This is a genomic window from Nannocystis exedens (assembly GCF_002343915.1).
GTDB classification, from domain to species: Bacteria; Myxococcota_A; Polyangia; order Nannocystales; family Nannocystaceae; genus Nannocystis; species Nannocystis exedens.
In genome coordinates this window covers 5,157,501-5,215,171 of the sequence record NZ_NETK01000001.1, presented here as the reverse complement: position 1 = coordinate 5,215,171, position 57,671 = coordinate 5,157,501, and the positions used below count along the sequence as shown (strand labels likewise).

At 71.3% G+C, this 57,671-nt stretch carries 40 protein-coding genes, 2 rRNA genes and 2 pseudogenes (2 of these 44 cut by a window edge); 24 read left to right on the top strand and 20 right to left on the bottom strand.

Translation table 11 applies throughout. The features are described 5' to 3' along the window. Positions 1-4, top strand: partial view of a hypothetical protein gene (locus NAEX_RS20510; RefSeq protein WP_143140819.1) — the 3' end only. It extends 710 nt beyond the left edge of the window; only the last 4 of its 714 coding nucleotides appear in the window; its start codon lies beyond the left edge, outside the window; the stop codon is at positions 2-4. Beyond that, positions 1-837 carry a hypothetical protein gene (locus NAEX_RS20505; protein ID WP_096329171.1) on the top strand — a complete coding sequence of 279 codons (837 nt, stop codon included), beginning with the start codon at positions 1-3 and terminating at the stop codon, positions 835-837. The genes NAEX_RS20510 and NAEX_RS20505 overlap by 4 nt, the downstream gene beginning before the upstream one ends. A gap of 264 nt (positions 838-1,101) precedes the next feature. After that, on the top strand, positions 1,102-2,742 hold the full coding sequence (gene lysS, locus NAEX_RS20500; RefSeq protein ID WP_096329170.1) for a lysine--tRNA ligase: 1,641 nt from the start codon (positions 1,102-1,104) through the stop codon (positions 2,740-2,742). Between the two features lie 49 nt (positions 2,743-2,791). Here the strand turns inward: lysS and NAEX_RS20495 are convergent, their stop codons facing one another. Next, complete coding sequence (locus NAEX_RS20495; RefSeq protein ID WP_096329169.1) at positions 2,792-3,289, bottom strand: hypothetical protein; 498 nt, start codon at positions 3,287-3,289, stop codon at positions 2,792-2,794. A 36-nt stretch (positions 3,290-3,325) separates the two neighbouring features. Continuing rightward, entirely contained in the window at positions 3,326-4,447 is a 1,122-nt protein-coding gene (locus tag NAEX_RS20490) for an LbetaH domain-containing protein (RefSeq protein WP_096329168.1), read from the bottom strand. 56 nt (positions 4,448-4,503) lie between these two features. Between NAEX_RS20490 and NAEX_RS20485 the strand changes: the two genes are divergently transcribed. The 5 genes from NAEX_RS20485 to NAEX_RS20465 all read left to right on the top strand — a co-directional run bounded on the left by NAEX_RS20485 (position 4,504) and on the right by NAEX_RS20465 (position 8,954). Further along, positions 4,504-5,139 carry a hypothetical protein gene (locus NAEX_RS20485; protein ID WP_096329167.1) on the top strand — a complete coding sequence of 212 codons (636 nt, stop codon included), beginning with the start codon at positions 4,504-4,506 and terminating at the stop codon, positions 5,137-5,139. 47 nt (positions 5,140-5,186) lie between these two features. Beyond that, entirely contained in the window at positions 5,187-5,702 is a 516-nt protein-coding gene (greB, locus tag NAEX_RS20480; protein ID WP_096329166.1) for a transcription elongation factor GreB, read from the top strand. 18 nt (positions 5,703-5,720) lie between these two features. Next, positions 5,721-6,542: an SDR family oxidoreductase gene (locus tag NAEX_RS20475; RefSeq protein WP_096329165.1), complete on the top strand. Its 822-nt coding sequence runs from the start codon at positions 5,721-5,723 to the stop codon at positions 6,540-6,542. A 16-nt stretch (positions 6,543-6,558) separates the two neighbouring features. Further along, the gene (locus NAEX_RS20470) at positions 6,559-7,944 is read left to right on the top strand and encodes a high affinity choline transporter 1 (protein WP_211302439.1); all 1,386 of its coding nucleotides are present in this window, start codon (positions 6,559-6,561) and stop codon (positions 7,942-7,944) included. 230 nt (positions 7,945-8,174) lie between these two features. Continuing rightward, positions 8,175-8,954, top strand: a complete 780-nt coding sequence (locus NAEX_RS20465) for a GNAT family N-acetyltransferase (protein ID WP_096329164.1) — start codon at positions 8,175-8,177, stop codon at positions 8,952-8,954. Between the two features lie 285 nt (positions 8,955-9,239). On the opposite strand, the gene NAEX_RS20460 is transcribed toward NAEX_RS20465, so the two are convergent. Next, positions 9,240-10,028: a coiled-coil domain-containing protein gene (locus NAEX_RS20460; protein ID WP_096329163.1), complete on the bottom strand. Its 789-nt coding sequence runs from the start codon at positions 10,026-10,028 to the stop codon at positions 9,240-9,242. A gap of 194 nt (positions 10,029-10,222) precedes the next feature. On the opposite strand from NAEX_RS20460, the gene NAEX_RS20455 reads away from it, so the two are divergent. From NAEX_RS20455 to NAEX_RS20440, 3 genes are all read left to right on the top strand, one after another. Beyond that, on the top strand, positions 10,223-10,975 hold the full coding sequence (locus NAEX_RS20455) for a hypothetical protein (protein WP_096329162.1): 753 nt from the start codon (positions 10,223-10,225) through the stop codon (positions 10,973-10,975). 27 nt (positions 10,976-11,002) lie between these two features. Beyond that, positions 11,003-11,467, top strand: a complete 465-nt coding sequence (locus NAEX_RS20450; RefSeq protein ID WP_096329161.1) for a hypothetical protein — start codon at positions 11,003-11,005, stop codon at positions 11,465-11,467. A gap of 421 nt (positions 11,468-11,888) precedes the next feature. Further along, positions 11,889-12,476 (top strand): hypothetical protein, encoded by a 588-nt coding sequence (locus NAEX_RS20440; protein WP_143140820.1) that lies wholly within the window; start codon positions 11,889-11,891, stop codon positions 12,474-12,476. A 53-nt stretch (positions 12,477-12,529) separates the two neighbouring features. Here NAEX_RS20440 and NAEX_RS20435 read toward each other — a convergent pair whose 3' ends face one another. From NAEX_RS20435 to NAEX_RS20425, 3 genes are all read right to left on the bottom strand, one after another. Then, entirely contained in the window at positions 12,530-13,849 is a 1,320-nt protein-coding gene (locus NAEX_RS20435) for a radical SAM/SPASM domain-containing protein (RefSeq protein ID WP_096329158.1), read from the bottom strand. 21 nt (positions 13,850-13,870) lie between these two features. Continuing rightward, a complete protein-coding gene (locus tag NAEX_RS20430; RefSeq protein WP_143140821.1) occupies positions 13,871-14,806 on the bottom strand; it encodes a class I SAM-dependent methyltransferase in 936 nt (311 codons plus the stop codon). A 170-nt stretch (positions 14,807-14,976) separates the two neighbouring features. Continuing rightward, positions 14,977-16,005 carry a hypothetical protein gene (locus NAEX_RS20425; RefSeq protein ID WP_096329156.1) on the bottom strand — a complete coding sequence of 343 codons (1,029 nt, stop codon included), beginning with the start codon at positions 16,003-16,005 and terminating at the stop codon, positions 14,977-14,979. Positions 16,006-16,285: 280 nt separating this feature from the next. On the opposite strand from NAEX_RS20425, the gene NAEX_RS20420 reads away from it, so the two are divergent. Further along, on the top strand, positions 16,286-18,190 hold the full coding sequence (locus NAEX_RS20420) for an acyl-CoA dehydrogenase family protein (RefSeq protein WP_096329155.1): 1,905 nt from the start codon (positions 16,286-16,288) through the stop codon (positions 18,188-18,190). A 291-nt stretch (positions 18,191-18,481) separates the two neighbouring features. Here the strand turns inward: NAEX_RS20420 and xdhB are convergent, their stop codons facing one another. Together xdhB and xdhA are read right to left on the bottom strand one after the other, a co-directional pair. Further along, on the bottom strand, positions 18,482-20,902 hold the full coding sequence (gene xdhB, locus NAEX_RS20415; protein ID WP_096329154.1) for a xanthine dehydrogenase molybdopterin binding subunit: 2,421 nt from the start codon (positions 20,900-20,902) through the stop codon (positions 18,482-18,484). 262 nt (positions 20,903-21,164) lie between these two features. Beyond that, complete coding sequence (gene xdhA / locus NAEX_RS20410; RefSeq protein WP_245913761.1) at positions 21,165-22,820, bottom strand: xanthine dehydrogenase small subunit; 1,656 nt, start codon at positions 22,818-22,820, stop codon at positions 21,165-21,167. A gap of 590 nt (positions 22,821-23,410) precedes the next feature. Between xdhA and NAEX_RS20405 the strand changes: the two genes are divergently transcribed. After that, complete coding sequence (locus NAEX_RS20405; RefSeq protein WP_096329153.1) at positions 23,411-24,178, top strand: hypothetical protein; 768 nt, start codon at positions 23,411-23,413, stop codon at positions 24,176-24,178. A 225-nt stretch (positions 24,179-24,403) separates the two neighbouring features. Here NAEX_RS20405 and NAEX_RS20400 read toward each other — a convergent pair whose 3' ends face one another. Further along, positions 24,404-25,069 (bottom strand): MBL fold metallo-hydrolase, encoded by a 666-nt coding sequence (locus NAEX_RS20400; protein WP_096329152.1) that lies wholly within the window; start codon positions 25,067-25,069, stop codon positions 24,404-24,406. 87 nt (positions 25,070-25,156) lie between these two features. On the opposite strand from NAEX_RS20400, the gene NAEX_RS20395 reads away from it, so the two are divergent. Then, positions 25,157-27,229: an ATP-dependent helicase gene (locus NAEX_RS20395; protein ID WP_170135870.1), complete on the top strand. Its 2,073-nt coding sequence runs from the start codon at positions 25,157-25,159 to the stop codon at positions 27,227-27,229. Positions 27,230-27,257: 28 nt separating this feature from the next. Here NAEX_RS20395 and NAEX_RS20390 read toward each other — a convergent pair whose 3' ends face one another. Next, on the bottom strand, positions 27,258-28,151 hold the full coding sequence (locus NAEX_RS20390) for an SMP-30/gluconolactonase/LRE family protein (protein ID WP_096329150.1): 894 nt from the start codon (positions 28,149-28,151) through the stop codon (positions 27,258-27,260). 542 nt (positions 28,152-28,693) lie between these two features. Here NAEX_RS20390 and NAEX_RS54590 point away from each other — a divergent pair. The 4 genes and pseudogenes from NAEX_RS54590 to pbpC form a co-directional block, all read left to right on the top strand. Further along, positions 28,694-29,263 (top strand): annotated as a pseudogene (locus NAEX_RS54590) (histidine kinase dimerization/phospho-acceptor domain-containing protein); the annotation flags it as partial. 285 nt (positions 29,264-29,548) lie between these two features. Beyond that, positions 29,549-30,607, top strand: a pseudogene (locus NAEX_RS54585) (adenylate/guanylate cyclase domain-containing protein); the annotation flags it as partial. 538 nt (positions 30,608-31,145) lie between these two features. Then, the gene (locus NAEX_RS20380) at positions 31,146-36,875 is read left to right on the top strand and encodes an alpha-2-macroglobulin family protein (RefSeq protein WP_170135869.1); all 5,730 of its coding nucleotides are present in this window, start codon (positions 31,146-31,148) and stop codon (positions 36,873-36,875) included. Between the two features lie 87 nt (positions 36,876-36,962). Continuing rightward, on the top strand, positions 36,963-39,365 hold the full coding sequence (gene pbpC / locus NAEX_RS20375) for a penicillin-binding protein 1C (RefSeq protein WP_170135868.1): 2,403 nt from the start codon (positions 36,963-36,965) through the stop codon (positions 39,363-39,365). Positions 39,366-39,550: 185 nt separating this feature from the next. Here pbpC and dcd read toward each other — a convergent pair whose 3' ends face one another. Further along, positions 39,551-40,117 (bottom strand): dCTP deaminase, encoded by a 567-nt coding sequence (gene dcd, locus NAEX_RS20370; RefSeq protein ID WP_096329147.1) that lies wholly within the window; start codon positions 40,115-40,117, stop codon positions 39,551-39,553. Positions 40,118-40,222: 105 nt separating this feature from the next. On the opposite strand from dcd, the gene NAEX_RS20365 reads away from it, so the two are divergent. Then, positions 40,223-40,663 carry a Fur family transcriptional regulator gene (locus NAEX_RS20365; RefSeq protein WP_096329146.1) on the top strand — a complete coding sequence of 147 codons (441 nt, stop codon included), beginning with the start codon at positions 40,223-40,225 and terminating at the stop codon, positions 40,661-40,663. A 594-nt stretch (positions 40,664-41,257) separates the two neighbouring features. Then, on the top strand, positions 41,258-41,854 hold the full coding sequence (locus NAEX_RS20360) for a hypothetical protein (protein ID WP_096329145.1): 597 nt from the start codon (positions 41,258-41,260) through the stop codon (positions 41,852-41,854). A 250-nt stretch (positions 41,855-42,104) separates the two neighbouring features. Here NAEX_RS20360 and NAEX_RS20355 read toward each other — a convergent pair whose 3' ends face one another. Together NAEX_RS20355 and NAEX_RS20350 are read right to left on the bottom strand one after the other, a co-directional pair. Continuing rightward, positions 42,105-42,875, bottom strand: a complete 771-nt coding sequence (locus NAEX_RS20355; RefSeq protein ID WP_096329144.1) for a hypothetical protein — start codon at positions 42,873-42,875, stop codon at positions 42,105-42,107. A gap of 190 nt (positions 42,876-43,065) precedes the next feature. Further along, positions 43,066-44,889, bottom strand: coding sequence for an acyl-CoA dehydrogenase (locus NAEX_RS20350; RefSeq protein ID WP_177325967.1), 1,824 nt, complete (start codon positions 44,887-44,889; stop codon positions 43,066-43,068). A 244-nt stretch (positions 44,890-45,133) separates the two neighbouring features. On the opposite strand from NAEX_RS20350, the gene NAEX_RS20345 reads away from it, so the two are divergent. Both NAEX_RS20345 and NAEX_RS54580 read left to right on the top strand, forming a co-directional pair. Next, the gene (locus tag NAEX_RS20345) at positions 45,134-46,012 is read left to right on the top strand and encodes a class II glutamine amidotransferase (RefSeq protein ID WP_096329142.1); all 879 of its coding nucleotides are present in this window, start codon (positions 45,134-45,136) and stop codon (positions 46,010-46,012) included. Then, positions 46,012-46,560 (top strand): phosphatase domain-containing protein, encoded by a 549-nt coding sequence (locus NAEX_RS54580; protein ID WP_096329141.1) that lies wholly within the window; start codon positions 46,012-46,014, stop codon positions 46,558-46,560. Before NAEX_RS20345 ends, NAEX_RS54580 begins: the two co-directional genes overlap by 1 nt. Here the strand turns inward: NAEX_RS54580 and lpdA are convergent. The 4 genes from lpdA to NAEX_RS20320 are packed head-to-tail and all read right to left on the bottom strand — an operon-like array spanning position 46,478 to position 51,222. Next, complete coding sequence (gene lpdA / locus NAEX_RS20335) at positions 46,478-47,902, bottom strand: dihydrolipoyl dehydrogenase (RefSeq protein ID WP_096329140.1); 1,425 nt, start codon at positions 47,900-47,902, stop codon at positions 46,478-46,480. The two genes, NAEX_RS54580 and lpdA, sit on opposite strands and share 83 nt — an antisense overlap. Positions 47,903-47,923: 21 nt before the next feature. Then, on the bottom strand, positions 47,924-49,282 hold the full coding sequence (locus NAEX_RS20330; RefSeq protein ID WP_096329139.1) for a dihydrolipoamide acetyltransferase family protein: 1,359 nt from the start codon (positions 49,280-49,282) through the stop codon (positions 47,924-47,926). 18 nt (positions 49,283-49,300) lie between these two features. Then, on the bottom strand, positions 49,301-50,266 hold the full coding sequence (locus NAEX_RS20325) for a transketolase C-terminal domain-containing protein (RefSeq protein WP_096329138.1): 966 nt from the start codon (positions 50,264-50,266) through the stop codon (positions 49,301-49,303). Further along, positions 50,263-51,222 carry a thiamine pyrophosphate-dependent enzyme gene (locus NAEX_RS20320; RefSeq protein ID WP_170135866.1) on the bottom strand — a complete coding sequence of 320 codons (960 nt, stop codon included), beginning with the start codon at positions 51,220-51,222 and terminating at the stop codon, positions 50,263-50,265. The genes NAEX_RS20325 and NAEX_RS20320 overlap by 4 nt, the downstream gene beginning before the upstream one ends. Before the next feature lie 520 nt (positions 51,223-51,742). Here NAEX_RS20320 and NAEX_RS20315 point away from each other — a divergent pair. Next, on the top strand, positions 51,743-52,960 hold the full coding sequence (locus tag NAEX_RS20315) for an aspartate kinase (protein ID WP_245913760.1): 1,218 nt from the start codon (positions 51,743-51,745) through the stop codon (positions 52,958-52,960). A gap of 137 nt (positions 52,961-53,097) precedes the next feature. Beyond that, a complete protein-coding gene (locus NAEX_RS48060; protein ID WP_100793166.1) occupies positions 53,098-53,658 on the top strand; it encodes a hypothetical protein in 561 nt (186 codons plus the stop codon). Between the two features lie 250 nt (positions 53,659-53,908). Here NAEX_RS48060 and NAEX_RS20305 read toward each other — a convergent pair whose 3' ends face one another. From NAEX_RS20305 to NAEX_RS20295, 3 genes are all read right to left on the bottom strand, one after another. Next, a complete protein-coding gene (locus NAEX_RS20305) occupies positions 53,909-55,459 on the bottom strand; it encodes a L,D-transpeptidase (protein ID WP_096329136.1) in 1,551 nt (516 codons plus the stop codon). Positions 55,460-55,654: 195 nt separating this feature from the next. After that, positions 55,655-55,771 (bottom strand): 5S ribosomal RNA (rrf, locus tag NAEX_RS20300). A 167-nt stretch (positions 55,772-55,938) separates the two neighbouring features. Beyond that, a 23S ribosomal RNA gene (locus NAEX_RS20295) occupies positions 55,939-57,671 on the bottom strand; it runs 1,210 nt beyond the window's last position.

Below are 57,671 nucleotides of genomic sequence, written 5' to 3'. Positions count from 1 at the left end.
ATGAAGCGCATCCTCGTCTGCCTCGCCGCGTTCAGCCTGATCGCCGCCTGCAAGAAGTCCGCGGACACGACCCCGCCGCCCGACGGCAAGTCCACCACCGACGCCGGCGACAAGCCTGCGGCCGCCCCCAGCGAGCCCGACCCGCCCGCGATCGCCGAGGCCCGCCAGAAGTACATCGCCGGCCAGTACAGCCAGGTCATCGAGAGCATGAAGCCGCTCGTCGACGACCTCAAGTCGAAGCAGAAGGCCCGCGCCTCCGGCCTCGGCGCCGCCTGGCTGTCGCTCGCGCTCGCCGAGGACGTGATCGAGAACGCCAAGGAGCCGGCCGACCACGCCCTGGCGATGGCCGACCAGACCGGCGACCCCGAGGTGAAGATCGCCGCCAAGCTGGCCCAGGGCACCTACAAGCTCAAGACCGAGGACTTCGCCGGCGCCGCCGCCGACTTCGAGGAGGCCTACAACCTCCAGAAGGACGGCCCCAACGCCGGCCTCGCCCTCGTCATGTACGGCAACACCAAGATCAACCTCGCCTTCGGCGGCGAGGACAACGCGATCGTCAACCCCGGCGAGCTCGACTCCGCCGCCTCGACCTTCGTCAAGGCCCAGCGCCTGGTCGAGAAGCAGCCCGGCAACGAACTCATCGCCGCCCGCGCGCTCGAGGGCCAGGCCGCCGTCGTCCGCTACAAGGACAAGCGGAACACCCCCGAGGCCTGCCGCCTGATCGGCGAGGCCACCAAGATCTACACCAGCAAGGGCGCCGGCCAGCCCTTGATCGACGCGGCCAACGCGCTCCAGGAAGAGGCCAGCTGCGGCCCCGCCCCGGCTGCCGCGCCCTGAACCATCGACATCGACGCCGCGCACCGGCGCAGCGCCGCCGAACTTCGCCGCTGCGCAGCAGGTCCTGCGCAGCGGCGTCGCTGTCCGCGTCCACCGACTCCCGCGCCGACGCGATCGGCCGCAGCGCCCCTTCAGCGCAGTCACGACCGCCGCCGGGCGCCGCGCTCCGAACCACCGTCCTCGCGGCGCGCCGCCGCAAAGTCACCAGCGCTGGTGATCGCGGGGCTTCTCGCGGCGTTGCGCATCTGCGACAACCTTCCCGCCATGGATCCCGCAGCGGGTCACGATTCGTACCTCAACCACTGGGCCGACGCGGCCGCCGCCAAAACCCTCGCCGCGCACGCCGACGCCAAGGTCGTCACCGTCGCCGCCGGCATCACGCCTTCGGGCGTCGTGCACGTCGGCAACTTCCGCGAGGTCATCACCGTCGACCTCGTCGCCCGCGCCCTGCGCGACCGCGGCGCCGACGTCCGCTTCATCTACTCGTGGGACGACTTCGACGTCCTGCGCAAGGTCCCGGCCGACATGCCGAAGCGCGACATGCTGACCGAGAACCTGCGCCGCAGCATCAGCGCCGTGCCCGACCCGTACGGCGAGCACGACAGCTACGCCGGGCACAACATCGCCGCCTTCGAGAAGAGCCTCGCGCCGCTGGGCATCCGCCCCGAGTTCATCCGCCAGTCGCAGCGCTACCGCGCCGGCGCCTACGCCGACGGCATCCGCCTCGCGCTCAAGCACGCCGCCGACATCCGCGCGATCCTCAACGACGTCCGCGACAAGACCACCGCCAACACCCGCCTCGAGGACAACTGGCTGCCGCTGTCCGGCTTCTGCGACAACTGCGGCCGCGACACCCTCGCCTTCGCCGTCGTCGACGAGTGGACCGTCCACTACGACTGCAGCGCGTGCAAGCACGCCGCCGACGTCGACCTGCGCAAGGGCGGCAACCTCAAGCTCCCCTGGCGCATCGACTGGCCGATGCGCTGGGCCCACGAGCGCGTCTGCTTCGAGCCCGGCGGCAAGGACCACAGCACCGCCGGCGGCAGCTTCGACACCGCCAAGGACATCGTCCGCGTCGTCTACGGCTGGCAGGCCCCCGAGTACGTCGGCTACGACTTCGTGCGGATCAAGGGCCGCGCCGGCAAGATCTCGAGCTCCAAGGGCGACGTCGTCACCGTCGCCGACTGCCTCGAGATCTACGAGCCCGAGGTGCTGCGCTGGCTGTTCGTCTCGTTCCGCCCCAACACCGAGTTCCAGATCAGCTTCGACCTCGACGTCATCACCCTCTACGAGAACTACGACCGCACGCGGCGGATCGCCTACGGCGTCGAGCCGGCCAAGGACGCCCAGGCGCGCCTGGTCGCCCAGCGCACCATGCAGCTGGCCAGCGTCGACCACCGGCGGATCGCCGAGGGCGACGTCATGCCGTTCGTGCCCGGCTTCCGCCACCTCAGCATGACGCTGCAGATCTTCGAGGGCGACCTCGACAAGACCGTGGCCTACTACGAGGAGGCCGGCCAGGTCGTCGGCGACGAGTCGCGCCGCCTGACCCGCCAGCGCGCCCGCTGCGTGTGGAATTGGATCGCCGAGTGGGGCCCCGACGAGTTCCGCTACAAGCTCCGCCGCGAGCCCAAGCAGCGCGAGCTGACCGCCGACGAGGCCACCTGCCTCGGCCGCCTCGTCGCCGCCCTCCGCGGCCGCGAGGAGGTCCGCGAGGACGACCTCGTCCCGACCATGAAGTCGCTGTGCGAGGGCACCAGCCTCGACAACAAGACCTTCCTCCCGGTCGTCTACGACCTCCTCATCGGCCGCGACAAGGGCCCCAAGCTCACCACCCTGATCACCGCGATCGGCCCCGCCCGCGCCCTGTCGCTGCTGGCCCCGAGCCTGCCCGCGGGGACATGAACCAACGGGCATGGTTCTTCGGGCATGGCCCGAAGGACCTGTCCTCTCGTCACCCGCGCCCGTCGGCCGTCAGCCGCGTCCAGGCCGACAGCACCTTCACGGCCGCGAAGCCCACGCAGACGAGCCGCACCGCGTTGAGCGTCAGCCACCGGATCGCCAGCGGCCGCGCCAGCTCGTCCGGCAGCGGCGCCGGCTCGAACAGCCGCAGGTTGATCGCCGGCACGATGTAGGCCGACACCCCCCAGCCCGCCGCGACCGCCAGCACCGCCGCTCGCAGCTCCGCCGCCACCTCCGGCGCCTCCGCGCGCGCCCGCAGCCACGCGAACACCAGCGCCAGCGTCGCCAGCGGCCCGAGCGGCAAGTAGTACCGCACCGGCGTGACCTCGGCGAAAAACCCGAGCCAGTGCGCCCGCTTGCCCGGCGCGTCGACGAGGAAGTTCGGCATCAGCACCAGCTCCTCGTAGAGGTTGCCGAAGAACCACCACGTCACCCCGAACAACCCGAACCCCACCAGGCCCCGCAGCCGACGACTCGGTCGCTCGCGCATGCCCGAGCATACGCCGGCGTACGCGGCCATCGATCGTCAGAGCTGCCCCGAGTCGATCACTGCCGCCTCGACCGCCCGCAACCACTCGACGCAGCGCGTCACGTCCGCCGCCCCGAGCCCGCGGACCCACTCGACGTGGTCGACGTACGGCTCCTCCGCCGCGAGCACCAGCGGGCACGCCAGCGCCGGCGCCACGAGCTTCGGCATCTCGACCCCGCGCTCCTTCAAGAATGCGCCGAGCCGCTTCTCGCGCTCGGCGACGCACAGCTGGAGCGTGTCGATCGCCGCCGTCATGACCTCGCGGACATCCGCGCGCGACTCGGGCACCCGGGCCAGCCGCACCTGCCGGTACCACGCCAGCAGCGCGTGCAGCTGGGCGATGTAGCGGACCTGCCGGCGCGCCCGAGGTTCGGCCGCGTCGAGTTGGTCGGGCGCGTACGCGTGGTCGACCGCGCGCGGCGGCTGCACCACCAACCTGTCCTCGGGGACATCCTTGCGCACCACCTGCCCCGCGCCCGTCACCGCGCCGAAGCCGACCTCGCGCGGCCCGACCATGCCGCCGGCGCCGCCGAGGAAGATCCGCCGCTCGCGGAGCAGCACCCCGCGGGGCACGTCGCCGACCAGCGACGCCGTCGCCTTGTCGCCGCGCGCCCCCCAGGGCGTGAAGTTGAAGTGAATGAACCCGCTGCCGACCTCGGAGTGATCTTCGCGCGACGTCCCGCCGGCCAGCAGCACGTCGCAGAAGTTGATCAGCGACCCCAGGGTCCCGAAGCACAGCACGATCGTGTGCTTGAGCCCGACCGCGTGGGCCGTGCTGGCCTCCTCTTCGAGCAGCGTCCCCTCGCGGAGGTGCGCGGCCGAGCCGGCCGAGGCGCCGCGCAGCAGCACCGCGCCGGACGCGTAGCCGCCGTCGATGCGCGCGCGTTCGCCGAGCACGCAGTCGACCGCGACCACCGGGCCCTCGCGCCCGAGCTCGGCGCCCGGCCCGAGAAAAGTGCGCGCGCCCTGCAGCCGCGTCCCCGGGTGGAGCACGACCCCTGCGTGGATCCGCTCGACGCGCACTTCGGGCGCCACGTAGGTCTGGCGGGGATCGATGATCTGCACCCCACGCCCCGCGAGCGCCGAAAGCCGCGCCTCGATCGCTGCGACGTCCGTCATGGCCGGGCTTTCTACCACGCGCCGCGAGCGCAGAGATCGGGTAGGCTTGGAGGGCGATGAACGCGGGAGCTGGCCTTTCGGAACAGGAGCTGCGCGAGGCGGCAGCGGAGGCGGGAATCACGCCCGAGGAGCTCCGCCGGGCGCTGGTCGAGCGCAACGGCCCACAGCCCGGCGGCAAGGCCCTGGTGCGGCGCAGCGACGGCGGCGAGCCGGCCCAGTACAGCGCCGAGGCCCGGCTCGACGTGCCGCCGGAGCAGGCGCTCGACGTCGTGCGGCGGGCCTTCGCCAAGCAGGTCGGTCACACCGGCCATCGCCAGGGCCCCAGCCGCGCCGACATCGTCGATGACAGCGCCGGCGTGGTCTACAAGATCCACGCCGACGGCGACGGCCAGGGCGGCGCCCTCGTCAAGGTCGACGTCGACGCCGGCGCCGGCCGCAGCAACCTCGCTCTCGGCGGCTTCATCCTCGGCGGCTTCTCGCTCGGCATCACGGCCTTCGGCGCGCTGCTCGCCCCGCTGATCATGTGGGCCGGCATCACGCTGGGCGTGGTCGGAGCCGCCGCCCTCTTCCTCGCCGCCGCCCGCCTGAGCCAGGGCCGGAAGCGGGCCGAGCTGATCGTCGCCCAGGCCCTCGTCGAGGCCGAGGAGGCGCCGGCGCTGTCGGGGCCTCCGCGCGCGCTCCGCCCGGGTTGAGGAATCGGGGTTGACCTCGGGCCGCCCGCGCGGCCATCGTCTGGCCCATGGCGAACGACGCGCCCGAGGGCGAGCGCCCCAAGGCGCCGCATTACATCACCGCCGCCGGCATGAAGAAGCTGCGCGACGAGCTCGACCACCTGTGGAAGGTCGAGCGGCCGCGGGTGACGAGCGAGGTCTCGGCCGCGGCTGCCCTCGGGGACAGGTCGGAGAACGCCGAGTACATCTACGGCAAGCGCCGCTTGCGGGAGATCGACAAGCGCCTCGAGTTTTTGGCCAAGCGCATCGAGTCGCTGACCGTGTTTCATCCGCCGGCGCGGGCGCCCGACAAGGTCACCTTCGGCGCGTGGGTCACGCTCGAGGACGAGGACGGCAACGTCGTCCACTACCAGCTCGTGGGCCCCGACGAGTTCGACGTCGAGGCCGGCAAGATCAGCGTCGCCTCGCCGGTCGCGCGGGCCCTCCTCGGCAAGGAGGTCGACGACGAGGCGACCGTCCAGCGCCCGCGCGGCAGCGTCACTTTCACGATCACCGCCATCTCTTACCAGCCGCCCCGGCCCTGAACCCGCACGCGAGAACCCATGAGCACCCTGCAAGGCAAGACCCTCTTCATCACCGGCGCCAGCCGCGGCATCGGCCTCGCCATCGGCGTCCGCGCCGCTCGTGACGGCGCCAACGTCGTCATCGCCGCCAAGACCGCCGACCCGCACCCCAAGCTGGCCGGCACGATCTACACCGCCGCGGCGGAGATCGAGGCCGCCGGCGGCAAAGCCTTGCCGCTCGTGTGCGACATCCGCAGCGACGAGCAGGTGTACGGGGCGGTCGAGCGCGCGGTCAAGCACTTCGGCGGCATCGACATCCTCGTCAACAACGCCAGCGCGATCAGCCTCACCGGCACCCTCGACACGCCGATGAAGCGCTACGACCTGATGCACCAGATCAACACGCGCGGCACCTTCCTGTGCTCGCAGGCCTGCATCCCGCACCTCAAGCAGGCCCAGAACCCGCACATCTTGAACCTCGGCCCGCCGCTGTCGATGAAGGCGCAGTGGTTCAAGCCGCACGTCGCCTACACCATGGCCAAGTACGGCATGAGCATGTGCGTCCTCGGCATGGCCGCCGAGTTCGAGGAGGACGGCATCGCCGTCAACGCCCTGTGGCCGCGCACCACCATCGCCACCGCCGCCGTCAACATGCTCGGCGGCGACATGATGATCGCCGCCAGCCGCAAGCCCGACATCATGGCCGACGCCGCCCATCACATCCTCACCCGGCCGAGCCGCGCCTGCACCGGCAACTTCTTCATCGACGAGGATCTCCTGCGCAGCGCCGGCGTCACCGACCTCGAGCAGTACTCCGTGGTCCCCGGCGCCGAGCTGGCTCCCGACTTCTTCGTCGACTGAGCCCCGCCTCGCGGCCTTGCTGATCGCCGGCGTCATCGCCTACGTCCTCGCCCAGCTCGCGCTCGGTCTGTGGATGGCCCGGCGCGTGCGCAGCCAGGAGGACTTCCTGCTGGCGGGGCGCAGCCTCGGCTACGTCCTCGCCACCTTCACGATCTTCGCCACCTGGTTCGGCGCCGAGACCTGCATCGGCGCCGCCGGCCAGATCGCCGAGCACGGCCTCGGCGGCGGCTCGGCCGACCCGTTCGGCTACGCCCTGTGCCTGCTGCTCATGGGCCTCGTGTTCGCCGCCGCGCTGTGGCGCCGCGGGATCGCCACGATCGCCGACCTCATGCGCCAGCGCTACTCGCCCGCCGTCGAGCGGGTCACCGCGCTGCTGGTCACGCCCACCTCGTTCCTGTGGGCGGGGGCCCAGATCCGCGCGTTCGGCCAGGTCCTCGCGGCCAGCACCGGCATGAACATCGAGGTCGCGATCGCCCTGGCCGCCGGCACCGTCGTCGCTTACGCCTCGGCCGGCGGCCTCATGGCCGGCGTCGTCACCGACCTCGTGCAGGGCATCGCCCTCGTCATCGGCCTCGGCCTGCTCGGCTGGGCCGTCGTCGACGCGGCCGGCGGCCTCGGCCCCGCGCTCGCGAGCGTCGCCCCCGAGCGGCTGTCCTTCGGGTCATCCTCGACCTCGCTGCTCGAGACCCTCGACGCCTGGGCGATCCCGATCTTCGGCTCGCTCGCCGCCCAGGAGCTGATCGTCCGCGTGCTCGCCTGTCGCTCGCCGGTCGTGGCCCGCCGCGGCACCTTGCTCGGCGGCGGCCTCTACCTGCTCATCGGCCTGATCCCCGTGTTGGTCGGCCTCGTCGGCGTCGGCTTCGTCGGCCCGCTCGAACACCCCGAGCAGATCCTCCCCGCCGTCGCCTCGAAGCTGCTCGGCCCCGTCGCCTACGTCCTGTTCATCGGCGCCCTGATCTCCGCGATCCTCTCGACCGTCGACGGCGCCCTCCTGGCCGTCTCGTCGGTGGTCGCGCGCAACCTCGTCGAGCCGATGCGCCCCGGCATGAGCGACCGCCAGCGCCTGCAGGTCTCGCGCCTCTGCACCCTCGTGTTCGGCGTCCTCGCCTACCTGGTCGGCCGCGCCGCCGACGGCGTCCACGACCTGGTCGAGGACGCCTCGGGGTTCACCGGCGGCGGCCTCGTCGTCGTCTTCACCTTCGCCCTGTGGAGCCGCTTCGGCGGGCCCAGGAGCGCCCTCGCGGCCATGTTCGTCGGCCTCGTGCTGTGGCTGCTCGGCCGCTACCTCGGCCTCACCCCCGCCCCCTTCCTCGCCTCGATGGTCGCCGCCCTCGTCGTCTACGTCACCGTCGCCCTGCTCGAGCGCCGCCGTGGCTCGCCTGTCCCTCCGGACATGCCCTGAAGGCCATCGCACCCGCGCCGCCCGTCCTTCTTCGGCAGCGTCACCGCGAGCCGCCGCAACCGTCCCCCGCGCTTCGCCGCCGTCGCGCCGGCGTGCCGTTCTCACGGCAACCCACGCGGCCGAGCTCCTCCGAGCGCTGCCCGCCGCCTCCGTCGGGGCTGCCGGGCGACGGCCCGCGGCCGTCCGTCTGCAGCCTGCCAAGCGCCGCCTTCTTCGTCTACGCTTCACCCATGCTCGCCGGCTTCACCCGCGAAGAACTCCTGCACGAGGTGCTGGTCTCGCCGCGCCAGGCTCGGGGCGCCTACGCCGACACCCAGGTCTACGAGCGCCCGGACTGGTTTCAGCTGCTCACCCCGTCCTTCCGCGAGGGCGGCTTCAATGAAGTCGCGTTCGCCCGCCTCGGCGACGACGAGGTCGAGGCGGTCATCGACGCCACGCTCGCCCAGTACGCCGCGCAGGGCATCCGCTTCCGCTGGACCGTCACCCCCGACTGTCGCCCGCTCGACCTGGCCGAGCGGCTCGCGCGTCGCGGCCTCCGCAGCGAGCGCGTCGTCGCCATGGCCGCCGCGATCGAGGACCTGCAGATCCCCGAGGCCGACGGCATCGTCGTCGAGCCCGTCGGCCCCGACAACGTCGAGCTCCACGCCGACGTCACCGCCCGCGGCTGGAACGTCGACCCCGCCCCGATCCTCGCCTATCAGCGATCCGTCCTCGCCGACCCGACGGACGATCGCAACCACCTCTTCCTCGCCCGCCGCGACGGCGAGCCGATCGGCATCGGCAACTACGCCGCCCTCCCCCGCTCGGCCTTCCTCATCGGCGCCGTCGTCCTCGAGGGTCAACGCTCGCGCGGCGCCTACCGCACGCTGCTGGCCCACCGCGTCCGCCACGCCGCCGCCCGCGGCCTCGCGCTCGTCACCACCCACGCCCGCGCCACCACCTCCGCCCCGATCCTCACTCGCCTCGGCTTCGTCCCCGTCGTCGAGATGCCGGTATTTTTCAACCGCTGAGTCTTCTCCAAAGGACATGTTTTTAAGGGCATGCCCTTCGGGACTTGTGCTTGCGCCGCCCGCCGGCGCCCGACTCACCCGCGACGCCGGCAGACGTCGACGCCCTCGGTCCCAGACCTCGGTGCTCGCGGCCTGCTCCCCGCGCTCCACCTTGCGTGTTCGCGCAGACTCGTAAGAGATGCTCACATCTCGGTCCGCGAGCCGCAGCACAGGAGCACTCCTCGATCCGCCAGCCGGGGGCGCAGGAGCACTCTCGGTCCGCGAGCCGCGGGTGCAGAGCGCCCTTCAGCCGCCCAGCCGCCGCCGCAGGAACAGCGCCGCGCCCAGCGCCGCTCCGCCGACCACGCCGGCGATCGTGCGGCGCTGGCGGCGGCGCTCGTCGCTGCGGATCGCCTCGCGCATCGCTTCCAGCTGGCGGCGCGTGTCCGCGTGCGCGGCTGTCTCTTCGGACAGGGCCCGCTTCGCCGCCGCCGCGCGCTCGCCGAGCAGCGCCAGCTCCTTCGCCTGCGACTCGCAGCGCGACTGCGCCTCGAGCAGCACCGTCTGGTCGGCCGTCAGCTTCAGCCGCAGCTCGTTCGCCTCGGCCACCGCGCGCTCGACCTGCGCCTGCAGGGCCGCCAGTTCTTGCCCGGCCTTCGCGCGTCCGCTCTCGAGCGCCTCCGTCCGCTCGCGGGTCGCCCGGTGATTGGTGCGTTCGGCCTCGAGCTGGCGGCGGGTGTCTTCCAGCTCGCGCTGCGCCTTGTCACCGCGCTCGCGCTGGCGGTTCGTCTCCCGGCGCGCTTCGGCCAGCTCCGCCTCCAGCGTCGCCACCCGGCTCTCGATCAGGTCGTGAGCCCCGCGGGTCTGCGCGTGCGCCTGCGACTCGGCGTCGAGTCGTCGGCGCGCCTCCGCCAGATCGCCGCGCAGTGAGCCGCGCTCGAGCTCCCACGCCCGCTGCTCCGAGCGCTCGCGCTCGAGCGTCTCGCGCGTCGCTTGCAGTTCGGCGCTCAGCTCCGCCAGCCGTCGCTCGGCGTCGGCGAGGGCTGCGTCGGCGTGGACCTGGGCGTCGCTCGGGTCGGACTCGGGCTTCGGCATGGCCTCCGCATTATGCACCGTTCGGCGCCGCGGCTCCGCATGCCTCCCGCCTCGGCCGCCGCGCGCCGACGCGCCCCCCTGCGAACGCGGCGCTTCGCGCCTCGCAGCCCGCGCCTGCGGTCGCTCGCCCGCTCATCGCAGCGGCCTCGACCTTGGCGAAGTCACGATGGCTGCCGATCTCTTACGATGGGCCCATGCGCATCCTCTACGCTTCGCTCCTCCTCGGCCTCGCGGCCTGCCAGATCATCGGGGACCCCAAGGACCCGGGCAACGACAGCGCCAGCGACTCCACGACCGTCGAGCCCGACACGACCTCGACCACCGCGGTCACCGGCACCACGAGCGAGGGCCCCGACACCGGCACGAGCGAAGGCACCACCACCGAGGCGCTCCCGACCACCGACGCCACCACCACCGGCGGCCCCGGCTGCGACGGCCTCGACGAGCTCACCTGCGGCTCCACGGCCGGCTGTCGCCCCGTCTTCGGCGCCCCGTTCGAGTTCCCCGGCTGCACCCCGCTGCCCGCCTACCTCGGGTGCATCGTCCAGACCGACTGCGGCGCGGTGCCCACCACCGCCTGCCGCCCCGACAGCCTCGAGGTCTACCTCCTCGACGACACCTGCGTCCCGCCCGACCTCGAGCCCTGCACCACCATGCTCACCCAGTGCGGCGAGGCCTGCCTCGGCTTCGACGAGGCCACCTGCGCCACGGACCCCAACTGCACCGCCCACTTCGGCGCCCCGCACGTCGAAGAGAACATGACGGTCTGCGCCGACTTCGACGCCCAGCAGTTCCTCGCCTGCGACAAGCTGCAGCCGCCCTGCCCGCCCGCCGTCGTCACCGTCTGTCCGATCGGCCAGCCCGACGTCGCCTTCGACGTGGCCTCCGGCTGCCTGCCCCCCGGCTTCGAGCCCTGCATGGACGGCCCGCTGCCCGAGTGTCCGTAGCCCGCCGTCCGCGCTACAGTCGCGCTCGTGGCCCCACGCTATCGCCTGTTCGCCCTGCTCGCCGAGACCCAGCCCGACGGCGCCGCGCTCGCGCGACGCTTGACCGACCTCGACGCCGAGGCGTTGCTCGAGCTCGCGGCCGACGTCGTCGACGCCAGCGCCGACGTTCGCTCGAGCTGGGAAGGCCCGCTCGACGCGAGCGGCAAGTATTACTGGTCGGAGGATTCCACCGAAGACCTCACCGGCTGGATCGTCGCCCAGGGCGAGGCCTTCTGGCGCGCGGCCGTCGGCGCCAGCGACGAGCAGCTGATGGCCCTCGCGCCCGAGTACCACCGCGAACGCGCCGACGGCCGCAGCGCCCGCTGGAACGGCCGCACGCCGCACCTGGGCGGCCTCGTTCACGCCGCCTACACCGCCCGCTTCGCCGACGTCGAGGACTACTTCGACGGCCTCGCCCGCGTGCTCGACGCGCGCGCCGGCGACCACGCCTGAGCCTTCACCAGCGTCTTGCCGGCTCGATGACGCGGCGAGCTCGCGGCCGCACGAACCGACCGCCATCCTCTCTTCATGTTCTCGAGGACATGTCCATATAGACATCTATAAGACTCGCCGCCACCTCGACTCGGCCCACCGTCGGCCGGAGGCACCTCACCGCGCGAGTCCGCCCTGCTTGCAGCCCGTGCCACGCGCGGACCGCTCGAGCGCCGAGCGTACTCAGCCGCTGCCGACGCGCCCACGCGATCGACCTCGCCGCCGTCGCCTGCATCGTGAAGCCGGCCTGTCGCGCACGCACGCACGGGATCTCGCCGGCGCTCGGCAGATCGCTCCACACCCGCCCCAGCGTCAACGCCGCGACCCGCTCGCGCCCCGCCGAGGGCTACTCGCCCGCCGCGAACTCGCCTATGCTGCCGCTGTGCAGCTCTGTCCCGCGTGTTCCCGTCACATCCTGGGCGAAGTCGCCACCTGCTGCTTCTGCGGTGCTGCGCTGCGTTCGGCCCCCGTGTTCCCCGCCCTGGTGCTGGGCGCGATGCTCGGCGTCGGCCTTACCGGCTGCTCCGAGCGGCCCGTCGACGAGACCGCCGGCAGCATCAGCGACAGCGACAGCGGCACCACCACGGGCACCAGCACCGGCGCCTCGGAGACGACGCAGACCACGCAGGAGCCCCTCACGAGCACCGGCACCGTCAGCGACACCGCCGGCACCTCGACCTCGACCAGCACCTCGACCTCGACCAGCACGGGCGACCCGTCCGCCAGCGACACCGCGACCGAAGGGCCCGCGACCACCACCGAGGGCACCACCACCGAGGACACGTCGACCACCACCCTCGACACCGAGGGCACCACCACCCTCGACACCGAGGGCACCACCACCCTCGACACCGAGGGCACCACCACCACGAGCACCGGCACCGACACCGACTCGACCACCAACGACACCTTCGACACCCTGCCGCTGCCCTACGGCGCGCCGCCGGCCCAGAACGACGACCTCAACTAGCGCCAGGGGACATGTTCCTCTGGACATGTCCCGAGAGCCCTCCGAGAAGCCGCTCACGCGAGCGGCGAACCCGGCCCGCGCGGCTCGTCGACGCGGGAGCGTCGCGGCTCTTCGATCGTCAGCGGCCCGTGGAGCGCGCGCAGCTCCGGGTCCTTGTGCTCGAGGATCAGCCTGAACAGCCCGTGATCGAACGGCTGCCCCGGCGCCGGGCGAACCGGTTCGATGCGCTCGCGCAGCCCCTGGCGGTCGAGCTCGAGCGCCCGGTGATGGCACATCGGGTTGTTGCCCGGGCGGCCGAGCAGCGGCTCGCTCATCGACGTGCAGCCGCCCATGCACACCGCCGCGTAGTAGCAGCTCGCGCACAGGCCCCACAGCTCCGCGCGGGTCCGCTGGCGCATGTACACGATCTCCGGCGCCCGCTCCCACAGCGCCGCGAACCCGTGCTCTCGCCACGAGCCGCCCACGCCCTCCTCGCCGAGGCTCGGGCAGCTCTTGACCTCCCCGTGGCTCGACACCGCGGCGCCGGAGATCCCCGCCTGGCAGCCGAAGTAGTGCCCGCGCTGCGTCGAGTTGCGGCGCAGGCGGTGCTCGAGCGGGCCGAAGTAGCCGAGGCTGTTGCCCGGGTAGAGCCGGATCCCCAGCGCCTCGCAGCGGGCGAGCAAGCGCTCTACCACCTCGTACGCCGCGATCATCTGGTACGGCTGCAGCAAGATCTCCGGGTGGTCCGCCGCCGCCCCGTGGGCCATCGTCACCTGCACCTGCCAGCTGTGGATCCCCTCCGCCGCCAGCAGCTCGAGCAGCCCCTCGAGGTCCGGCAGCGTCTTCGCGTTGAGCTGCGTGTTCGCCGAGATCTGCGAGCCCGCCGCCTTCAGGTGGCGCAGCGCCGCGAACGCCCGGGCGAAGCTGTTCGGCCGCCCGCGCAGCGCGTCGTGACAGGCCGCCAGCCCGTCGATCGACACCGACACGCTCTGCACCCCGGCCTCGACCAGCGCCTCGGCGATCTCGCGGGTCAGGCTGTAGCCGCCGGTGGTCATCGTGCAGCTCATCCCGCGCTCGCGGATCGCGCGCACGATCCGCAGCACGTCGGGGCGCAGGTACGCCTCGCCGCCGATCAGCGTCACCTCCCCGACGCCGGCCGCCGCCAGCTCGTCGACCAGGCGCAGCGCCTCCTCGGTCGTCAGCTCGTCGGGGCGGCGCTTGCCCGAGCGTGGCCCGCAGTGGGCGCAGTGTTGGTCGCACGCGCTGGTGAACTCCCACACCACGATCCGCGGCACCGGGGCCTGTCCCGCCGCGATCGGCAGCGCCCTGCGCGAGCGCGTCGGCGGGGCCAACGCCACGATCGGCAGGCGGCGACGCTCTTCGCGGATCCCCACCGCCGCAGGCTACCACGAACCTCAGACCAGCCGCTCGACGTGGGCCGCGTACGCCAGCTCGAACCCGGCCGCGCGCTCGAGCGCGTGGACCGCCTCCGTCATCATCGCCTCCGGCAGCGGCGTTCGCGTGCAGCGGTACGTGCTCGCCGGCAGCATCGACTCGACGAACGGCAGCCCCGGCACGTAGACCAGGCGCCCGCCCGGCTTCAGCGAGCGCAGCATCGCCATGTACACCCGCGCGTACGCGTAGGCCTCGGGGCCCTGGGCCAGGTGTTGGTGGATGAAGTGGAGCGAGAACGCCTGGTGCGAGACGATCGTGCCCCAGCGATCCTGTCCGAAGGGGAAGGTCAGCCAGTCGCCGACTAGCGCCACGTCCTCCGGCGCCTCGCGGTCGAGCCCGGTCGCCGCCACCCCCTCGGCCCGCAGCGCGCGCACGAACCCGGCCGAGCGCCCGCAGCCGACGTCGAGCACCGGCGGCGTCAGCGGCGCGTCGCCGAGGCCGAGCGCGTCGCGCTGCAGCGTCACCGCGTACTCGCTGCAGACCACGTCCGTCTTGCCGCCGCCGGCGCGGACCAGCGCCGCCACCCGGGCCTGCAGCTCCTGTCCCGCGCGTACTAGCCGTTCGGACATGTCCTTCGCGTCAGCTCCGCTCAGAAGCCCGTCCGCCAGCTCGCTCGCCGCCCGGGCGCACGCCGCCGTCAACGCCGCGCGGTCGAGCCGCACGTACTGATTTCTGCTCCACAGCCACCGGGCCAGCCGCACGCACAGCGCCTCGGCGCAGGCCGGCGTGCGCAGCCAGGCCGCCAGCGTCGCGCGGTGCCCCCGCAGGTGATCGACGAGCGCCGCGCTCGGCTCCGGCAGCGCGCGCCCTGCCACCAGCTCCGCCAGCGGCACCTCGGCCAGCGCCTGGAGCTCCTCCTCGAACAGCGCGGCCAGCCGCTGGACCTCGGGCGACACGCGCGCGAGCATAGCACCGAGCCTCGCGCCCCGCGAACGCCGCCGCGGCTCGGCGACCTCCGCCGCGGCTCGCAGATCGCGGCGCACCGGCTGCCCGCCCTGTCAGCCGGCGCCGCCGGCGGACCGCCCGAAGGACATGTTCCATAAAACATATCCTCCGAGACACAATCTCACAGGTCGACGACGATCGTCGCCTTCACGCTCGTCTCGCCGCTCGGCGCCACCGTCACCGCCTGGTTCGGCGCCGACACCCCGTCGCCCGCGTCGGGGAACAGCGTCTCGGCCATGTTGCCGTTGCGGTCGAGCACCACGGTCAGCTTGTAGTCGCCCGCGTGGATCTGGTCGAGCAGCAGCGACGCCGACGTCGACCCCGCCGCGGCCGGTCCCAGCAGCGAGCGGCTGTGCTTACAAGTGAACTGCAGGTCGCACGGCTCGGTCGTCACGATCGCCCACACCCCGCCTTCCTCTTCCAGCGGCGCGGCCCAGCCGACGTCGATCTTCAGACTCGGCATCGGCGGGAACGGAGCGTCCGGGGCGAGCGGCGTGGTATCGGCCGGGAACGGCTCCGGCAGCGCGCGCGTCTCCTCGCGCAGCGCGTCCCAGTACACGTGCTGCACGCCCTTCACCTTGACGTCGAGGATCAGGTGGTCGTCGCCGTCGAACGAGAACGCGGCGTCGATGTACTCGCAGCCCTTCGTCGCCGAGCAGAACCGCCAGCTCGAAGCGGTATGCTCGGTCAGCACCGCCCGCGAGTCGCGGAGCAGGCCGAGGAAGTAGCCGCCGTTGCGGTACACCAGCACCGGCCCCGACCCGTGGTCCTCGACCTCGAAGGCGAACCGCAGGTTGTTGTTCGCGTCGAGGTCCGCCCGGCTGAACAGCACCTGGCTTGAGGCCGCGCGCACGTCCATGTTCATCCGCGGAAAGGTCCCCAGCGGCGTCATCGAGGCCGGCCCGCTCCACAGCCCCGCCAGCCGCGGCATCAGCTCGAGCCCCGCCACGCCCTCCTCGCCGGTCGTGCTCGTCGGTCCCGTCGTGGTCGTCGGCTCCGCGGGATCCGTCGTGCTCGGCGTCGGCGCCGGGCCGGTCGTCGTGCCGGTGCTCGGCGGCTCTGCCGTCGAGCCGGCCGAAGAGACAGTCATCGCCTCGTCAGCCGGGCAGGCGACGAGCAGGAGCGAGCATGAAGCCAGGAGATTGCGCATGAGCCACCCTCCTATCACCCGGCGGGCCAGCCGGAACACCGCGGAATCGTTCGCACGGATGTCCCATAGGACATGTCCTTGAAAACATCCGCGGCAAATCACCGCAAGCGAGCTGTTGCAGACCGCCGCGGGCGAGCGAGCGCACACGTTTGCGCCCGCGGGGCCCGCCGCGCCGACCCGCGCAAAACCCGCGGGCGTGCATGCGGGCCTCGGGGGCGGCCGGCGCTTGGCGCCCCGAGCGCCCGGGGCGAACCCGCGCAACTGCGATCAGACTCGCCGCATGCCGACCCGCCGCACGAAGACGTTCACCGAGGCCGAGGCGCGCCAGGTCGCCGAGGAGTCTCGCGAGACCGAGTGGAGCGCCCCCTCCTTTTTGCGGGAGCTGTTCCTCGGCAACTTCCGCCTCGACCTCGTCCACCCGTTCCCGGACGCCCCGCCGGAGCGGCCGACTTTCCGCGCCTTCTACGAGCGGATGCGGCGCTTCCTCGCCGAGGAGGTCGACTCGGACGCCATCGATCGCGACGGCCAGATCCCCAAGCACATCGTCGATCAGCTCGCTGCCATGGGCGCCTTCGGCATGAAGATCCCCGTCGAGTACGGCGGCCTCGGCTTCACCCAGCGCGAGTACTGCGAGGTCATCAAGCTCGTCACCAGCCAGGACGGCAACCTCGTCGCCCTGCTGTCCGCGCATCAATCGATCGGCGTGCCGCAGCCGGTCAAGCTGTTCGGCACCGACGCCCAGAAGGCCAAGTACCTGCCCCGCTGCGCCCGCGGGGCCGTGTCCGCCTTCGCCCTCACCGAGCGCGACGTCGGCTCCGACCCCGGCAACCTCAGCACCACCGCCGAGCGCACCGAAAACGGCGACTACATCCTCAACGGCGAGAAGCTCTGGTGTACCAACGGCACCATCGCCGAGCTCTACGTCGTCATGGCCCGGCACCCCGACACCGGCAAGATCTCCGCCTTCATCGTCGAGCGCGACTGGCCCGGCGTCGAGGTCGCCCACCGCTGCCGCTTCATGGGCCTGCGCGCGATCGAGAACGGCGTCATCCGCTTCAACGGCGTCCACGTCCCCAAGGAGAACCTGCTGTGGGAGGAGGGTCGCGGCCTCAAGCTCGCGCTCGTCACCCTCAACACCGGCCGCCTGACCCTGCCCGCCTCGTGCGCGGCCGCCAGCAAGCGGGCGCTCGAGATCTGCCGCCAGTGGGCCAATCACCGCGTGCAGTGGGGCCAGGAGATCGGCAAGCACGACGCGATCGCCCAGCTCCTCACCGACATGGCCGCGACCACCTTCGCCATGGAGGCGCTGTCCGACCTCGCCTCGTCGATGGCCGACCTCGGTGACCGCGACATCCGCCTCGAGGCCGCCGTCGCCAAGATGTGGAACAGCGAGGAGGGCTGGAAGATCGTCGACCGGACCCTGCAGATCCGCGGCGGTCGCGGCTACGAGACCGCCGAGTCGCTCGAGGCCCGCGGCGAGCCGCCGATCCCGGTCGAACGCATGCTGCGCGACTTCCGGATCAACCTGATCTTCGAGGGCTCTTCGGAGATCTTGCGCCTCTTCATCGCCCGCGAGGCGCTCGACCGCCACCTCGCGGTGGCCGGCGACCTGGTCGACCCGAAGGTTCCGCTGAAGCGGAAGCTGGCCCAGCTGCCGCGGATCGGGGCGTTCTACGCCGCGTGGTACCCGTCGCGCTGGCTCGGCTGGGGCCGCTGGCCGCGTTACGCCCAGTTCGGCTCGCTCGCGCGGCACGTCCGCTGGCTCGAGCGGACCACCCGTCGCCTGTCGCGGGCGATCTTCCACCTCATGGTCGGCAAGGGCGCGAGGCTCGAGAAGCGCCAGGCCCTGCTGTTCCGCTGCGTCGACATCGGCGCCGACCTGTTCGCCGTCACCGCCGCCGTCACCCGGGCCGCCACCCTTCAGCGCACCGGCCTGCCCGAAGGGACAGCCGCGGTCGAGCTCGCCGACATCTTCGCCCGCCAGACCCGCCGCCGCGTCGAGGACCGCTTCCGGGCGATCCGCTCCAACGACGACCGCGCCCGCTACGCCGCCGCCCGCCGCCTGCTCGACGGCGAGTTCAGCGAGCTGCTCGAGAGCGGCCTGGCCGACAGCCCGGCGATCCGCGAGCTGTCCGACGAGACCATCCGCCTCCACCGCGACGACAGCCGCATCGCCGCCGAGTGACGCGCGCGCATCGCCGACGCTCGCATGTCGCGACGCGCAGAGGTCCCGAATCCGCGCGCGCCAGCGACGTGAAGGCGCCCGCGCGTTCTCGCCCCTGGCCCGGGACCGGCGCCTCGGCGCCACTCCGGCCGTCCGGAGCACCCGCCCCGGCGGCGGCACCTGCGGCGTGAGGGACTACGGCAGCGACGGGTACGCGGCGGCCTCGACCTCGCGCTGCTCCCGCCCGAGCGACGCATCGATCTGTCTCGCAGAGCATGTCGAAGAGGACATGCTCCTCGGGACACGCACCCCTCACTCCGCCGCGTCGGCGGCCCGCGTCGCCGCGGCGGTCCGCTGCCGCACGACCGCGCGGAGGATCGCCTCCGGCGTGCAGGGGATGCCGAGCTCGACCTCCCCCGGCCCGAACGCCGCGATCGCCTGGCGCAGCGCCGAGACCACGCCGAGGCCGAGCATCAGCGGTGGTTCGCCGACGGCCTTGCTGCCGTGGATCGTGCTGTCCTGTTCGGCGCGCTCGAGCAGGGCGACGTTGAAGATCGCCGGGCAGTCGCCGATCGCCGGGATCTTGTAGGTCGACGGCCCGTGCGTCAGGAGCCGGCCCTTCGCGTCCCACACCAGCTCCTCGCCGGTGACCCAGCCGACCCCTTGAATAAAACCGCCCTCGATCTGGCCGAGGTCGATCGTCGGCAGCAGCGAGCTGCCGACGTCATGAAGGATGTCGACGCGCAAGATCCGGTGCTCGCCCGTCAGCCCGCTGACCTCGACCTCGACCGCCGCCGCGCCGTAGGCGAAGTAGTGGAACGGCTTGCCGCGCCCGGCGGAGCGGTCGTAGGCGATGTTGGGCGTGGCGTAGTAGCCGGCGGCGCTGAGGGAGATCCGCCGCATCCACGCGGTCTTGGCCAGCTCGCTCCACGGCACGCGGCGGCCATCCGGTCCCACCGCCCCGCCGCCGACGAACTGCACCGCTTCAGGCGCCGCGCCGAGCAGCTCGGCCGCCACCGGCCGCACGCGCTCGCGGATCTCCGCGCACGCCGCCTGCACCGCCATGCCGTTGAGGTCCGACCCGCTCGAGGCCGCCGTCGCCGACGTGTTGGGCACCTTGTCGGTCGCCGTCGCCATGCAGCGGATCTGCGCCGTCGTCACCCCGAGCTCGTGGGCGCACACCGCCAGCATCTTGGTGTGCAGGCCCTGGCCCATCTCGGTCCCGCCGTGGTTGAGCTGCACGCTGCCGTCGGCGTAGACCAGCACCAGCGCGCCGGCCTGGTTGAGCATCGTGTTGGTGAAGGAGATGCCGAACTTCACCGGCATGAAGCCGAGCCCGCGCTTTTGCCACGGCGAGCGCGCGTTCCAGGCCGCGATCTCGGCCCGGCGCGCGTCCCAGTCGCAGCGCGCCAGCAGCTCGGCGTGGATCCGCGGCAGCCGGCAGTGCGGCACCTCCTGGTAGTACGGCGTCAGGCAGCGCGCGCGCACCAGGCTGATCACGCTGGCGCCGGCGCTGGTCCGCTCGCCGTCCGGGACTGGCACATCGACCATGTTCTCCGGGCCATGTTCGTCGGGACAGTCGCCGTAGTAGTTGCGGCGGCGGATCTCCGCCGGGTCGAGGCCGAGCCGCTCGGCCGCGCGCGACAGCACCTCCTCGATCACCGCCATGCCCTGCGGCCCGCCGAACCCGCGGAAGGCCGTGTTCGAGGCCTTGTTGGTGCGCACGGCCTTGCCGACGAAGTGGAGGTTCGGCACGAAGTAGCCGTTGTCGAGGTGGAACATCCCGCGGTCGAGGATCGCGGGGCTGAGGTCGACGCTCCAGCCGCCGTCGGCGACGAGCTCGACCTCGAGCGCGAGCAGGCGGCCGCGGGCGTCGAGGCCGGCGCGGTAGCGCGACCAGAACGGGTGGCGCTTGCCGGTCATCGTCATGTCGAGGTCGCGGCTCAGCCACACCTTGACCGGGCGGCCGGTGTGACGGGCGCCGAGCGCCGCGAGGGCCGCGAACTGCGAGGCCTGCGACTCCTTGCCGCCGAACGCCCCGCCCATGCGCGGCACCGACACGACGATCTGGTTGCGGGCGCAGCCCAGCACCTCGGCGCAGGCGAGCTGGACCTCGGTCGGGTGCTGCGTCGAGCTCTCGAGGTGGAGCGTGTCGTTCTCGCCGGGGGTCGCCAGCGTCGCGTGGGTCTCGAGATAAAAATGATCCTGGCCGCCGGTGTGCAGCTCGCCCGCGACGATCACGGCCGCGCGGGCCATCGCCGCCGCCACGTCGCCGCGGCGCATCTCGTGCGGCGGCGCCAGCAACGACCCGGCCTGCAGCGCCTCGGCGACGGTGAGGATCGCCGGCAGCTCCTCGAACTCGAGCTCGAGCGCCCGCGCCCCCGCGCGGCAGGCCGCGACCGAGTCGCCGAGCACCAGCGCGACCACCTGCCCCTCGGCGAACACCTCGTCCTCGGCCAGCAGCGGCTCGTCGTGGACGATCGGCCCGATCCGGTTGTGGCCGGGGACGTCGGCCGCGAACAGCACCGCACGCACCCCCGGCAGCGCCAGCGCGCGCTCGGCCCGGCGCGCCACCAGCCGCCCGCGCGCCACCGGCGAGCCCACCGGCAGCCCGTGCAGCATGCCCGCCGGCTCGGGCAGGTCGTCGACGTAGCGCGCCGAACCGGTCACGTGCCCCTGCGCGCTCTCGTGCACGGCCGGCCGCCGCAGCGGCGATTGCGAGACCTCCGTCATGGCACCACCTCCCGGCGCGGCCGCGAGGCCGACGCGCTACCGAAACTTTCGCACATGTTCGAGGCGGCATGTCTCATGGGCCATGCCGTCTCCGCGCGGCCACTGGCCGCGGCTCCGGGCGCCCGCGCTCCGCCGGGCCCCGCCGCGTCGCCGCTCGCGGCCGTCTCCTGGGCAGCCGGGTCGGCCGCGGCCGCGTCTCCGCTCGCAGCTGCCTCGACGTCCTCCGCGCCATGTCCCCCAGGACATGTCCCGAAGTCCTCGCTCACGGCACCACCTCCAGGCGCACCGTCGCCGTCGGGCGCGGCGGCAGCTCCGGGCGCGGCGTCGCGGCCGTCTCGAGGTAGAACCCGCGGACCAGGTTCTCCGCGACCTGGCCGCGGAACCAGGCCGAGCAGCGGTGGTCCGACAGCGGCTTGAAGTCGTCGGCCAGCGCCGGCAGGGCCGCCTCGACCGTCGCCTCCGTCCACGGCTTGCCGCGCAGGGCCGCCTCGAGCCCGCGGGCGCGCGCCGGCGTGGCCGCCATCCCGCCGAACGCCGCGCGCACCTCCGTCACAAGTCCCTCGGGACATGTCTCGACGTACAGCCCCGCCGCCACCGCGCTGATGTCGAGCTCGCGCCGCTTCGACACCTTGTAGGCCGCCACGCGGGCCCCGGGCGCCGGCTCCGGCACCCGCACCGCCGCCAGCACCTCGCCGGGCTGCAGCGCCGTCTTGCGGTAGGCGAGGAAGAACTGCTCGAGCGGCAGCGTGCGCGCCCCCGCGGCCGAGCGCAGCACCACCTGCGCCCCGAGGGCGATCAGCGCCGGCGCCAGGTCGCCGATCGGCGACGCGTTGCAGAGGTTGCCGCCCACCGTCGCCCGGTGCTTGATCTGGCGCGACGCGAAGTAGCGCAAGATCCGGAGCAGCGGCGTCAGCGGGCGCAGCGGGCCCATGCAGGCCGCCTCGAGGTCCGTCAGCGTCGTCGTCGCCCCGATCTCGAACCAGCCGTCGGCCCCGCGCCCCACCCCGCGCAGCTCCGGCACGCCCTCGAGCGCGATCAGCTCCGGCAGGTCCTGGTAGCGCTGCGTCACCAGCAGCGCCAGGTCGGTGCCGCCGCACACCAGCCGCGCCCGCGGCCGCTCGGCGATCGCCGCCCACAGCGCCGCCAGGCTGGTCGGCTGCAGGTAGCAGCGCCCCTCGCTCGCGCGGACGAACTCGAGCGCCGCCGGCTTCGCCTCGGCGCGGCGCGTTTTAAAAATGTCTTTGGGACATGTCCCGGCGACCATGTGAACCGCGTCGCGGATCGGTCGGTAGCCGGTGCAGCGGCACAGGTTGCCGCACATCTGGTCGTCGAGCTGCCACGGCTCGTGCAGGTCGTCGCGGTAGCACGCCTCGAAAGCCGACATCACCACTCCCGGCGTGCAGTAGCCGCACTGCGAGCCGAGCCGCTCGACCATCGCCGCCTGCACCGGGTGCAGCGCCCCGTCTCGGCGCAGGCCCTCGACCGTGTACACGCGCCGGCCCTGGACCATCGGCACGAACATCAGGCAGGCGTTGACGGCGCGGAAGCGAGGCGCGGCGGGGTCGGTCTCGGCGTCGAGCAGGACCACGGTGCAGGCCCCGCAGTCGCCCTCGGCGCAGCCCTCCTTGGTGCCGGTGAGGTGCGCGCGCTGGCGCAGGTAGTTGAGGAGCGTGGTGGTCGGCGGGACCTCCGCGTCCTCGATCGGTCGGTCGTTGAGGTAGAAGCGGAGGGTCGACATCGGCGCCGCGACGGCCAGCGTAACACGCGAGTCACGGCCCGTCGAAGCGGCCCGCATCGGGGTGACGATGGCGAACGGCGGATCGGCCTGCTCCTGCGCATACACCACCCGATACGCGCCGCCCCCCGTCGCGTACAGCCGCCCCGCCGCCTCGACGAGGCTGGTCGAACCCGGCGGCACCGCCCTGTCGTGCCACCTCGGCGCGCGTGTCGTCGCCGACGAAGGCCCGTTGCTCGACCCCGCCGTCGTACGCGACATGGAGCGCGTCGGCGACGAACGCCACGCCGTCGGGCCTCGAACACCGCGGGTCCCCGGCACCGCCAATGCGTCGCCCGTGAGCGCACCGCCGCGGCCTCTGCCGGCGCCGAGATCGCGACGCGGAACAGCGTCGGCGGTGCCCATCGGACCACCCGCAGGCGCTCGCCGGCGGGCGCCTGGTCGAGGCCGGTCCACCCGAACAGGGGTCTCGGAGCCGAGCAGCCGAGCCTGATCCGGACGCGACATCCGACCGTGATCGGACCTGCGCGGTCCCGGCACCTAGCGGCCGCCCGCCCCGCGAATCACTCCCGCGTTTTGGAGCGGCCTCGCCGCGCGCCCGGCGGATTCACGGCCGAGATCGCCGCTCGCTGCGCCCTGTCCTTCGGGACACACGCGCCCCTGGTCAGCTCCGCCCCTGTCCGGCACCATCGGCGCATGCTCTGCTGGATCTTCGCGCTCGCCGCGGCCGCGGGCGCGCCCGCCCCGGAGGCCCCCCGCCGCCGCCGCGCCTGGTGATCGCCGGCGGCCCTCTGTTCGGCCCGCACGCCCCCGGCGAGGCCGCCTGCCAGACGCGCGACGGCGTCCAGCGCTGCGAGCACACCGGCAACTTCTTCGGCGTCGGCGCCAACCTCGAGCTGCGCGCGCGCGCCGTCGGCCCGCTGTTCTTCCACGCCCGCGGCGCCGTGATCGGCAACGTCCGCCCGCGGCCCTACGGCGTCCACAAGGGCATCGTCGACGTCGGCCTCGGCGTCGGCGTCTACTCGCGCCTCGCCTTCATCCGCGTCGAGTACATGTTCGTCCCGACCTTCGGCCCGAACACCTACCTCCCGCCGTTCTACGACAAGCAGTCCGGCCGCGACGTGTGGGGCAAGTCGGCCGGCATGATCAGCGGCGGCGTCCGCAAGTACTTCACTCCGCGCCTCGCCGGCGAGCTGTGGGGCGGCCTCGTGATCGGCCCGCACTCGAAGCGCACCACCTTGCAAGAGGACGCCGGCATCGACCGGATCCTCGTCACCTTCCTCGCCAGCGTCGGCATCTCTTTCGACCTGATCCCCGGCCGCGCCCCGCCGCCGCCGAAGCCCGCCCCGGCGCCCGCCCCCGCGCCCGCCCCCGCGCAGCCCACCCTCCCGACGCCCGTGCTCACGCCCCAGTCCGCGCCGGTCGCCGCGCCCCCCGAGTCGCCACCGATCGCCGCGCCGCCGGCTCCCGAGCCCGCAGCGCCGCAGCCCACGCCGCCCGCCGACAGCGCCATCGGCCCCTGGCAACCGGCGCCCCGGTGAGCGGGTGCAGCCTGTCCCTCAGGACATCTTCACGAGCCTGATCGGACATGCCCGATCGGGCAGCATCCGGCCCTGTCCTTCCGGACACCTTCACGAGTCCGATCGGACATGCCCGATCGGGCAGCATCCGACCATGTCCTTCCGGACACCTGCACGAGTCCGATCGGACATGCTCGATCGGGCAACCTCCGCGCGCAGCATCCGGCCCTGTCCTTCCGGGCATCCTCAGCGCCCGCGCCCCTGCATCCACCGCCGGAACGCCGCCGGCGTCTCGGCGCGCAGGGCCGGGTTCGTCGCGAATTCATAGCCCAGCGTGCTCGTCGGCGTCTTGCCGTAGTCGTGCCCGGGGAACACGCGGGTCTCCTCGGGCAGCGCGCCGAGCTTGCGCTGCAGCGTGTCGACCATCGCCTCGACGTCGCTGGCGCGCCCGCACGAGCCGACGAACAGCACGTCGCCGGTGACGAGCGCGGCCGGCTCCGGCACGAACCAGCACACGCAGCCGGGCGTGTGTCCGGGGGCGAAGATCGCCCGCACGCGGCCGCTGCCGAGCCGGATCTCCTCGCCGTCGGCCACCGCCTCCACGCGAGGCGCCAGCCGCTTCGCGGTCGCCACCTCGAGCGGGTGGCAGCGCACCACGGCGCCGGTCAGCGCGGCCGCCTCGTCGAGGCCGGCGACGTGGTCGTCGTGCGTGTGCGTGAGGAAGATCGTCGTCACTCGCCAGTCGCGCCGGCGCGCCTCCGCCAGCAGGCGGTCGACCTCGAAGGCCGGGTCGACGAGCGCCGCCTCGCCCGTGCGCGGGCAGCCGATCACCTCGCAGAAGTTGTGGAGCAGCCCGACCTCCAGCTGCACGATCTCGAGCGCGTCTCCCGCCCGCGACGACGCCTCCGTCATTCCCCGCAGGGGAGCACATCGGCGGCCTCCGACTCAAGCCCTTGCGGCCCGCCACCGATGCGCCGTATGTCTGCGCCGCCTCGACGCATGGCCCTCGATCTCAGCGGACTGAACCCCGACCAGCGCGCCGCGGTGTGCGCCACCGAAGGTCCCCTCCTCGTGCTCGCCGGCGCCGGCTCCGGCAAGACGCGAGTCATCACGCACCGCGTCGTCTACCTGCTCGAGCGCGGCGTGGCGCCCGGCAACATCGTCGCGCTCAGCTTCACCAACAAGGCCGCCGACGAGATGCGCGAGCGGCTGATGAAGATGACCAGCAAGGCGGTCGCCGACGCGCTGGTGCTCGGCACCTTCCACAGCGTCGGCGCGGCGATGATGCGCGAGCAGCCCGACCAATTCGGCGTGCCGAAGAAGTTCGGGATCCTCGACCAGGGCGACGTCTACGGGCTCGTGCGCGCCGTCCTGCGCGACCTCGGGCTCCACGGGCAGGGGGCGGAGCGCCGCTTCGACCTCGGGGCGATCGTGCAGCGGATCTCGCTGTGGAAGAACGACTTCGTCTCGCCGGCCGACGCCCAGGGGCTGTACTTCGAGACCGAGTACGACGAGGCCGCGGCGGCCGTCTACGGCCCGTACGAGGAGCGGCTGCGGGCGCTCGGCGCCGTCGACTTCGACGACCTGATCTGCCGCGTCGCCACCACCCTCGAGGAGAACGCCGAGGCGCGCGCCTACTGGCAGGGCAAGTTCCGCTACTTGATGGTCGACGAGTACCAGGACACCAACCGGGCCCAGCTCGAGGTCGTGCGGCGCCTCGCGGGCGAGCGCGAGAACGTGTGCGTCGTCGGCGACGACGACCAGGCGATCTACGGCTGGCGCGGGGCCAAGGTCGCCAACATCCTCGGCTTCGACATGTACTTCAAGCGCGCGCAGACCATCAAGCTCGAGCAGAACTACCGCTCGTACGCCCCGATCTGCCGCTGCGCCAACGCCGTCATCCGGCGCAACACCTCGCGCCACGAGAAGGAGCTCGTGCCGCAGCGGCGCGGCGGCGACAAGGTCACCCTCGTCGTCGCCCCCGACGGCGACCAGGAGGCGCGGTGGATCGGTCGCACCATCTACCGCGAGATCAAGGAGCGCGGCACCAAGCCCGAGGACATCGCCGTCCTCTACCGCAGCGCCAAGCAGTGCGACGCGATCGAGGCGCTGCTGCAGGAGCACGGCCTCGCCTACCGGATCCTCGGCGGCCAGGCCTTCTACGACAAGAAGCAGGTCAAGGACGCCCTCGCCTACCTCAAGGTGATGATCGCGCCGAAGGACGACCTCGCGACCCGGCGCGCGCTCGACGTCCCGTCGCGCGGCGTCGGCCTCAAGACGATCGAGCACCTCAGCGAGTTCGCGCGCCACCGCAACCTCTCGCTGGCCGAGGCGATCCACCGCAGCGACGAGATCGCCGACATCCCGAGCCGCGCGGCCGCCGGCCTGCGCAGCTTCTCGGCCGCGATCAAGCGCGCTCAGGCGCACTTCTACAGCAGCGGCTCGGCCGTCGCGCCGCTGCAGGGCCTGCTCGAGGGCGTCGGCCTGCGCGAGTACGTGCTCAAGGAGGCCGGCTCGGAGGCGGCCGCGGCCGCGCGCTGGGACGGCGTCGTCTGGCTGCTCGAGGCGCTCGGCCGGTTCGAGCAGCGCGCCCGCGCCAAGGGCGGCCACGTCCGCTACAACGACTTCTTCCAGGTGATGAACGCGAGCAAGGACAAGGACGAGGGCGACGAGGAGGACGCCGCGCGCGGCAAGGTCACCCTGTCCACCCTCCACAGCGCCAAGGGCCTCGAGTGGCCGCTCGTGCTGCTGATCGGCTGCGAGGAGGGCATCATGCCGCACAAGCGCGTCAGCGCCCCGCGGATCAGCGACGCCATCGCCGGCGACATCGAGGAGGAGCGCCGGCTGTTCTACGTCGGCATCACCCGCGCCCGCGACCGCCTCTACATCACCCGCGCCGCCACCCGCCTCGAGCGCGGCGCCGAGGTCCCGCGCAAGCCCAGCCGCTTCCTCGACGACCTGCCCGAGGCCGACATCCAGGTCCACGACATCGCCCGCGACGAGCGCCTCGGCCACGACAACATCGCCTCGATGGCCGAGGCGTTCCTGGCCAACCTGGCCAAGGGGCTATGACCTCCGGGGCATGTCCCCGGAGGCATGCTCAGGCGAACACCTCGAGCGGGACGCGGTAGATCTTGAACGGCAGGCGCGGCGCCTGCTTCATGTGGACCATCCGCACGACCTCGCTCTTGACCACGTAGAGCTGGCCGTGGGCCACCGTCGCGGTCGACAGCCCCGGCTCGGGCACCAGGCGGTTCTTGACCGTCCCGGCGCGGTAGCCCGGCGCGGTGAAGGTGACCTGCTGGACGCCGCCGTCGTGAATCACGTAGAGCGCTTCGCCGATGAAGATGATGCCGTCGGCGCCGAGGAAGTGCGGGTCGCCGGCGGGGGCGAAGGGGTCGCCTTCGAGGGAGATCTCGCGGACCTCGCCGCCCGCGCGCGGCACGACGAACAGCTTCGAGGGCGAGGTGAACCCGCCGATCACGTACGCGCCGTCGGGGCTGACGGCGACGCCGTTGAGCCCGAACTGACCCATCGGGGCCGACATCCGGGCGTCGCGGACGAACTCGCCGGCGGTCCCGGCCTGTAGGTCGATCCGGTAGATCACGGGCTGGAAGGAGTCGGTCACGTACGCGACCCCGTCCGCCGCCAGCGCGACGTCGTTACAGATGCCGCCGCGCGCCAGCTCGAAGCTCGCCAGCCGCGCACCCGTGTCGACGTCGAACACGTGGACCCCGCCGAGCATGTTCTGGATCTCCGAGTAGCAGACCCACAAGCGGCGGTTCACCTCGTCGACCTTGGCCCCGGTGAGCTGCTGCGGCTGCCCCGGAGGCGTATAGAACCGCTGCTCTGCGCCTGTCCCCGCGTCGATCTGCGTGATAGTGCCGCTGAGCAACCCGGTCGCGAAGAAGCGCCCTGTCTTCGCATCGAAGGCCACGCCCTCCGGCACCGAATCCGTGGCCTGCAAGCTGTACTCGTCGCGAAAACTCTTCATATCCTCCGACTTCCGTCGCTCGCGCGCCCGGCCGCAACATCTTCAAGGCTGGCGACTTTGGCGGTCAAGCGCCATCACGGCGCGACGATGTCCCAAAGGACCGGTGACCACGGCGGTGATTTCGCCGGCAATACCCGCGTCGGCGCGCTCCCGCGCCGCGCGTCCGTCGGGCCATCGATCTCCGCCGCTGTGCGCGGTGGCGTCCCGCTCGGAGGACGTCGGCTCGCGGACAGTCGTACACTGTGAGCGTGGTGGGGAATGGCCTGGCGGTTGCGGCGCACCTGCGATCGGCCAATCCGAGCGCAGAGGTCCACCAGGCGCGAGTGCGACCCGGGGGGAGCGTTCCCGCACGGCCCATGGGTGTTTTGACCGACACCGAGGGTTGTCCTTCGCCCCCGAGGCGGCGACAGTGGTGCTCGCGCGACCTCGATTTGAGGGGTGATCGCACTCACGGTGTTCGCGCTACGATCGAAGCCTCCAGCTTTTTCCAGCCCGCGCGGCTTCACTAGACTCTCCCTCTCCGCGTCGCGACTGCTGCCTGAATGCGAGAAAAGGATCCAAATAGCCGCGGCACCAAGGGCTCCAAAGACCTCGCGGGTGAGCCTTCTTCGGCCGGTCAGGATCCGCGGATCGGGATCCCCGACGACGACGACGATCCGTTCAAGGGCAGCATCATCGAGGAGCCCGACCCGAGCCACGCCGTCGAGGCCGCTGCCGACGACTCGGAGCTCGACTTCACCGGCATCGCCACCGACGACCCACCGTCGGACGTCACGATCGACGTCGACGACGAGCAGGGGGCCTCGCAGATCCCCGGCTTCCTGCTCCACACCGGCGAGAACTCGATCGTCGCGCCGATCCCGCGCGGCGTCTCGCAGCCGTTGCCGAAGGCCGCCGCGCGGCCCGAGCCCGACGCTCCGCGGGCGATGACGTCGACGACCAAGCGCTCCTCGGCCGCGCAGCTGCGGCACGACCTGCGCACGCCGTTCAACCAGATCTTCGGCTACAGCGAGATGCTGCTCGAGGACGCCGAGGAGAAGCGCGACGAGTTCGTCGGCGCCCACGTCCGCCAGCTGCTCAGCGACGGCCGGCAGCTGCTCGCCGTCATCGACGAGCTGCTCGACCCGAAGGCGCAGCGGCCGAGCCAGGAGCGGCTGAACCGCGACCTGCTGTTCCCGCTGGCGCACCTGCGGACGCACGTCGAGCGGCTGGTCCAGATCTTCAAGCAGAACGACCGCGACGACGTCAGCGCCGACGTCGAGCTGATCGCCGACGCGGTGCAGCGGCTCGACGAGATCGTCAGCGGCGGCGCGGTCAACAAGATCCTGCACGCCTCGCGGCCGGCGCCCGAGCCGAGCCAGACCAGCCTCCCGCCGGTCCCCTCGCGGCCGACCAGCATCGCCCGCAGCTCCGACACCGGGCGGATCCTCGTCGTCGACGACAACGAGTCGAACCGCAGCATGCTCGCCCGCCGGCTCGAGCGCGAGGGCCACACCGTGCAGCTCGCCGACAACGGCAAGAGCGCGCTGCACATGCTGCGCAGCCAGGACTTCGACCTCGTCCTGCTCGACGTCATGATGCCGGAGATGGACGGCTATCAGGTGCTCGAGCAGCTACACTCGGACGACAAGTTCCGCGGCCTGCCGGTCATCATGATCTCGGCGCTCGACGAGATCGACACCGTCGTCAAGTCGATCGAGCTCGGCGCCGAGGACTACCTGCCGAAGCCGTTCAACCCGGTCATCCTGCGCGCCCGCATCGGCGCCTGCCTCGAGAAGAAGCGCCTCCGCGACCGCGAGCGCGCCTACGTCCGCAAGCTCCGCAGCGAGCAGGAGCGCAGCGAGCAGCTGCTCCTCAACATCCTCCCGCGGCCGATCGCCGAGCGCCTCAAGGAGGGCCAGCGGACCATCGCCGACGTCTTCCCCGACGTCACGGTGCTGTTCGCCGACCTCGTCGGCTTCACCCGCATGAGCGAGCAGCTCCCGCCAGCCGAGCTGGTGGCGATGCTCAACCGCATCTTCTCGATGTTCGACCAGCTGGCCGAGAAGCACGGCCTCGAGAAGATCAAGACCATCGGCGACGAGTACATGGCCGCCAGCGGCCTGCCGATGCCGCGGCCCGACCACGCCGAGGCGATGGCCGAGATGGCGCTCGACATGCTCGCGGTGATCGAGCGCTTCAACGCCAAGCGCAACCGCGGGGTGCGGATCCGTATAGGGCTCAACTGCGGCCCGGTCACCGCGGGCATCATCGGCACCAAGAAGTTCGCCTACGACCTGTGGGGCGACACCGTCAACATCGCCAGCCGCATGGAGTCGCACGGCATCGCCAACGCCGTGCAGGTCACCGAGGCCACCTACAAGCGCCTGCGCCACAAGTACGCCTTCCAGCGCCGCGGCATCATCCACGTCAAGGGCAAGGGCGCCCTCTGTACCTACTTCCTCGTCGGCCGCCGCCCGCAGAAGTCGGCCGGCAGCGAGCAGAGCGACGTGAAGCCGGCCGTGATCGTCACCCGCCACTCGGCCAACGTCGACCTGAGCAAGCCGATCACGATGGACGTCCCGGCCCGCGTCCCGATCATCGACGACGATTGACTCTTTCTCAGGGGGCATGTCTTTTCGGACATGTCCCATTCGCCTCGTCCGCCCGTCTTGAGGGCATGTCCGAAAGGACATGTCTTTCCCATCTCGACGACCTGCGCGAGCCGATCGGGACGGACGTCCTCGACCTCTGCACGACCGTGAGGACCGCGCGCCGTCCCGAGCGGCTCTTGCCGCCTCACGCATGAGCCCGTCTCCCGCGCCTCCCGTCTCGCCTGATTCCGCCCCCCCGACACCCCTGCGGGAGCGGCACCGCGCCGAGCGCGCGGGATTTTGTCGCTGCGGTGGCGCGTTTCGTCGGCCGAACAGCGTGCATCTGCGCCCGCCCGATCTTCCGGACGGCCCCTCCTCGCATGCACCATTGTCGCCGCGGCCCCGGCCGCGCTCCCCCGTCATGCAGCACCCCCGCGGTCCTCGTCTCTGTCTGCTCACTCTTTCGCCGGCGCTGCTCGCCCTCGCCGCCTGTCAGCCCGTGCCCAAGCCCGCGGCCGAGACCGGCGCGAGCGAGGAGCAGCCCGCCGGGGACTCGCTGGTGCGGACGATCCCCGCCGACAAGGCCGGCGTCCCGCTGGTGTTCCCGCCGCCGCCGACCGACCGCCAGCCGCGGCCCGAGCTCGACATCGCCGGCGAGGATGTCGGCAGCGATCAGCAGCTCACCGTCAACTGGCCCGCGCTCGAGGACGGCAAGTTCGACGTCGAGGGCCAGGTCGTGCGGCTGCGCTTCAACCGGGCCGTCAAGCTGCCGGGCAAGATCGTCAAGGACAAGCCGATCGCCGCCGCGGCCGGCACCCTCACGATCGACCCGCCGGTCGCCGGCAAGGCCGTGTGGACGCACAACCGCGCGCTCGAGTTCCGCGCCGACAAGCCGTTCGACCCCGACGCCACCTACACGATCGCCGTCCAGGGCGTCACCACCGAGGACGGCGGCGCCATGGAGCCGTGGAAGGCCAGCTTCACGGCCGAGCCGCGGATCGACATCGCCGGCAAGACGATCACCTACTTGCCGAAGCCCGGCGAGTACGGCGTCGTCAACGTCTACCCGCAGTGGGGCGGCCGCGTGCGCAGCGACGGCAGCTTCTTCGTCGTCTTCGACCAGCCCGTCAACCTCAAGAAGGTCGGCGCCCTCGTCGAGCTCGCCTACGAGAACGGCGAGAAGATCCCCGTCAACCTCACCCACCTCAAGGGCAGCCGCTTCGAGGGCTACACCGTCAACCCGCGCCAGGTCCTCGAGGTCAGGCCCGCCGCGCCCATGCGCGAGGAGGCCGCGATCGTCTTCAAGGCCCACGGCGCCCGCGACGAGGCGTTCGAGAAGCACTACGAGGTCGCCGGCCCGCTCGAGCTCACCAAGGCCAGCTGCGGCTACGCCTGGGACCGCAGCGTGTGCGACTGGCAGAACCCGCGCCTGCGCACCGACGGCCGCGAGATCGCGCTCGAGTTCACCAACCGCCTCGACGTCGCGCAGGCGACCCTGAAGAACCAGGTCCGCGTCACCCCCGCGGTCGAGAACCTCAGCGTATGGGTCAACGACACCTGGGAGAGCAACGGCCGCGTCGTCGTCTCCGGCAACTTCCTGCCGTCGCAGACCTACCGCGTCGCGCTACCTGCCCTCAAGGACATCTACGGCAACACCGTCCCGCCGACCGCGATCACCGTCGAGACCACCCCGCTGGCCGCCAGCGTCTCGATGCCGGAGGGCGTTTTGATCCTCGACGGCGCCGCCAGCCGCGGCTTCACCGTCACCTCGCGCAACGTCGCCCGCGGCGAGATCCAGGCCTGGGAGGTCGCCGACGACGCCGCCGCGCTGGCCCGCGCGCGCGAGCAGCTCGATCGCCGCACCCCGCCCGACGGTGCGCCCACCGCCACCATCGGCTTCGAGCCCGCCGCCAGCCCCGACCAGTTCGTCACCACCCAGGTCGACCTCCTCTCCCGGCTCAAGCCCGGCAAGAACTACGTCCTCGGCGTCAACCTCGTCGCCCCCGTCGCCGGCGCCCACCCCGTGGTGTACCCGTCGTGGATGAGCGCCTCGCGGCAGCCGCTCGCCCTCGTCACCCCCGGCGACGACCAGGCGCTCGCCGTCCACACCCACGTCTTGCCCGAGGTCACCCTCGTCCACGTCGCCCGCCTGGCCACCGGTCAACCTGTCTCTGGGGCCAGATTTTCGCTCAACGGCGACAAGGTCGCCGGCCCGACCACCGACGCCAACGGCTTCGCCGTCCTGCCGATCGGCCTCGACCGCGCCGGCAGCACCGCCGTGCGGGTCGAGGACGGCGCGACCGCGCTGACCGTCCAGCTCAAGAACCCTGCGCGCGAGAACCGGCTGTTCCCCCACTTCTCCGCCGAGTCGGCGCCGCAGCTCGGCGACCGTCGCGGCATGGTCATCACCGACCGCGGCATCTACCGCCCCGGCGCCGTCGTCCACATCAAGGCCAGCGTGCGCCAGCGGGCCGGCGACGCCATCACCCCGCTCGCCGGCAAGCCCGTCGTCGTCAAGGTCATCGGCCCGACCGAGGAGGAGCTCGCCAGCTTCCCGCTGATCACCGACGACATGGGCAGCGTCGCCGCCGACTACAACGTCCCCGCCGAGGCCCGGCTCGGCCGCCACCTCGTCGTCGTCAGCGAGGCGAGCAGCGACAAGCGGCTCGACGAGGCCGTCGTCCAGGTCGCCGAGTTCGAGCCCCCGCGCTTCACCGTCGACGTCGACGCCCGCGAGGCCAAGGGCGTGCTCGCGGCCACCGTCGTCGGCAAGTACCTGTTCGGCGCCGCCATGGACCAGGCCCAGGTCGAATGGACCGTCACGCGCGAGCCGGCCGCCTTGCCCTCGGGCACCCTCGTCGACGCCGGCCTCGTCTTCACCGAGCAGGAGGACGAGTGGTGGGAGGAGGACGACGGCGACGACGCGTGGTCGCGCGCCGGCAGCGGCGTGCTCGGCCCCGACGGCACCCTCAAGGTCACGCAGAAGCTCGACCTCTCGGGCACCGTCGGCCCGCAGAGCTTCACCCTCGAGGCCGACGTGGCCGACACCTCGTACCGCCACATCGCCGGCCGCGGTACGGTGGTCGTCCACCCTGCCGAGCGCTACGCCGGCCTGAAGATCGATCGGCCGTGGAGCGACGTCGGCGCGCCGGTCAAGGTCCAGCTCGGCGTCGTCGACCGCGAGGGCAAGTCGGTCGCCGGTCTCCCCGTCACCGCGCGCCTTTACGAGGTCGACTGGACCTACAGCAAGAAGCCGATGAAGGGCGGCGGCTACGACTACCAGTGGCAGCGCACCACCAAGGAGGTCGGCCACTGCACCGCCACCAGCACGAGCGTGCCTGCCAGCTGCGACCTCGTCCCGCCGGACTCCGGCTCCTACGAGGTCCGCGCCGAGGTCGACGGCCGTCCCGGCGGCATGATGGACCTGTGGGCCTGGGGTCACGGCGGCGACCAGCCCGTCGTCCCGAGCAAGGGCCGCACCATCGAGCTCACCCCCGACAAGGCCCGCTACGCCCCGGGTGAGACCGCCAAGCTGCTCGTCCGCAGCCCCTACCCCGCCGCCACCGCGATCTTCACCCTCGAGCAGGGCGGCCTCCTCAAGCAAGAGGTGCGGCGCCTCGACGAGGCCGCCGCCCTCTTCGAGGTCCCGATCACCGCCAGCCACGCCCCCTACGTCCACGCCACCGTCACCTTGTTGCCGATCGGCAGCGGCGAGGAGCGCACCGACTGGAAGATCGGCGTCTTGCGGATCCCCGTCACCCTCGACGAGGTCCGCCTCAAGGCCGCCGTCACCAGCGACAAGGCCACCTACGAGCCGCGCGAAGAGGTCGCGATCACCGTCGACGTCAGCGACGGCGGCAAGCCCGTCGCCGGGGCCGAGGTCGCGCTCGCCGTCGTCGACGAGGGCGTCCTGCGCATGACCAACTTCCACGCCGAGGACCCGGCCGCCGCCCTGCGCCCCGGCCAGCCGCTCGCCTTCGAGGTCAGCGACTCGCGCGACCTCCTCGCCGCGCTGCTCAAGCACAGCCAGACCGCCGGCGACGGCGACGCCAGCGCCTCCGTCACCAACACCCGCAAGAACTTCGTCCAGACCGCCTTCTGGAAGCCCGACCTGCGCACCGACGCCGGCGGCAAGGCCACCGTCAAGTTCACCTTGCCCGACAACTTGACCCGCTTCCGCATGATGGCCGTCGTCATCGACAGGCAGGGCAAGGGCGCCGCCGTCGAGAACGACTTCACCGTGCGCCGGCCGGTCATGATGATCCCCGTCGTCCCGCGCTTCGCCGCCACCGGCGACAGCTTCGAGGCCGCGGCGATGGTCCACAACAACACCGACAGCCCGCTCGCCGCCACCGTGGCGATGAACGACGCCACCCAGGCCGTCACCGTCCCGCCGCAGGGCCACCAGCGCGTCGGCTTCCCGCTCACCGCCGCCGCCCCGGGCGAGCTCAAGCTGAGCTTCAACGTCCGCGACGGCAGCAACGCCGTGCGCGACGCCGTCGAGTCGACGATCCCCGTCGACGTCCCCGGCCTCGCCGAGCGGCCGCACCTCGACGGCGCCTTCGTCGGCGCCCAGGAGATCGCGCTCGAGATCCCCGCCAGCATCCTCGTCGGCCGCGGCGACAAGGACTACATCAGGGTCCTCGCCGGCCAGCACCTGTGGCCCGAGCTCGGCGCGCGCCTGCAGTACCTCCTCGACTACCCGCACGGCTGCGTCGAGCAGACCACCTCGAGCACCCTCCCCTTGCTGGCCGCGCGCGACATCCTGCCGCGGATCGGCGTCGGCGGCATGTCGCGCGAGGAGCTCGACAAGCGGATCCAGGTCGGCCTCAAGCGCCTCGCCGGCATGCGCACCTCCTCGGGCGGCCTCGGCTACTGGCCCGGCGACACCGTCCCCAACGTCTACGGCACCGCCTACGCCGTGCGGGCCCTCGTCGCCGCCAAGCAGGCCGGCCTCACCTTGCCCGACGGCCTGCTCGAGGGCGTCACCGAGTACCTCGAGCAGATGCTGCTGTCCGACGGCACCGAGGCCGAGGTCCAGGCCGCGATCGCCCACACCCTGAGCGAGCTCGGGGCCCTGCCCGGGAGCGCCGCCGACCCGCTGTTCGACCGCAAGCAGCACATGGGCGTGTTCGGCCTCGCCAGCCTGGCGATCGCCCTGAGCAGCCTGGGGGGCCAGGAGGACCGCGTCAATCAGCTCCTCGACGAGGTCGAGGCCAACTACGACGCCGACGGCAAGCTGGTCAAAGAGCCAGGTTACCGCGACTTCTACTACTTCGGCTCGTCGACCCGCACCATGGCGCAGACCGTCATCGCGCTCGGCCGCCTGCGCCCGGGCTCGGTGCTCAAGGCCAAGCTGACCCAGAAGCTCGCCGACGCCACCGAGGGCTACACCACCCAGGCCACCGCATACTCGCTGATGGCGATCGCCGAGCAGCTCAAGAACCAGCCCGCCAGCGGCGCCGGCGTCACCGCCAGCGTCGACGGCGTCGCCCTCGCGCCCGCCGCCGAGCTCGGCGCCGGCGCGCTCGAGTTCCGGCTCCCCGTCGCCGACCTGAAGGGCAAGAAGGCCGTCCTCAAGCTCGCCAGCGACAGCACCGCCGCCATCGCCTTCATGGTCGAGGGCGCGTGGAAGCGGCCGCTCGACGACGCGCGGGGCCTCGTCGCCACCAGCGCCAAGGAGGGCCCCGACGTCTACCGCGCCATCACCGACGCCCGCGGCGGCCCGGTCGACCTCACCACCATCAAGCCGGGCCAGGTCCTGCGCGTCGCCCTGCTGGCCGACCTGCCCGTCGGCGAGCTCGACGGCAACCAGATGAACTACCTCGCCGTCACCGACCGCCTGCCCGCCGGCTTCGAGCCGATCCAGCCCGACCTCTGGACCGTCGCCCGCGCCCCCGAGCTGACCGACGCGCACCCCTTCTACGACCAGCTCCGCTGGGGCGGCAGCGACGCCAGCTACGTCGAGCTCCGCGACGACCGCGTCTACGTCTACTTCGACCGCGTCTGGGGCGACCGCGTCGTCGCCACCTACCTCGTCCGCGCCTCGACCCCCGGCACCTTCGTCCTCCCGCCCGCCTCCGCCGAGTTCATGTACGTCGGCGGCAGCCACGGCTACAGCACCGCCGGCAAGGTCCAGATCAAGCCCTGAACACGGCCACGAGCGGCGCGCCCCGATCGCGCGCCGCTCCCTCTCCCCGCGAGAATGTCGCGCCCCCTCTCCCGCGTTCTCCCTGCGATGCGACCTCGCCTCCGCCGCTGGCTCCTCGGCCTGTCTCTCGGGACAGTTGCGATCACCGCCGTCACCTGCGGCACCTGGTCGATGATCCGCGCCCGCGCCGGCGAGCCCTCCGCCGCCCTGAGCGACACCTGGCACGAGGGTCACCGCGTCCTCGATCGGCGCGGCCGGCTCCTGCGCGAGCTGACCAGCGACCTCGGCCTGCGCGGCCAGCCGCGGGACCTCGAGGACATCGGCCCGCGCCTGCTCGCCGCCACCCTCGTCAGCGAGGACAAGACCTTCTTCGCTCACGACGGCCTCGACCCCCAGGCCATCGCCCGCGCCCTCTTGCAGAGCGTCCGCCACGGTCGTCTCGTCAGCGGCGCCAGCACCATCACCCAGCAGCTCGTCAAGATGCTCGACGCGCGCGGCCAGGCGCGCGCGCGCGGCCTCATGGACAAGCTCTTCGAGGTCGCCCGGGCGCAGAACCTCGAGGAGCTGGTCGGCAAGGACGAGATCCTCCTCGCCTACCTCAACCGCCTGCCGTACGGCCACGGCCTTGTCGGCCCCGAGACGGCCGCGCGCAACTACTTCGGCGTCGCTCCGCGCGACCTCAGCTGGGCCCAGGCCGCCTTCCTCGCCGTCCTCCCGCGCGCCCCCAGCTACCTCGATCCGTACGCCCACCCCGAGCGGGTCCTCCTGCGCCAGCGCGCCTTGCTCGGCGCCCTGCGCGACGCCGGCGAGCTCACCGAGCGCGAGCACGACCGCGCCGTCGCCGAGCCGATCGAGCTCCGCCCGCTCACCCGGCCCTTCTTCGCCCCGCACCTCGTCGACGCGCTCCGGCTCGAGAGCCGCCTGTCCCCGGGGACAGCCACCACCACCACCCTCGACCTCGACCTCCAGCGCGACATCGAGGGCGCCGTGCGCGTCCACCTCGCCGCCATCGCCGATCGCGGGGCCAGCGACGCCGCCGTCCTCGTCGTCGACAACGACACCGGCGACGTCCTCGCCTACGTCGGCAGCGCCGACTTTCACAGCGACGAGATCAGCGGCCAGGTCGACATGGTCCGCGCCCGGCGGCAGCCCGGCTCCACCCTCAAGCCGTTCGTCTACGGCCTCGCCTTCGCCGCCGGGCATCACGGCCCCGAGCTCACCGCCGACGTCCCCACCACCTTCCAGGAGGCCGGCGGAGGCAGCTACACCCCCGAGAACTTCGACCGCGGCTTCGAGGGCCCGATCCCCCTGCGCGAGGCCCTCGCCGGCTCGCTCAACATCCCGGCCGTGCGGCTCGCCGCCGAGCTCGGGCCCGCGGCCGTCCTCCGCACCCTGCGCGACCTCGGTCTGCGCAGCCTCGACCGCGACGCCGACCACTACGGCCTCGCCCTCGCGCTCGGCAGCGGCGAGGTCGAGCTACGCGAGCTCGCCGCCGCCTACGTCGCCCTCGCCCGCGGCGGCGAGTCGGTCGCCCTCCGCTTCACCACCACCGATCCGGTCGCCGCGCCGACGCGGGTGTTCACCCCCGACGTCGCCGCCCTCGTCACCGAGGCTCTCGCCGACCCGCTCGCGCGCGTGCGTGGCCTCCACGGCCGCGGCCCGTTCGCGCTCGCCTATCCCGTCGCCGTCAAGACCGGCACCTCGTCCGGTTATCGCGACACCTGGACCGTCGGCTACACCCGCGAGCGTACCGTCGCCGTCTGGCTCGGCAACGCCGACGGCTCCCCGACCGCGCGCCTCACCGGCGCCTCGGGGGCCGGCCCGCTGTTCGCCGACGTCATGCGCCGCGCCATGGCCGACGTCCCGCAGCGCCGCCCGCTGTGGGAGCCCGAGCTGCTGGTCGACGTCGAGGTCTGCCCGCTGTCCGGCGCCCCGGTCGGCCCGGCCTGCGACGAACGCGTCCACCGCAAGTTCGCCAAAGAACATGTCCCCAAGGACACCTGCGCTTACCACGTCCACGTGCGCCCCGACCGCAGCGCCCCCGCCGGCCTGCGCTGCGACGCGCGAGGCCCGGCCACCGCCGTCGTGTTCCCGCCCGAGTACGACGAGTGGCTGGCCTTGAAGACCGTCGGCGGCGGCAGCCCCGACCTGCACGGCCGTCCGTGGCTCCCGCGCGCCCGCGTCCCCGGCTGCGACCAGCGCCCGGCCGCCGTCCCGCTCCTCCGCGTCGTCGCTCCGGCCCCCGGCACCGTGTTCGCCCTCGACCCGCGCCGCGACGCCCAGACCATCGAGGTCCGCGCCGAGCTCGACGGCAGCGGCGTCGACTTCGGTCCGCTCGCCTTCCTCGTCGACGGCCGCGAGGTCGGCCGCAGCGACTGGCCCTACAAGCTGAAGGTCGCCGCCGAGCCCGGCGACCACGAGGTCCTCGCCCGCCCCGCCGACCCGCGCCTGCCCGTCCGCCTCGAGTCGACCCGCTTCAGCGTCCGTTGAGCCGGGCGCTCGGCAGTCTTTTGGAGCATGTCCTCATGAACATGCCCTGAAAGCTCTCTACGACCGATGCCCAACTCGCTGTCGGCGAGCTCGTCGCCGCCCCTCGCGTCGCGGGCCCCCGAGCCCCCCCACGGGCCCGGAAGCCCACGTCCGAGCTCGCCGAGCCCCCGCGCTCGACGAGCACCTCAGGCCTGCGGCAGCGTCACGCCGCGCTGGCCCTGGTACTTCCCGCCGCGATCCGCGTACGACGTCTGGCACGCCTCGTCGGACTGGAAGAACAGCATCTGCGCCACGCCTTCGTTGGCGTAGATCTTGGCCGGCAGCGGCGTCGTGTTCGAGAACTCGAGCGTCACGTGGCCCTCCCACTCGGGCTCGAGCGGCGTCACGTTGACGATGATCCCGCAGCGCGCGTACGTCGACTTGCCGAGGCAGATCACGAGCACGTCGCGGGGGATCCGGAAGTACTCGACGGTGCGGGCCAGGGCGAACGAGTTGGGCGGGATGATGCACACGTCGCCCGTGAAGTCGACGAAGCTGTTGCGCTGGAAGTCTTTCGGGTCGACCACCGCCGAGTTGATGTTCGTGAAGATCTTGAACTCGGGCGCGCAGCGGACATCGTAGCCGTAGCTCGACGTCCCGAACGACACCACGCGCTGCCCCTCCCGCTCGCGCACCTGGTACGGCTCGAACGGCTCGATCATCCGGTGCTCCTGCGACATCTGGCGGATCCAGCGGTCAGACTTGATCGTCATGGCGGGCCCCGCATACCACAGCTCCGGCCGCTTCACCGAAAGGCCCGCGTGAGCCCGCCCCTGGCCTGCTGCTGCGGCTGGGCCGCCGGTGTATTCTCTTGCGGCATGCCGCGCCCCAAAGCCCGCGCCTCGCTCGACCACCTGCGCGACGCCATCCGCGAGGCCGGCCTCCGCGTCACCGGCCCCCGGATCGCCGTCCTCGAGCACCTCCACGGCACCGGCACCCCCTCCAGCCACGGCGAGCTCGTCGAGGCCCTCGCGCACCACGGCTTCGACGCCGCCACCCTCTACCGCAACCTCATCGACCTCACCCGCGCCGGCCTGCTCAACCGCATCAACCTCGGCGACAACGTCTGGCGCTTCGAGCTGCGCGCCCGCGAGGCCCATCACCCCGAGCACCCGCACTTCGTCTGCACGCAGTGCGGCGAGGTCACCTGCCTCTCGACCGTCCGCGTCAAGCTCACCCCCGCGCCCGGCTCGAACAAGTCCGTCGTCGGCAACATCTCCGAGATCCTCATCAAGGGCCAGTGTGCCCGCTGCGCCTGAGCCCGCCGGCCTGCCCTGGTGCCGCTCCACGTCCACGCCGGCGGGCGCCCGCCGCCTCCGCGCTCCGGCCCCCGCAACCTTCGTCGGCCCATCGCTCTCCGTGAAGCCCGCGACCTCTCCTCGTAAGCGCTCGCCACCCTCGCTTCGGCCCCCGTCGCTCTCGGAGAAGCTCGCAACCTCCCCCTCGTCCGCGCTCGCCACCCTCCGTGCTTCGGCCCCGCGACTTCGGCGGCCCCCCGCTCTCGCAACCTCCCCCTCGTCCGCGCTCGCCACCCTCCGTGCTTCGGCCCCCTGCCCTCCGCGCTTCGGCCTGGAAGTTTGCCGGCCCATCGCTCTCGTTGCGCGCAGCGCCACGTGCTTCCTTCCGCTGTGCTGCCCTGTGTACTCGCAGTCGCGCACATCGTTCTCCGCGCCGCTCGCCTCGTCGCGTCCGCGCATTCCTTCACCGCGCTATTCACGGCCACCTGATCTGAACCGGATAAGCGCCCGAGCCCTCGTGAAGGCGGCCCGAATTCGCGGCTATACAGCCGCGCAGGCTTGATCCGCAGCGGATCAAAACCATCCCCTACGTTCCTCCTCGACTGAGGGGAGCGCATGGATTCGACTCGCATCTCGTTGACCGACTTCGTCGACTTCGTCGGCCGGCCCAGCATGACGGGCAAGCTGGCCAAGGTGCGCGAGATCAAGCACCGCGGCCCGTACTCTGCCACTTGCGACCTCTACCGGCCCGTGCGCGAGGCCATCATTCGCACCCACGCGGCCGCCGGGGACAAGTGGGAGCTCCGCGTCCACCTCGCGCGAGCGAACGCCAGCGGTCGCTTCGACAACATCGCCGACGCGTACCTCGGCTGGTGGGGTCAGCGGCGGATCGAGTGGTTCGAGCCCGGCTGGCAGATCGGCTATCTGCAGGGCCTGCCGATCAGCGTCAATCCCGAGCTCGGCCTCGAGATCGACGGCCGCCCGCACCTCATCAAGCTCTACTTCAAAGAGGATCCGCTGCCGCACACCCTCTCGGACATCGCCGCGCGGCTCATGGCCCGCGTCCTCCGCGAGCAGACCCCGCGCGACGCCGCGGTCGCCGTCCTCGACGTCCGCCGCAAGCGCCTCCTCTGCATGAACGACCGCCCCGACCTCGACATCCTCCTCGACGCCGAGGTCGCCGCCTTCACCGCCCTGTGGGCCCAGGCCTGAAGCCGCGCGAACCACATGTCCTCATGGACATGTCCATCACGGCCTCGACCCGCCGGCACGATGGGCCCTGGCGCGAAGCCGCGGGCCGCGAGTTACGTGTCCTCGGGGGCGTGTCCCGTCACAGCCTCGCGCCGCGCGGTCCTGCCGGCGCGAATGACATGTCTGCAAAGACAGCCTCGCCGCCGTGGCGCCGACTCAACCCGCGCCAGCTTTCCACGGCCCGACGAGCCGCCGGGGCCGCACCGCGCTCTCACTTCGCCGGCACGACCGTGATCGCGTCGGCGAACGTCGTGAACGTCGGCTTCCACACCGCCAGCGTCGTCTCCGGGCCGACCGCCTTGAAAAAGTACGGGTCGCCGGCGCCCTCGACGATCGCCGCCAGCATGCGGTAGTTCGGGTCGTTGTAGCGCTCCGACGCTCCGGGCGTCACCTGGGCGATGTACGTCCCGCTGAGGTCGACCAGCGTCAGCTTGAGCGGCGGCTTCGACACCTCCTGCACCTCGCCGTCGTTGTCACCGAGCGGCGACCCGTCGGACTTCGCGAACTGTGTGCGCCAGCGGTGGACGTTCGACTTGGCGTCGCCGCCGCCGCCCGCGAAGCGGTACACCGCCAGCTCTGCGTCGCCGCCCGGGCCCGGCAGCGTGAACTCGGCCAGGCGCATCGCCGACGTGCCCGGCTTGCGCGTCCACTCCTCCGGCACCTTGTAGTTCAGCCCTGGAACCACCTCCTCGCGGGTCTTCCCGCTGGGCGTCACGGGGTGCGGATTGACCGCCTCCCGCGGCGGCCGCGACGTTTCCGCCGCCGGCCCCGCCGCTCCGTGCGGCCCGCCCGCGTGGGGATTGCCCGCGTGGGGATCGCCGGCGTGTGGGCTCGCCGCGTGTGGACCCGCCGCGTGCGGGTCGCTCTTCGCCGGCGGCTCGGTCGCCTTGACCTCCGGCCCCGACTTGGCCGCCGGCGGCCCTGCCGGATTCTGACAAGCGAACACGAGGAGCGAGAGGACGAGCGGAGCGCGGTGAGTCATGGTCGCGCGAAGAGTAGCAAGTCCCGCGCACGCGTGCGCCCCCCGCCGAGCGGGCGAGCGAGCGATACGCGTGAGCGCCCGCCCTGCGACCCTGCGTCGCGGAGTCGAACGCCCTCGAGCCTCTGCTACGCCGCAGCTCGCCACCGACGGGCGCGGCCCACACCTTCGCGGCCGCGCCCGCGCGACTGCCTCAGAACGCCGACTCGGGCACCTCGAGCAGCTCGAGCGTCCCCTGCTCGATCAGCTTGCGCGTCAGCGTGATCCCCGGCAGCACGTTGCGGGCGTAGAAGCGGACGGCCGCCAGCTTCCCCTGATAGAAGTCGCGGTCCTTGTCGGTCGCCGTCTCGCGGCGCGCGGCCGCCACCGCGGCCTGGCGCAGCAGCAGCCAGCCGATCACCACCTCGGCGGTGGCGAACAGGATCCGGTTGCCCTGGAAGCCGACGTGGTAGAGCGACTCCTGCAGCTTCGCCGGCATCGTCATGTAGATGCCCTGCAGGTCGGCCAGCGCCCGCGACATCGCGGCGTGCTCGACCGCCAGCGGCCCCTTCGCGTCGATCTCGCCGAGCGTCGCCTCGATGCGGCCCATCAGGCTGCGCAGCGTCGACCCGCCGTCGCGCACGATCTTGCGGAAGAACAGGTCGAGCGCCTGGATGTGCGTCGTGCCCTCGTAGAGCGAGTCGATCTTCTGGTCGCGGATGTACTGCTCGATCGGGTAGTCCTGGCAGTAGCCCGAGCCGCCGTACGTCTGCAGCGACACCGCCAGCAGCTCGTACACCTTCTCCGAGCAGTAGCCCTTCACCAGCGGCAGCAGCAGGTCGTTGAGCTTGTCGAGGTCGTCGCTGTCGGCGCTGCCGTGGCCGCCCTTGAGCTCGACCGCGTCCTGCACCGACGCCGTGAACAGCGTCAGCGCGCGCATGCCCTCGGCGAAGGCCTTCTGCAGCATCAGCATCCGGCGCACGTCGGGGTGCTCGATGATCCGCACGCGGGGCGCCGTCTTGTCGGTCGCGCGCAGCAGGTCCGGGCCCTGCACGCGGATCTTCGCGAACTCGAGCGCATTGAGGTACGCCGTCGACAGCGTCGCCATCGACTTCGCGCCCACGGCCATGCGCGCGTGCTCGATGACGTGGAACATCTGGCGGATGCCGTCGTGGACCTCGCCGACCAGGAAGCCGCGGGCCGGGTGACGCTCGCCGAACGTCAGCTCGCAGGTCGCCGACGCCTTGATCCCCATCTTGTGCTCGATGTTGGTGCAGTAGACCCCGTTGCGCTCGCCGAGGCTGCCGTCCTCGTTCACCCAGAACTTGGGCACGATGAACATCGACAGCCCCTTCGTCCCCGGCCCCGCGCCTTCGGGGCGCGCCAGCACCAGGTGCACGATGTTCTCGGCGGCGTCGAAGTCACCGTTGGTGATGAAGCGCTTGACGCCCTCGATCTCCCACACCCCGCCCTCGACCTGGCGCGCCTTCGTGCGGCCCGCGCCGACGTCCGAGCCCGCGTCGGGCTCCGTCAGCACCATCGAGCCGCCCCAGTGGCCGTCGATCATCGGCTTGGCGAACCGCTTGCGCTGCTCCTCGGTGCCGAGACGGTCGATGATGTGGGCGATGAGCGGCCCGAACAGGTAGAACGCCACCGCGGCGTTGGAGCCGGCCGTCAGCTCGAACGCGGCCCACGCGACCGACGGCGGCGCGCCGCTGCCGCCGAGGTGCTCGGGCAGGTTGAGCAGCGGCCAGCCTTGCTCGAGCGACGTGCGGATCGAGCGCGCCACCGGCGGCGGCAGCTTGACGGTGCCGGTCTCCTTGTCGAGCTCGAGCGGGATCCGGTCCGACAGCGCCCACGACGGCGCCAGCTCCTTCTGGCAGAACTCCTCGTAGCCCTCGAGCGTCGAGCGGACTGTCTCTTCGTCCATGTGCGAATAGACGCCCTTGCCGAGCGTGTTTTCCTGGATCTTCAGGACCTCGAACAGATTGAAGAAGATGTCGCGCAAGTTGCTCTTGTAGTGATTCTGGGCGGTGATCACGTCGGCCTCGATCGCCGGACACGTGCCGGCATGAAGCCCGTCGTAGTCCGATCCCGATCAGCTTGTCAACGCCGTTCCCGGGCGTGCCGCGGGGCCTTGCGGCGGACCACGTCAGCCGCGCCGCGGCCTCGCGCTCGTGCGCGCACGGCAACACGTTGCCGGATCCGGCAGCCCTTCGGGCCCGCGGCGGCCGCGGCGCTCCCTGAGCGTCCGGCGTCTGCTATCCTCGAAACAACCTTCCATGTGTCGGATCTTCGGCTTTCGCTCCGTCATGCAGAGTGGTGTCCACCGGAGCCTCGTCAGTGCCGACAACGCCTTGATGCAGCAGAGCTGCCGACACCCCGACGGCTGGGGCGTCGCCTATTACGTCGCCAACGCCCCGCACGTCATCAAGAGCGCCTCCGCGGCCGTCAGCGACCACCTGTTCCGCCACCTCTCCGGCATCGTCACCTCGGAGACCGTCCTCGCGCACATTCGCAAGGCCACCCAGGGCGAGCTGTCGACCATCAACACCCACCCGTTCCAGTTCGGCGCCTGGGTGTTCGCCCACAACGGCAACATCGCCGGCTTCGACGGCGTCCGCGACCAGCTCGTCGCCCGCGTCCCGCCGATCTTGCGCCGCTTCATCCTCGGCAAGACCGACAGCGAGGTCCTGTTCTATCTGATCCTCGGCAAGATGGCCCAGCGCCACGAGCTGCACCGGCCCGGCTTCCCGCTCGCCGAGGTCGCCAGCGCCGCCCGCGAGGCCCTCGCCGAGATCGAGTCGCTCGTCGGCCCCTGCAACCCCGACAACGAGGGGCCCCCACACGACACCTACCTGACCTTCGTCCTCACCAACGGCCACGTCATGCTCGGCCACCAGGGCGGCAAGCAGCTCTACTTCAGCGCCCACAAGCAGCGCTGCCCCGAACGTGAGACCTGCGCCTTCTACTCCGGCGAGTGCGAGCGCCCGCCCCCGCCCGAACGCGGCTTCGTCAGTCACCTGATCTTCTCGAGCGAGCCGCTCCACGGCGACAACGTGTGGATCCCGCTCGCCCCCGGCGACATGGTCGGCGCCGACGGCCGCATGCAGATGCAACGCTTCCACGCCGGCCAGCCCGTCGACCGCCGCACCCACTGATGCATTCCAGGGCAGCGCATGTACGCGGCGTCGCTGTGTATCGTTCGCTACCCACCCTCGACGCCAGCCTCTCCGACCCCGCCGAGTTCCGCGCCCTGATCGAAGAACTGGCCGCCTCCTCGCAGACGCTCTTCATCCACTGCGCCCAGGGCCACGGCCGCACCGGCACCTTCACCGCGGCGCTCCTCCTGCTCCGCGGCCTGGCGCCGGCCCCGCCGAAGCCCTCGCCCTGCTGCAGCGCGTGCGCCCCGGCATCCGCCTCGAACCGGCCCGGCTCCGCGCCCTCGCGGCCGTCGAGCCCCCCCGGCCCGGATAACCCCGAGCCGCCCGACTGCACGTCCCATCGGACATGCCCTTCGGGACAGCCAGTGCCGCCGTCGAGCTCGCGGGTCCGCGTGATCTCGAGGCTGCCCCGAATAGCATGTCCTTTCCGACATGCCCTCGAGAGCAGCCTCGCCGCGCGGTCTAGTGCGCCTTCTTGCGCGGATTGGCGATGTGGATCGCCTCGCCGAGCGCGTGCTTGGCCGCCTCCATCAGCGCCTCGCTGAGCGTCGGGTGCGGGTGGATCGTCAGCGCCACGTCCTCCGCGAACGCACCCATCTCGATCGCCAGGCCCGCCTCGCTGATCAGGTCGCTCGCCTCGGGCCCGACGATGTGGACCCCGAGGATGCGCTCGTCGGCCGCGTCGGTGATCACCTTCACGAAGCCGGCCGTCTCGCCGATCGCCATCGCCCGGCCGAGCACCGAGAACGGGAACTTGCCGACGTTGACCGTGCGGCCCTGGGCCTCGGCCTCTTCCTTCGTCAGCCCCGACGACGCGATCTCCGGCTCGGTGAACACGACGTTGGGGATCTGCCGCGCATCGTTGATCGTCTTCTTGCCGGCGATGACCTCGGCCAGCACCTCGCCCTCGTGCGACGCCTTGTGGGCCAGCATCGGCTGGCCGCACACGTCGCCGACCGCGTAGATGCCGGGCACGTTGGTCTGCTGGCGCTGGTCGACCGGGATGAACCCGCGCTCGTTCACCTTCACGCCGGTCTTCTCGAGCCCGAAGCCCTTCGTCACCGGCCGGCGGCCGACCGCCACCAGGATCACGTCGGTCACGAACTCTTGCACCTTGCCGTCGATCTCGGCCTTCACGACGGCCTCGCCGTTGCGCTCTTCCCAGCCGACCGCCTTGGCGTTAATGAAGATCTGCCCGCCGTCCTTCTTGATCTGGCGAGCCACGACGTCGGCGCACTCGTTGTCGACGCCGTTCAAGATCCGCCCGAGCCCCTCGAGCACCACGAGCTGCGTGCCGAGGCGCTGGAACGTCTGCCCCAGCTCGAGGCCGATGATCCCGCCGCCGATGCACACCATCCGCTTCGGCACCGCCGCCAGGTCGAGCGCCGACGTGCTGTCGAGCACCCGCTTGTTGTCGACCTTGAAGCCCGGGATCTCGATCGGCAGCGAGCCGGTGGCGATCACCACGTGCTCGGCCTCGACGATGTCGTCCGGCTTGCCGTCGGCGTAGCGCAGGCGGACCTGCTTCGGCCCGAGGAACTCCGCCGTCGCCGTGACGTACTGCGTACCTGCCCCTTTGACCAGGGAGCCGACGCCGCCGGTCAGCTTCTTGACGATGCCGGCCTTCCACGCCTGCATCTTGACCATGTCGACCGTCGGCGACGAGAACGACAGCCCCATCTCGGTCGCGTGCTGCGCCTTGTGGAACAGCTTGGTCGCCGAGATCAGCGCTTTGGACGGGATGCAGCCCCAGTTGAGGCACACGCCGCCGGGCTTGTCCTTCTCGACGAGCATCGCGTCGACGCCGAGCTGGCCGAGCCGGATCGCGCACGGGTAGCCGCCCGTGCCCGCGCCGATGATGAGCGCCTTCTTCTTGATCGTGGCCACGACTGTCTCCTGTGCGAGCGGTCAGATTCCTGCGAGCAGCAGCAAGTTGGGGTCCTCGAGGAAGCGCCGCACCTCTTGCAGGAAGTTGGCGCCCTCGAAGCCGTCGACCACGCGGTGGTCGAGCGAGACCGAGAGGTTCATCAGGTGCCCGACGACGATGTTGTTGTTGTCGTCGACGATCGGCGTCTTGCGGATCGCGTGCACGCCGAGGATCCCGACCTCGGGGAAGTTGATGATCGGCGTCGCCAGCACCCCGCCGATGTTGCCGAGGCTCGAGATCGTGAACGTGCCGCCGGTCAGGTCCTCGCGCTTGGCCGTGCCGTTCTTCGCCGCCTCGCCGAGGCGCGCGATCTCCCGCCCGATCTCGAGGATGCTGAGCCGGTCGGCGCCGTGCACCACCGGCACCATCAGCCCCTGGTCGGTCGCCGCCGCCACGCCGATGTTGTAGCGCTTCTTCACCAGGATCCGACCGCCGGCCTCGTCGAGCTCGGAGTTCACGATCGGGTACTTCTTCAGCGCGTGGACCACCGCCTTGACGATGAACGGCAAGAACGTGAGGCTCACGCCCTGCTCCGCCGCCGCCGCCTTGGCCTCCTGGCGCAGCCGCACCAGCTTGGTGACGTTCACCTGCTCGACGTACGTGTAATGCACCGCGCTCGTGTAGGAGCGCGTCATCGCCTCGGCGATCCGCCGCCGCATGCCGCGGAACGGGATTACCTCGTCGTCCGGCGCAGCCTCGGCCGCGTGCGGCTGGCGCACCTGCGCCGCCGGCTGGACCGCCGCCGCAGGGGCCGGCGCGGGAGCCGGCTTGGCAGCGACGGAGGGCGTCGTCGGGGGCGCCGGCGGCGCCTTGCCACTCACGGCCGCCGCGACCGGCGGAGCCACCACAGGCGGCGCAGCGACGCGCGGCGCGACGCTCGGCGCGGGCGACTTCGCCGCCTCGGCCGCCTTCAGCACGTCCTGCTTGGTGATCCGGCCGCGGTCGTCGGTCGGCAACCCACGCAGGTCAATGCCCTCCTCGCGGGCCAGGGCGCGCGCCGCCGGCGTCGCCAGGACTGGCCCCGAGGACATGTTCGAAGGAGCAGCCGCCGGCGCCGCGGCAGCGGTCGCCACCGGCGCCGCTGCGCTCGCCGCTGGACGAGCGGCGCCGACCTCGAGGATCGCGATCACCTGCTCGACCGCGCAGATGTCACCGACCTGCGCCTTGAGCTCGCGGACGATCGCCGCGACCGGCGACGGCACCTCGATGGTCGCCTTGTCGGTCATCACCTCGACGAGCGCCTCGTTGGCCTGCACCGCCTCGCCGGGCTGCTTGTGCCAGCGAACGATCTCGCCCTCCACCACGCCTTCGCCGATCTCCGGCAGCTTGAACTCGAGCATGAAGACTCCGGCTCCTGATCAGTAGGTCACGACCTGGTGGATGGCATCGACGAGCGCCGCGACGCTCGGCAAGCCCGACATCTCGTCCGCGCGGGCCAGCGGCCCCTCGCGTCCGGCGACGCGCACGATCGGCGCGTCGAGGTGGAGGATCGCCCGATCGGCGAAGAGCGCCGCCAGCTCGGCACCTGGCCCGAAGGACAGCCCGCCGGCGTGCGCGATCACCAGCTTCCCGGTCTTCGCCGCCGCCGCGACCAGCTCCTCGACATCGAGGGGAGCCAGGCCGCCGAGCTCGTAGACCGCCGCGTCGTGGCCCGACTGTTCGGCCGCCGCGCACGCGACATCGACCGCCGCGCCCCACGCGAACACCGTCGCTGCCGCCCCATCGCGCACGCACCGGGCCGCGCACAGCGGGCGCCCGAGCGTCTCGACGATCTCGCCGTCCTCGACCTCGCGCAGCAGCAGCGCGCGCGGCAGCAGCAGCACCGTCGGATCCTCGCCTGCCTCGAAGTTGGCGGCGGCCCGCAGCATCGCGCCGGCCTCGCGCGCGTCCCCGAGGATCGCCACGCGCAGCCCGGACACGCCGGCGATCACGCCGTCGGGCGAGGCCGCGCCGTCGCCTCCGAGCCCGAACCCGGGCCCGGTCGGCGCCACGATCAGCACCGGCGCGCTGCGCTCGCCGGCCGAGGTCGCGGAGATCCGGCCGAGCTCGCGCAGCGCCGCGTAGCCCTCGAGCAGCGCCGTCGCCGACGCCAGCGCCACGATCGGCCGCCGGCCGGCCAGCGCCAGACCTGTCGCATGGGCCAAACTCGCCGCCGGCGTCAGCGGGGTCGCGAGCACACGCGAGCTGAGGCTCGGGTCGCGCATCGCCACCCGCGACAGGCCGAGCATGCCGCCCTGGCGGACATCCTCGCCGACCAGCACCCGGCGAACATCGTCGCGCAGCAGCTCGGCGACGATCGTGGACAAGCGTTCGAGCGTGCTCATCGCCCCATCTCCTTGGCGTGTGCGTGCGTGAAGGCCCGCTCGAGCTGCCCCCGCACCTCCGCCTCGATCACGTCCTGGAACGTCGGCGTCCACTGCCCCTCGCGGTCGAGGTGCCGACGCAGACGCTCGATCGGGTCGCGGTGCGCCGGAATGTCCGCGTCCGTCGTCCCCGCGTGCAGCTGCGTCACCACCACCTCGACCAGCCCGGGCCCGCGAGCGTCACGAGCTCGCCGCAACGCCTGGTCGAGCGCGGCATGCACCGCCACCACGTCGGCTCCGTCGACCCGACGCGACCACAACCCGCACGCCTTCACGCGCTCGGCCACGCTGTCCCCCAGCAGACCGGCCTCGGCCGGCGCGCCCTCGGGCCACAGCTGGCTCTTGCATACCAGCACCAGCGGCAGGTCGCAGGCGGAGGCGAGCGCCACCGTCTCGTGGAAGAACGCGGTCGTCGTCAACCCCTCGCCGAAGATGGCAATCGTCGCCCGGCCGTTTCCGGCAAGCTTCTGCGCGTGGGCCTGGCCGGCCGCCAGCGGCAGATGCAGCCCCAGCGGCTCGGGCGCGTACGCGATGCCGAGATCGGCCGCCGCCAGCGCACCCGGCCGGCCGTTGTACGGGCGCTCGCCGTCCGCGGCGATCCCGAGGATCTGGCGCGCGAAATCATCGAGGTCGAGGCCGCGGATCGGCGCCAGCGCGAAGTCGCGGACGCCCGGATAAATCCAGTCCTCTTGCCCCGCCAGCATCGCCGTGAGCACCGAGACGGCCTCTTCGCCCGCACAGGAGACCCACATCGGCAACCCGAGCCGTTCGACCCGGAGGTCGAGGCATCGCGCCGCCACGAGGCGCTTGTACAGCGCCCGCAGATCGACCCCTTGCGCCGCCCGCCTGTCGACGAGTTGCCCCTCCGGATCGAGGCAGACCTCCACTCCTTCGGGATCCCAGGGACAGTCTTCCATGCGCGCCGGGGGGTTGTAACTGCGCGCCAAACCCAACGTCAAGGCCGGCAGGCGCCCCCGAAGCCCCCTTCGCCGCCCGCCTCGGCCGCCCCCTCCGTGATCTTGCGCGCCGACCCGTCCCTGCGAAACGAGACGCACAGCGCGATCACGGCAGCGATGCCGCAGTCGGCAAACTCCCCCGCTCGCTCGCGCCCGACGCGCACTCCCCGCAGACAACCACATGTCCTGAAGTCTGTGCTCCAAAGAACATGTCGTTTCGGACATTCCGAGCAATCTCTCGAGCCTCGCCCCACCGCCACTCCGACATCACGAGCGCTCCAACGCCTCCTCCGCTCCGACCCAGGCACCGCACCGCACGAACTGACAGCCGCGCCGTCGACGACGCAGCGAGCTCGGTCGGCGTCTCCTTTTCCCTCGCGCAGCCCGATTTCCGCGCCGCTGAAGCCCTCCGACAGGCGCCTGCGCCGCCGTTCCCCGTGAAACTTGGGCCGCGACCCTCCGAGGGTGTAAACCTCGCCGCGTGAGCTCGCCCGCCCCGGTCGTCATGAAGTTCGGAGGCAGCAGCGTCGCCGACCTCGAGCGGATCCGTCATTGCGCTCGTCGGGTCGTCGATCGCGCCGCCGTGCAGCCAGTGGTCGTCGTCGTCTCCGCCATGGGCCAGACCACCAACGAGTTGTTGGCCATGGCGCGCGCGCTCATCGACCCGCCGCCGGCGCGAGAGCTCGACATGTTGTTGTCCACGGGCGAGCGCGGCTCGATGACCTTGCTGGCGCTGGCGATCACCGCGCTCGGCCGTCAGGCGATCAGCCTGACCGGCTCGCAGTGCGGGATCATCACCGACCACCAGCACGGCCGCGCGCGCATCGTCGAGGTCCGCCCGTTCCGCGTCCTCGACGAGCTGGCGGCCGGCAACATCGTCATCATCGGCGGCTTCCAGGGTGTCAGCTACAAGCGCGACGTCACGACGCTCGGCCGCGGCGGCTCCGACACCACCGCCGTCGCCCTCGCCGCGGCCATCGACGCCGATTGCGAGATCTACAGCGACGTCGACGGCGTCTACAGCGCCGACCCCCGCGAGGTCGAGGACGCCGCGCGGCTCGACAGCCTCTCGTACGGCGAGATGCAAGCCCTCGCCCGCGCTGGCGCCAAGGTCCTCCACTCCCAGGCCGTCCAGCTCGCCGAGGAGCGCGGGATCGCCATCTACGCCCGTCACAGCCGGCCGGACGTCACCGGCGAGACTGTCATCCGCAAGAACCCTCCCACGCGACCCGGCGTTCGCGCCGTCGCTTCGGACGCCTCCATCGTCGCCATCAATCTGTCTCTTCAAACCGGCGCTTCGAGACATGTCCCCGAGGTCATCCGCAAGCTGGCCCCGCTCGGCTTGCGGCACCTTCGGATCGGTCACCACGGCGCGACCGGATTTCTCTCGCAGGCCCAGCGCACCGACAGCAGCGAGGCGCTCGCCCGTCTCGGCGCCTTCGCGCGGTCGATCGGTCGCGACCTCGCCGGCATCGAGTGTGTCGAGGGCTTCGCGCTGGTGACCTGCGTCGGCTCCGGCCTCGAGGAGAACCCGGAGGTGATGGCTCGCGCCTACGAGAGCTTGCGCTCGCTGGAGATCTCGGTCCGCGAGGTCTACACCGATTCGCACAGCCTCGCCTTCCTCGTCGCCCGCGAGCAACGAGCGCGAGCCGTGCGAGCGCTGCACGCGGCCTTCATCCCTCGTCTGCCCAGAACCTGACTGAGGCAGCCACGCAGCGAGCTCGGCAGATCCTCTGGCGAGGGCAGCGCCCAGCGGTTGGCCCGCCGATGAATCCGGCCTGACCCGCGTCGTCCGAACGCACCGCGGATCTTTGACCGCTGCACACGGAGAGAACCATGCTCAAGAACCTTACGCTTGTCGTCGTCACCGGCCTCGTCGTCAACACCGGCTGCATCATCAACACGAACACGACCGACTCCGACTCCGAGACCACCGACTCGGTCACCGGCAACACCACGACCGACGGCACCACGACCGACGGCACCACGACCGACGACACCACGACCGACGGTACCGCGACTGGGGACACCGACACCGACAGCACGGCCACCACCGGTCCGACCACCACGGCCCCGACCACGACCGAGACCGAGCCGACGAGCACGACCAGCACCTCGACCACCGACGACACCACGGATGGCACCACTGCTGGCACGACTGGCAGCGGCTTCGGAAAATGCGGGTGGGACGCCAACAACAAGTACTACGCCTGCGGCTTCGTCGGGGAAGACCCCGGCGGCATCAGCCCCATCGAGTGCCCCGACATGCTCCCCGCCGAGGGCGACGACTGCGACGAAAACTCCCCAATCACGGGCGTGGGCTGCTGCCTCCCCGACGGCAGCAACTACTACTGCACCGACCAGGGCAAGATCGCCATCGACGCCTGCGGCGCGTGACCGAGCCCCACGGCTCCGCACTCACGGTCTAGGCAAGCTCCCATCGACGCTGCGGCGCGCAGCTCAAGCCGCCGCACCGCGATGGCTGCCCCTGCATCATCATCAAGGTTTGCCACACGTGGCCCGAGCCCCGCGGCTTCGCACTCGCTCCCATCGACGCGTGCGGCGCGGAGCCCAGGCCACCGCACGACGATCGCAGCTCACGCCTGCTGGCCTGGCAAGGTCATCATCGACGCTCGACGACGCGTCTTCAATCCCGCACGACCACTGTGCTGCCCGGGCTCTCGTCGGTCGCGTTGACTCCGTGCCAGCCTTCCGGCAGCAGCGGCGTCGTCCAGTGGAACAACCACCGCGCGTCGCTCGGCCCGAGGTTCACGCAGCCGTGGCTGCGCACCGTGCCGAAGCTGCGATGCCAGAACGCGCCGTGCAGCGCGTAGCTCCCCGAGAAGAACATGGTCCAGGGGACATCCTGAATCGAGTAGTTGCCGTCGGTGGCCGAGCTGCCGTCCATCGTCGTCGACACGTGCTTGCTGTAGATCCGCCAGCGGCCGCGCGGCGTCTCGTACGGGTCTTCCTTCGTCCCCTTGCGCCCGCTCGACACCAGCGTCACGTACACCGGCCGGGTGCCCTCGTAGGCCACGAGCATCTGCTGCGAGACGCTGACGTCGATCCACCGCTCCCACGGATCCAGCCCCTTCGGCAGCGCCTGCAGCTCCGGGATGAGCAGATGGTCCTTGCGTACCAGCAGCCCATCCGCCGTGATCATGTAGGCCCGTCCGCCGATCTCTGTCTCTTCGGTCAGGTCCAGGAACGTCCGCCGCTCGATCGTCTTCGTCGCCTTGAGCTTGTCGTCGGCGGTGAGCTGCAGCAGCTTGGTGTCCTTCTTGACGTAGGCGAAGGGATACGTGATCCCCTGCTCGTCGAGCGCCACGCCGACCCAGTCCTTGGCCTCGTAGCGCGAGATATCGGCCGCCGCGACGTAGGCCCCGCGGGCCGTGCGGTAGAACGTCAGGCCGCGCTCGACCACCTTCTCACCCAGCGACAGGAAGAACCCGCGCTCGAGCCACGGCGTGTTCGGGCTCAGCGGCAGCTTCACGTCCGCGAGCACCGGATCGGGCTTCGGCACCTCCGGCGGCGCCGTCCCCTCGACCGGCTCGGCCGGGATCGGCGCCTCGGTCGGCGGCTCCTTCGCAGCCAGGCGCTCCGCCTCGCGCGCGACCCGTTGGACCTCCATCGCCGAGATCTCCTGGTCGCTCGGGATCCGCCACCACATCGGGCTGTTCCAGCGCCGGACGAACCCGTACTCGTAGGGATGTCCCTGATCGAGTTTCGGCGCCGGCGGCGGGTACTTCATCGGCGGCGGCTTGTCGGCCTCGACCAGCAGGCCCTTGCTCGCACACGCGTAACCGCCGGCAGGCAGACCGTAGAACCCAGCCTTGCAGGTCTCGTGCTCGATCTTCTCGGTCGCCATCATGCGGGTGCCGATCCGCAGGTAACCGAGCTTCTCGGAGGTCATGTCGGGCCGGGAGTAGACCGTCACCACCTCGTAGCCGGCCAGGGCGTGCAGCTTCAGCGAGTCGGGCGTCGGCACCCCCAGCGGCGGACGGATCAGCCCATAGCCCTCGGGCGGGCGGATCTCGTCGTCCGCTGCGGGCTCGGCGGGGACCGCGGGTTCCGCCACGGTCGTCCCGGCGGTGTCCGGCGCGGAGCCGTCGTCCCCGCCGGCGTCGCCAGGGGCCTCGGCCGAGTCGTCCGGCTCCGGCTCCGGAAGACGGGTCTCCGAACGCCGCTCGGCTACCACGGGAGTCGGCAGCTCGGCGGGCGATTCGGTCTGCGGAGCCGAATCGCAGGCAGCGAAACCGAGTGCCAAGAGCCATTTCCGGGGCGATCCGGGCATGCGGAGTGCATAGCCTACGCCGAGCACGAGGGGAAGATTTCCGCCCACGCACTGTCGAGACCCAAATAAAAAAGCCCCCTTCTTTCGAAGGGGGCATAGCGCTGGCGGCGTCCTACTCTCCCACAGGGTCTCCCCTGCAGTACCATCGGCGCTGGAAGTCTTAACGACCGAGTTCGGGATGGGATCGGGTGTGGCCCTTCCGCCATAGCCACCAGCAAAACTTGTCGACGAGCGGCGAGGAGAATCGCGGTGGAGCCGCGGATTCGTCCTCGCAAGAGATCGTGCTGTGATGGGGCTCCGTCTCGGAGCGGGCCGCTTTGGCGGCCGTCGTGCAGGTGTCGCTCGGAACCTCGGACTTCAAGCACCACACGGGAGCGGTGCCCAAGGTCAAGCCGAACGGTCGATTAGTACCGGTTAGCTCCGCGCGTCGCCGCGCTTCCACACCCGGCCTATTAACGTCGTCGTCTACGACGGACCTTCAGGGAATCCTCATCTTGTGGTTGGCTTCCCGCTTAGATGCTTTCAGCGGTTATCCGTTCCAGACATGGCTACCCGGCGATGCTCTTGGCAAAACAACCGGAACACCAGGGGTCTGTCCATCCCGGTCCTCTCGTACTAGGGACAGCTCCACTTCAAGATTCCTGCGCCCACGGCAGATAGGGACCAAACTGTCTCACGACGTTTTGAACCCAGCTCGCGTACCGCTTTAATTGGCGAACAGCCAAACCCTTGGGACCTACTACAGCCCCAGGATGCGATGAGCCGACATCGAGGTGCCAAACCACGCCGTCGATGTGAACTCTTGGGCGTGATAAGCCTGTTATCCCCGGAGTACCTTTTATCCGTTGAGCGATGGCCCTTCCATTCAGAACCACCGGATCACTAAGGCCCACTTTCGTGCCTGCTCCTCTTGTATGAGTCGCAGTCAAGCTCCCTTATGCCTTTACACTCTTCGGCTGGTTTCCAATCAGCCTGAGGGAACCTTTGCGCGCCTCCGTTACTCTTTCGGAGGTGACCGCCCCAGTCAAACTACCCACCAGGCAGTGTCCCGGACCAGGCTCACTGGTCACGGTTAGGCTTTCAGACTTCTCAGGGTGGTATTTCAACGTTGGCTCCGTGGAACCTAGCGGCCCCACATCATAGCCTCCCACCTATCCTACACAGACAAGTCCGAAAACCAGTGCCAAGCTGCAGTAAAGGTTCACGGGGTCTTTCCGTCTTGCCGCGGGTACGGGGCATCTTCACCCCGATTTCAATTTCGCTGAGTCCCGGGTCGAGACAGTGGGGAAGTCGTTACGCCATTCGTGCAGGACGGAACTTACCCGCCAAGGAATTTCGCTACCTTAGGACCGTTATAGTTACGGCCGCCGTTTACCGGGGCTTCGATTCGATGCTTCGCTTGCGCTGACATCTCCTGTTAACCTTCCGGCACCGGGCAGGCGTCAGACCCTATACGTCGTCTTGCGACTTCGCAGAGTCCTGTGTTTTTGGTAAACAGTCGCTACCCCCGATTCTCTGCAACCCCCAAAGGCTCATGGCGCGAGGCCCGTCACCCTCAAGGGCACACCTTCTCCCGAAGTTACGGTGTCAATTTGCCGAGTTCCTTAACCCGAGTTCTCTCAAGCGCCTTGGGATGTTCTCCCCACCCACCTGTGTCGGTTTACGGTACGGTCAGCACAGCGGTACACTTGTACGATGCTTTTCTTGGAAGCTTGGACTCACCGAGTTGTCCGCCTTGCGGCGACCCTCATCACCTCTCGGCGTTGCTCGCGCGTTTGTGGCCAGATGCCTCCTACGCGAACCGCCTACCGGCTTGAACGACCATCCAACAGGTCGCTCGGCTATCCTCCTCCGTCCCACCTTACAAAACCATCCGTGCTGGTGCAGGAATGTTCGCCTGCTTCCCATCGACTACGCATTTCTGCCTCGCCTTAGGGACCGACTAACCCTGAGAAGATGATCTTTACCCAGGAACCCTCGGGTTTACGGCGACCGGGTTTTTCACCCGGTTTATCGCTACTCATGCCAACATCAGCTCTTGTCTGCACTCCAACGCTCGTTTCCGTACGCATTCACCGCGCAGACAATACTCGCCTACCGCCTGCCTTTCGGCAGA

Excerpts from the sequence above, each read along its gene's own strand:
- NAEX_RS20505 (WP_096329171.1), top strand. The coding sequence starts at position 1 with ATGAAGCGCATCCTCGTCTGCCTCGCCGCGTTCAGCCTGATCGCCGCC.
- lysS (WP_096329170.1), top strand. The coding sequence starts at position 1,102 with ATGGATCCCGCAGCGGGTCACGATTCGTACCTCAACCACTGGGCCGAC.
- NAEX_RS20495 (WP_096329169.1), bottom strand. The coding sequence starts at position 3,289 with ATGCGCGAGCGACCGAGTCGTCGGCTGCGGGGCCTGGTGGGGTTCGGG.
- NAEX_RS20490 (WP_096329168.1), bottom strand. The coding sequence starts at position 4,447 with ATGACGGACGTCGCAGCGATCGAGGCGCGGCTTTCGGCGCTCGCGGGG.
- NAEX_RS20485 (WP_096329167.1), top strand. The coding sequence starts at position 4,504 with ATGAACGCGGGAGCTGGCCTTTCGGAACAGGAGCTGCGCGAGGCGGCA.
- greB (WP_096329166.1), top strand. The coding sequence starts at position 5,187 with ATGGCGAACGACGCGCCCGAGGGCGAGCGCCCCAAGGCGCCGCATTAC.
- NAEX_RS20475 (WP_096329165.1), top strand. The coding sequence starts at position 5,721 with ATGAGCACCCTGCAAGGCAAGACCCTCTTCATCACCGGCGCCAGCCGC.
- NAEX_RS20465 (WP_096329164.1), top strand. The coding sequence starts at position 8,175 with ATGCTCGCCGGCTTCACCCGCGAAGAACTCCTGCACGAGGTGCTGGTC.
- NAEX_RS20460 (WP_096329163.1), bottom strand. The coding sequence starts at position 10,028 with ATGCCGAAGCCCGAGTCCGACCCGAGCGACGCCCAGGTCCACGCCGAC.
- NAEX_RS20455 (WP_096329162.1), top strand. The coding sequence starts at position 10,223 with ATGCGCATCCTCTACGCTTCGCTCCTCCTCGGCCTCGCGGCCTGCCAG.
- NAEX_RS20425 (WP_096329156.1), bottom strand. The coding sequence starts at position 16,005 with ATGCGCAATCTCCTGGCTTCATGCTCGCTCCTGCTCGTCGCCTGCCCG.
- NAEX_RS20420 (WP_096329155.1), top strand. The coding sequence starts at position 16,286 with ATGCCGACCCGCCGCACGAAGACGTTCACCGAGGCCGAGGCGCGCCAG.
- xdhB (WP_096329154.1), bottom strand. The coding sequence starts at position 20,902 with ATGACGGAGGTCTCGCAATCGCCGCTGCGGCGGCCGGCCGTGCACGAG.
- NAEX_RS20400 (WP_096329152.1), bottom strand. The coding sequence starts at position 25,069 with ATGACGGAGGCGTCGTCGCGGGCGGGAGACGCGCTCGAGATCGTGCAG.
- NAEX_RS20395 (WP_170135870.1), top strand. The coding sequence starts at position 25,157 with ATGGCCCTCGATCTCAGCGGACTGAACCCCGACCAGCGCGCCGCGGTG.
- NAEX_RS20390 (WP_096329150.1), bottom strand. The coding sequence starts at position 28,151 with ATGAAGAGTTTTCGCGACGAGTACAGCTTGCAGGCCACGGATTCGGTG.
- NAEX_RS20380 (WP_170135869.1), top strand. The coding sequence starts at position 31,146 with ATGCAGCACCCCCGCGGTCCTCGTCTCTGTCTGCTCACTCTTTCGCCG.
- pbpC (WP_170135868.1), top strand. The coding sequence starts at position 36,963 with ATGCGACCTCGCCTCCGCCGCTGGCTCCTCGGCCTGTCTCTCGGGACA.
- dcd (WP_096329147.1), bottom strand. The coding sequence starts at position 40,117 with ATGACGATCAAGTCTGACCGCTGGATCCGCCAGATGTCGCAGGAGCAC.
- NAEX_RS20365 (WP_096329146.1), top strand. The coding sequence starts at position 40,223 with ATGCCGCGCCCCAAAGCCCGCGCCTCGCTCGACCACCTGCGCGACGCC.
- NAEX_RS20360 (WP_096329145.1), top strand. The coding sequence starts at position 41,258 with ATGGATTCGACTCGCATCTCGTTGACCGACTTCGTCGACTTCGTCGGC.
- NAEX_RS20355 (WP_096329144.1), bottom strand. The coding sequence starts at position 42,875 with ATGACTCACCGCGCTCCGCTCGTCCTCTCGCTCCTCGTGTTCGCTTGT.
- NAEX_RS20345 (WP_096329142.1), top strand. The coding sequence starts at position 45,134 with ATGTGTCGGATCTTCGGCTTTCGCTCCGTCATGCAGAGTGGTGTCCAC.
- NAEX_RS54580 (WP_096329141.1), top strand. The coding sequence starts at position 46,012 with ATGCATTCCAGGGCAGCGCATGTACGCGGCGTCGCTGTGTATCGTTCG.
- NAEX_RS20330 (WP_096329139.1), bottom strand. The coding sequence starts at position 49,282 with ATGCTCGAGTTCAAGCTGCCGGAGATCGGCGAAGGCGTGGTGGAGGGC.
- NAEX_RS20325 (WP_096329138.1), bottom strand. The coding sequence starts at position 50,266 with ATGAGCACGCTCGAACGCTTGTCCACGATCGTCGCCGAGCTGCTGCGC.
- NAEX_RS20320 (WP_170135866.1), bottom strand. The coding sequence starts at position 51,222 with ATGGAAGACTGTCCCTGGGATCCCGAAGGAGTGGAGGTCTGCCTCGAT.
- NAEX_RS48060 (WP_100793166.1), top strand. The coding sequence starts at position 53,098 with ATGCTCAAGAACCTTACGCTTGTCGTCGTCACCGGCCTCGTCGTCAAC.